This is a genomic window from Companilactobacillus hulinensis, from assembly GCF_003946555.1.
In the GTDB taxonomy this organism is placed as follows: Bacteria; Bacillota; Bacilli; order Lactobacillales; family Lactobacillaceae; genus Companilactobacillus; species Companilactobacillus hulinensis.
Window position 1 is genome coordinate 1 of the sequence record NZ_RHOO01000013.1, and the last position, 57,671, is coordinate 57,671.

Annotated in this window: 45 protein-coding genes (1 of these 45 running past the window's edge); 8 read left to right on the plus strand and 37 right to left on the minus strand. The window is 37.4% G+C overall.

The annotated features are described in order from the left end of the window. Positions 1-139 precede the first annotated feature (139 nt). The 4 genes from EKM66_RS07690 to EKM66_RS07705 form a co-directional block, all read right to left on the minus strand. Positions 140-616, minus strand: coding sequence for a WxL protein peptidoglycan domain-containing protein (locus tag EKM66_RS07690; RefSeq protein ID WP_125763288.1), 477 nt, complete (start codon positions 614-616; stop codon positions 140-142). 123 nt (positions 617-739) lie between these two features. Then, the gene (locus EKM66_RS07695) at positions 740-1,594 is read right to left on the minus strand and encodes a WxL domain-containing protein (protein WP_125763290.1); all 855 of its coding nucleotides are present in this window, start codon (positions 1,592-1,594) and stop codon (positions 740-742) included. 139 nt (positions 1,595-1,733) lie between these two features. Further along, the gene (locus EKM66_RS07700) at positions 1,734-2,168 is read right to left on the minus strand and encodes an LPXTG cell wall anchor domain-containing protein (protein ID WP_125763292.1); all 435 of its coding nucleotides are present in this window, start codon (positions 2,166-2,168) and stop codon (positions 1,734-1,736) included. 115 nt (positions 2,169-2,283) lie between these two features. Further along, positions 2,284-2,820, minus strand: coding sequence for a GNAT family N-acetyltransferase (locus EKM66_RS07705; RefSeq protein ID WP_125763294.1), 537 nt, complete (start codon positions 2,818-2,820; stop codon positions 2,284-2,286). Positions 2,821-2,862: 42 nt separating this feature from the next. On the opposite strand from EKM66_RS07705, the gene EKM66_RS07710 reads away from it, so the two are divergent. After that, positions 2,863-3,186 carry a toxin-antitoxin system HicB family antitoxin gene (locus EKM66_RS07710; protein WP_125763296.1) on the plus strand — a complete coding sequence of 108 codons (324 nt, stop codon included), beginning with the start codon at positions 2,863-2,865 and terminating at the stop codon, positions 3,184-3,186. Positions 3,187-3,222: 36 nt separating this feature from the next. After that, on the plus strand, positions 3,223-4,026 hold the full coding sequence (locus EKM66_RS07715; RefSeq protein WP_125763298.1) for an SPFH domain-containing protein: 804 nt from the start codon (positions 3,223-3,225) through the stop codon (positions 4,024-4,026). A 318-nt stretch (positions 4,027-4,344) separates the two neighbouring features. On the opposite strand, the gene EKM66_RS07720 is transcribed toward EKM66_RS07715, so the two are convergent. After that, the gene (locus EKM66_RS07720; RefSeq protein WP_164505090.1) at positions 4,345-4,998 is read right to left on the minus strand and encodes a nitroreductase; all 654 of its coding nucleotides are present in this window, start codon (positions 4,996-4,998) and stop codon (positions 4,345-4,347) included. Positions 4,999-5,094: 96 nt separating this feature from the next. Here EKM66_RS07720 and tpx point away from each other — a divergent pair, with 96 nt between their 5' ends. Continuing rightward, on the plus strand, positions 5,095-5,589 hold the full coding sequence (gene tpx / locus EKM66_RS07725; RefSeq protein WP_125763302.1) for a thiol peroxidase: 495 nt from the start codon (positions 5,095-5,097) through the stop codon (positions 5,587-5,589). A gap of 397 nt (positions 5,590-5,986) precedes the next feature. Here the strand turns inward: tpx and EKM66_RS07730 are convergent, their stop codons facing one another. After that, entirely contained in the window at positions 5,987-6,748 is a 762-nt protein-coding gene (locus EKM66_RS07730) for a flavodoxin family protein (RefSeq protein ID WP_125763304.1), read from the minus strand. 118 nt (positions 6,749-6,866) lie between these two features. Between EKM66_RS07730 and EKM66_RS07735 the strand changes: the two genes are divergently transcribed. Next, entirely contained in the window at positions 6,867-7,508 is a 642-nt protein-coding gene (locus EKM66_RS07735; RefSeq protein ID WP_125763306.1) for an SDR family oxidoreductase, read from the plus strand. Between the two features lie 73 nt (positions 7,509-7,581). Here the strand turns inward: EKM66_RS07735 and EKM66_RS07740 are convergent, their stop codons facing one another. The 6 genes from EKM66_RS07740 to EKM66_RS07765 all read right to left on the minus strand — a co-directional run bounded on the left by EKM66_RS07740 (position 7,582) and on the right by EKM66_RS07765 (position 26,242). Continuing rightward, entirely contained in the window at positions 7,582-7,761 is a 180-nt protein-coding gene (locus EKM66_RS07740) for a hypothetical protein (protein WP_125763308.1), read from the minus strand. A 102-nt stretch (positions 7,762-7,863) separates the two neighbouring features. Continuing rightward, positions 7,864-7,962, minus strand: coding sequence for a hypothetical protein (locus EKM66_RS12925; RefSeq protein ID WP_125763310.1), 99 nt, complete (start codon positions 7,960-7,962; stop codon positions 7,864-7,866). Positions 7,963-8,223: 261 nt separating this feature from the next. After that, positions 8,224-14,160, minus strand: coding sequence for a KxYKxGKxW signal peptide domain-containing protein (locus EKM66_RS07750; protein ID WP_125763312.1), 5,937 nt, complete (start codon positions 14,158-14,160; stop codon positions 8,224-8,226). 125 nt (positions 14,161-14,285) lie between these two features. Then, entirely contained in the window at positions 14,286-20,000 is a 5,715-nt protein-coding gene (locus tag EKM66_RS07755; protein ID WP_125763314.1) for an SLAP domain-containing protein, read from the minus strand. A gap of 114 nt (positions 20,001-20,114) precedes the next feature. After that, on the minus strand, positions 20,115-25,187 hold the full coding sequence (locus EKM66_RS07760) for an SLAP domain-containing protein (RefSeq protein WP_125763316.1): 5,073 nt from the start codon (positions 25,185-25,187) through the stop codon (positions 20,115-20,117). Between the two features lie 203 nt (positions 25,188-25,390). Continuing rightward, the gene (locus EKM66_RS07765) at positions 25,391-26,242 is read right to left on the minus strand and encodes a YitT family protein (protein WP_125763318.1); all 852 of its coding nucleotides are present in this window, start codon (positions 26,240-26,242) and stop codon (positions 25,391-25,393) included. A 140-nt stretch (positions 26,243-26,382) separates the two neighbouring features. Here EKM66_RS07765 and EKM66_RS07770 point away from each other — a divergent pair, with 140 nt between their 5' ends. Then, complete coding sequence (locus tag EKM66_RS07770) at positions 26,383-27,246, plus strand: NAD(P)-dependent oxidoreductase (RefSeq protein ID WP_125763320.1); 864 nt, start codon at positions 26,383-26,385, stop codon at positions 27,244-27,246. A 67-nt stretch (positions 27,247-27,313) separates the two neighbouring features. On the opposite strand, the gene EKM66_RS07775 is transcribed toward EKM66_RS07770, so the two are convergent. The 6 genes from EKM66_RS07775 to EKM66_RS07800 all read right to left on the minus strand — a co-directional run bounded on the left by EKM66_RS07775 (position 27,314) and on the right by EKM66_RS07800 (position 31,081). Next, positions 27,314-27,517: a DUF6440 family protein gene (locus tag EKM66_RS07775; RefSeq protein WP_125763322.1), complete on the minus strand. Its 204-nt coding sequence runs from the start codon at positions 27,515-27,517 to the stop codon at positions 27,314-27,316. Further along, on the minus strand, positions 27,501-27,929 hold the full coding sequence (locus tag EKM66_RS07780) for a DUF805 domain-containing protein (RefSeq protein ID WP_125763324.1): 429 nt from the start codon (positions 27,927-27,929) through the stop codon (positions 27,501-27,503). The genes EKM66_RS07775 and EKM66_RS07780 overlap by 17 nt, the downstream gene beginning before the upstream one ends. A gap of 23 nt (positions 27,930-27,952) precedes the next feature. After that, complete coding sequence (locus EKM66_RS07785) at positions 27,953-28,294, minus strand: fluoride efflux transporter FluC (RefSeq protein ID WP_125763326.1); 342 nt, start codon at positions 28,292-28,294, stop codon at positions 27,953-27,955. Continuing rightward, complete coding sequence (gene crcB, locus EKM66_RS07790; RefSeq protein WP_125763328.1) at positions 28,294-28,704, minus strand: fluoride efflux transporter CrcB; 411 nt, start codon at positions 28,702-28,704, stop codon at positions 28,294-28,296. The genes EKM66_RS07785 and crcB overlap by 1 nt, the downstream gene beginning before the upstream one ends. 495 nt (positions 28,705-29,199) lie before the next feature. Further along, the gene (gene gnd / locus EKM66_RS07795) at positions 29,200-30,099 is read right to left on the minus strand and encodes a phosphogluconate dehydrogenase (NAD(+)-dependent, decarboxylating) (RefSeq protein ID WP_125763330.1); all 900 of its coding nucleotides are present in this window, start codon (positions 30,097-30,099) and stop codon (positions 29,200-29,202) included. A 433-nt stretch (positions 30,100-30,532) separates the two neighbouring features. Then, positions 30,533-31,081 carry a hypothetical protein gene (locus EKM66_RS07800; protein ID WP_125763332.1) on the minus strand — a complete coding sequence of 183 codons (549 nt, stop codon included), beginning with the start codon at positions 31,079-31,081 and terminating at the stop codon, positions 30,533-30,535. A gap of 196 nt (positions 31,082-31,277) precedes the next feature. Between EKM66_RS07800 and EKM66_RS07805 the strand changes: the two genes are divergently transcribed. Then, entirely contained in the window at positions 31,278-32,663 is a 1,386-nt protein-coding gene (locus tag EKM66_RS07805; protein ID WP_125763334.1) for a hemolysin family protein, read from the plus strand. Between the two features lie 473 nt (positions 32,664-33,136). On the opposite strand, the gene EKM66_RS07810 is transcribed toward EKM66_RS07805, so the two are convergent. The 6 genes from EKM66_RS07810 to EKM66_RS07835 all read right to left on the minus strand — a co-directional run bounded on the left by EKM66_RS07810 (position 33,137) and on the right by EKM66_RS07835 (position 36,001). Next, positions 33,137-33,418 carry a type II toxin-antitoxin system RelE family toxin gene (locus EKM66_RS07810; RefSeq protein ID WP_125763336.1) on the minus strand — a complete coding sequence of 94 codons (282 nt, stop codon included), beginning with the start codon at positions 33,416-33,418 and terminating at the stop codon, positions 33,137-33,139. Then, positions 33,399-33,626 carry a type II toxin-antitoxin system RelB family antitoxin gene (gene relB / locus EKM66_RS07815; RefSeq protein ID WP_125763338.1) on the minus strand — a complete coding sequence of 76 codons (228 nt, stop codon included), beginning with the start codon at positions 33,624-33,626 and terminating at the stop codon, positions 33,399-33,401. The genes EKM66_RS07810 and relB overlap by 20 nt, the downstream gene beginning before the upstream one ends. A 100-nt stretch (positions 33,627-33,726) precedes the next feature. After that, the gene (locus EKM66_RS07820) at positions 33,727-34,113 is read right to left on the minus strand and encodes an iron-sulfur cluster biosynthesis family protein (RefSeq protein ID WP_125763340.1); all 387 of its coding nucleotides are present in this window, start codon (positions 34,111-34,113) and stop codon (positions 33,727-33,729) included. Between the two features lie 16 nt (positions 34,114-34,129). Continuing rightward, entirely contained in the window at positions 34,130-34,495 is a 366-nt protein-coding gene (locus EKM66_RS07825) for an iron-sulfur cluster biosynthesis family protein (RefSeq protein ID WP_125763342.1), read from the minus strand. An 18-nt stretch (positions 34,496-34,513) separates the two neighbouring features. Further along, positions 34,514-35,332 carry a hypothetical protein gene (locus tag EKM66_RS07830; protein ID WP_125763344.1) on the minus strand — a complete coding sequence of 273 codons (819 nt, stop codon included), beginning with the start codon at positions 35,330-35,332 and terminating at the stop codon, positions 34,514-34,516. Between the two features lie 6 nt (positions 35,333-35,338). Continuing rightward, the gene (locus tag EKM66_RS07835; RefSeq protein ID WP_125763346.1) at positions 35,339-36,001 is read right to left on the minus strand and encodes an HAD hydrolase-like protein; all 663 of its coding nucleotides are present in this window, start codon (positions 35,999-36,001) and stop codon (positions 35,339-35,341) included. 79 nt (positions 36,002-36,080) lie between these two features. On the opposite strand from EKM66_RS07835, the gene EKM66_RS07840 reads away from it, so the two are divergent. Both EKM66_RS07840 and EKM66_RS07845 read left to right on the plus strand, forming a co-directional pair. Beyond that, complete coding sequence (locus EKM66_RS07840; RefSeq protein WP_125763348.1) at positions 36,081-38,417, plus strand: HAD-IC family P-type ATPase; 2,337 nt, start codon at positions 36,081-36,083, stop codon at positions 38,415-38,417. A 170-nt stretch (positions 38,418-38,587) separates the two neighbouring features. After that, positions 38,588-39,463 carry a MurR/RpiR family transcriptional regulator gene (locus EKM66_RS07845; protein WP_125763350.1) on the plus strand — a complete coding sequence of 292 codons (876 nt, stop codon included), beginning with the start codon at positions 38,588-38,590 and terminating at the stop codon, positions 39,461-39,463. Between the two features lie 258 nt (positions 39,464-39,721). On the opposite strand, the gene EKM66_RS07850 is transcribed toward EKM66_RS07845, so the two are convergent. From EKM66_RS07850 to EKM66_RS07905, 13 genes are all read right to left on the minus strand, one after another. Beyond that, positions 39,722-40,024: a type II toxin-antitoxin system YafQ family toxin gene (locus tag EKM66_RS07850; protein WP_125763352.1), complete on the minus strand. Its 303-nt coding sequence runs from the start codon at positions 40,022-40,024 to the stop codon at positions 39,722-39,724. Continuing rightward, on the minus strand, positions 40,017-40,271 hold the full coding sequence (locus tag EKM66_RS07855; protein ID WP_125763354.1) for a type II toxin-antitoxin system RelB/DinJ family antitoxin: 255 nt from the start codon (positions 40,269-40,271) through the stop codon (positions 40,017-40,019). The genes EKM66_RS07850 and EKM66_RS07855 overlap by 8 nt, the downstream gene beginning before the upstream one ends. A 208-nt stretch (positions 40,272-40,479) precedes the next feature. After that, positions 40,480-40,698, minus strand: a complete 219-nt coding sequence (locus EKM66_RS07860; RefSeq protein ID WP_125763356.1) for a helix-turn-helix domain-containing protein — start codon at positions 40,696-40,698, stop codon at positions 40,480-40,482. Positions 40,699-41,485: 787 nt separating this feature from the next. Beyond that, positions 41,486-42,928, minus strand: coding sequence for a Fe-S cluster assembly protein SufB (sufB, locus tag EKM66_RS07865; RefSeq protein ID WP_125763358.1), 1,443 nt, complete (start codon positions 42,926-42,928; stop codon positions 41,486-41,488). Between the two features lie 13 nt (positions 42,929-42,941). Continuing rightward, positions 42,942-43,379 carry a Fe-S cluster assembly sulfur transfer protein SufU gene (sufU, locus tag EKM66_RS07870; RefSeq protein WP_125763360.1) on the minus strand — a complete coding sequence of 146 codons (438 nt, stop codon included), beginning with the start codon at positions 43,377-43,379 and terminating at the stop codon, positions 42,942-42,944. Next, the gene (locus EKM66_RS07875) at positions 43,366-44,583 is read right to left on the minus strand and encodes a cysteine desulfurase (protein WP_125763362.1); all 1,218 of its coding nucleotides are present in this window, start codon (positions 44,581-44,583) and stop codon (positions 43,366-43,368) included. The genes sufU and EKM66_RS07875 overlap by 14 nt, the downstream gene beginning before the upstream one ends. Beyond that, positions 44,570-45,853 carry a Fe-S cluster assembly protein SufD gene (sufD, locus tag EKM66_RS07880; RefSeq protein WP_125763364.1) on the minus strand — a complete coding sequence of 428 codons (1,284 nt, stop codon included), beginning with the start codon at positions 45,851-45,853 and terminating at the stop codon, positions 44,570-44,572. Before sufD ends, EKM66_RS07875 begins: the two co-directional genes overlap by 14 nt. A gap of 12 nt (positions 45,854-45,865) precedes the next feature. Then, on the minus strand, positions 45,866-46,660 hold the full coding sequence (gene sufC / locus EKM66_RS07885; RefSeq protein WP_125763366.1) for a Fe-S cluster assembly ATPase SufC: 795 nt from the start codon (positions 46,658-46,660) through the stop codon (positions 45,866-45,868). Between the two features lie 251 nt (positions 46,661-46,911). Then, positions 46,912-48,990 carry an SLAP domain-containing protein gene (locus EKM66_RS07890; protein WP_125763368.1) on the minus strand — a complete coding sequence of 693 codons (2,079 nt, stop codon included), beginning with the start codon at positions 48,988-48,990 and terminating at the stop codon, positions 46,912-46,914. A gap of 561 nt (positions 48,991-49,551) precedes the next feature. Continuing rightward, complete coding sequence (locus EKM66_RS07895) at positions 49,552-52,590, minus strand: hypothetical protein (RefSeq protein ID WP_125763370.1); 3,039 nt, start codon at positions 52,588-52,590, stop codon at positions 49,552-49,554. Between the two features lie 180 nt (positions 52,591-52,770). Beyond that, positions 52,771-55,734, minus strand: a complete 2,964-nt coding sequence (locus EKM66_RS07900; protein WP_125763372.1) for a hypothetical protein — start codon at positions 55,732-55,734, stop codon at positions 52,771-52,773. 108 nt (positions 55,735-55,842) lie between these two features. Further along, complete coding sequence (locus EKM66_RS12870) at positions 55,843-55,968, minus strand: hypothetical protein (RefSeq protein ID WP_263854131.1); 126 nt, start codon at positions 55,966-55,968, stop codon at positions 55,843-55,845. Between the two features lie 326 nt (positions 55,969-56,294). After that, positions 56,295-57,671, minus strand: the 3' portion of a protein-coding gene (locus EKM66_RS07905) for an L-type lectin family protein (RefSeq protein ID WP_125763374.1). 1,272 nt of this gene lie beyond the right edge of the window; 1,377 of the gene's 2,649 nt are visible here — the last part of the coding sequence; the start codon falls outside the window, past its right edge; it ends in the stop codon at positions 56,295-56,297.

Here is a 57,671-nt window from a genome sequence, read left to right on the forward strand (position 1 = left end):
TGGCACCACGGTGATACTGTGTTAAAGTAGATATGCTCATAGTAAATGTCTTCTTTCATGGTCTGTTTAGTCACTACCATTGTAAAACATTTACTATGGGTATTTTTTTTTGATTAGGTGTTCGGATTAATTTTACAATTCACGATGGAGAAACATTAAAGCCCCCCATTAAATATCCTGAATACTTTTCTTTAGGAATCGTAACAGTAAACGTTAGAGTTGCGGTTGTTTTACCAGGAACTGTAAAAGCTGCAGAATTTGGCGATACATATTTACGAGTTTGAACTTTAAGGTTTGGATCACTAACCTTTGTTTTATCATAAGCTAATGCACCATTATCTGTAGTATACGCAGTATTAGCATTTACAAGAAAATTTCTTTTATCAGATGCTTTATTGTAAACACCCAATTTCACTTTAATCTTTTGCCCAGGGTCACCGGTAACAACATACGACCCACCACTTAAATCAACATTATCAGTTGACTCACCAACTGTCTTAAGAGCATACTCTCCAGAAGTTGCGGCTTGCACAGATTTGATTCCAACAGAAAACATAGCTATAAAGGATGCAACCAAAAATACTGGTATCAAAAACTTTTTATATTTACTATTCATAATTATCCTCCCTGAACTACTGATACTAGTTATATAATGACATTTTTTACAAGTAAAAACCACTACTATATTGATAGTAGTGGTTTTTTGTTATTCTATCAACCTAAATGTCTAAAGGAATAATTAGGCACCTTCACCGCCAGTTACAACCTTATCTTGAGGTTTTGCTGTTAAAGTCCATGTGATTACAGAACTTAATGACTTAACTTCTGCCTTTGATCCATCTGTAGCATCCTTTGGAACATATAGACTTGCGTCATCAGGGTTTGTGAACAATGCTGATACTACACCAGTCTTGTATGAGCTCTTTGCAAGATCCATAACATTTCCAGCAGCTCCTGTTGTAATTGCATCACCAGTTGTCTTAAGTGGGTTAACTGGATCTACTGAAACATTGTCATCAGTACCATTCTTTAAATCCATTGCTGATAAGTTTAGTGCATATTTGTCATCTGATTGACCACCAGCAGCGTTTCCATCTTTGTCTTTAAATCCTTGTAATTGAGCTGTAAGAGTAAAACCAGGTGCAGCTGAACGTGATTCAGTTACTTGTAGTAAACCATCTTCATTACCATCAGCACCATCTGTTGTGATTGTACTCTTGTCATTATTTTGTAGCTTAACAGTTGATCCTGCAGCTGCATTACCAAATCCAAAGTTAGGAACTGCATCAAGTGTTAAAATACCTGACATAACTTGAACATTAGCTGTTGATGAAGCTTCTGCAGATCCCATGTTTCCTTCTACACCAGATGCATCATCAAAAGCAATTGCTAACTTAGAATCCTTTGCTCCTAATGTACCTGCATCTTCCATACCACTTGCATCAGTTGTAGTTGACTTTGTAACTGCACCTGTAGTTGGATCCACAACACCTGATGTCTTTGCAGCAAATGCTGTTGTTGCTGGAGCAACCAATCCTAAAATCATACCTGTTGTAGCTAAGCTACCTACTAAAACGTTTTTTGATAATTTCATGTTTATATCCTCCCTGATATAAGAAAATTATTTTTTTTAAGTTCTTCTTGATTACGGTTACTATGTTATCAGATTTTCCGTCCTGTACACTCCATATTTCGTAAAGTGAATTTTCGGAATCTGAACTTTTTTGTAACCCTTAATCAGTGGTGAAACGGTGGTTCTTCTTCATATAAAAAGCGAATAGGCCAATCAGAATCGAGAAGCCCATAATAACATATCCGTACTCGTGCGCGTCTCCCGTTTGCGGATAAGATGACATGTTATTTATGTTTACCGATGGAGTGTAGCTTGTATCTTTTGTTGTAGCACCGGTATTATTACCAGTGTTATCGCTAGATAAAACCACGTCCGCTGTTGAGCCATCAGCCCCGCTCATAGTACCGCTGTCCTTATTAGCGACAACTGCTTCAGATCGGGCAACTGACCCTCCAGAGTTATTAGTAGACTCAGCGATAACATGGTTAACACTGAAACCACCAACAACTCCGAGAACAATTACGGCAATTGCAAAATAACCGACTATTCGCTTTTTTAATGTGAGACTTTTTCTAGTTCTTTGTCTTCTTTTCATATCGACAAACCTCTCATTAAAAATCAGTCTATTATCTCCTTACCGACTACTATATTAGCATGTATATTTCGTCTACAAGTTCGTATTTATTAAGAAATTTTTACAAGAAGTGGAATTATTGTTTAAGCAGATAGTACTTGATGACATTGTCTTCCCCACCGAAGAAGGTGAATTCCTGTTTTACTTCGTAAATATATTTGAAATTATGTTTGACAAGCAGTTTTTGAGGTGCAACATTGCTTTTTTCAGCTGCTGCCCACAGTTCTGTCAGCTCTAATTCATTGAAACTATAGTTAATCATCAAGTCAACAGCCTCACTAGCTAATCCTTGACGACGATATTTTTCTTCTATTATAAAGCCGAGTTCTCTGGTCCTCTCTAATCCACCCGTAACTCCACGCTCATTCAACTCAATAATTCCTACCATTAATGAATTGGGTTTAAGCGCTATACAATATGAGCCCTTGATCTTCATATACCTACTGAATATTTCTTTAGCTTCATTAATATCTGTCGAATATTCCATCCCCGACAGATCATGATTGCTTTTATTCTTAACTAATCTATAGAAGGAATCGAAATCCTTCTCCTCAAAATTCCTAATAATTACATTATTCCCGACTAAGTGCATCTTTTCTTCCTCAATTAACATAATTTATTAACACTAACTATATCAAAGTGATATCATGAAGGCATGGCAGATAAAAAATTCTTGCTACGTCTAGATGAGGATCTCTACAAAAAAATTGCTGCGAAAGCTGAAGCTGATAATCGAAGTGTCAATAAGTATATTGTGCATCTTTTACAACAGAACACAAAAGAAACAACCTTCGAAAATCGGCAATTTGTGGGACATACTATAAAAGGGAGCGACATATTAACAGAAAGTGGATTAGTTCAGGTTAGTGGTATTTACTACCGCTATATCATCGCCGACTCCACCCCAGTGGATCCTGCAGGTTTATACACAATTCTCGGAGCAACAGGCAACATCCTCACCCTTCAGCAAGTTAAATAAAACAAACAACAAATTTAAAAGGATAGGTTAATATATATGTTCGGGATAAAAATCATTCATCAAAATCACAAGGGTCTTGTGGAGTTATTGGGGAAATACCACCACAGCGTTGAAGCGGGTCTACACTTCTACATACCTATAATAGAAAGAATCTACTCAGTCAGTTTGGCTATGAGTCCATTACGACTACCAGATTACGCAATTATCACTAAGGATAATGCCGAAGTCCGTGCCAGTTTGACACTTAACTATCACACAACTGATGCCGTTAAGTACAAGTATGAGAATACTGATTCAGTTGAATCCATGTCACAGCTTGTTCGTGGACACTTACGTGATATTATCGGACGTATGGACTTGAACGAGGCCTTAGGATCAACATCTAAGATCAACCAAGAACTAGCTTCCGCAATTGGTGACCTAACTAATACATACGGAATCAACGTCGATCGTATCAATATCGACGAGTTGAAACCATCCGCTTCAATTCAAGACTCAATGGATAAGCAACTAAAGGCCGACCGTGAACGTGTTGCCGCCATCGCCAAAGCCGAAGGTGAAGCTAAGAGTATCGAACTTACAACCAAAGCTAAGAACGACGCTCTGATTGCGACCGCCAATGCTCAAGCAAAGGCCACACGTACACGTGCTGACGCTGAAAACTACCGTATCTCACAGATGAATGACATACTTAACCAAGCAAAAACAGGATACTTCGAGAACCAAAGTATCGAAGCCTTCAAAGAATTGGCTAACTCACCTACTAATACCGTTGTTGTTTCAGGTGAAAATATCGGTGAATTAGGTAAGATTCCCGTTATCAAGAAAATGATGGAATAATATAGTTTGAACGAAAAAAAGATTGACCAAATTTTAATTGAGGTCAATCTTTTTTATTTGAATTAATTTTAATGTTATTACTTATAGTTAAAAAATATTAGTAGATACGTAACTAAATAGCCAAGTAACCCAGTACGAAAAAGCCGGAGGTAGAAAATAATAATCCAGCTGTGATAGTTATGTAAGGCGGTGTTTGCCATACATAACTGGACGACCTTTGAAATCTGCGGTCTATGCAGAGTTCAAAATCGAAACTTCAGACCGCTCTTCGGCTGAAGTTGGTCCCATAGCGGATCTTCACTTTTAACCGTAGGCCCACTATTTACGAATATCTAGTATATCCGAAACTTCAGCTCGTTCAGTCTTAATACAATTCAACTTACTCTCGTCAGGATATCCCATAGCAATTCCCACAACGATCTCTTGATCATCAGGAATACGCAATTCTTTTTTTAAAATATCAGGATGGGCAACCAAGGCATACGCAGGAATAGTCCCGATACCCCAGCTAGTTGCCGACAGCATCAGAGTTTGACCAAAAGCACCCATATCATAGAACGTGAACTCACTAGCTTGGTTGCTAGTAGTGAGATAGGCAATAACTGGAGCGTGGAACATATCAGCTCTAGCTTCTTGGAATTCCGGCAACTGTGTACCTTCTTCTCCAATTGCTTCTTTAACCGACTCACCCCACTCTTCAATATTGTGCAGTGACAACTCTGAACGGTTAGCACGATGTGGCGTCGTTATATCTGTATGACTAGGCAAATTATTGCTTTGTGCTGTTTTATATTCAGCTTTGATTCGATCCAAGACGTCATCTTTAGCAACGTAGACATGCCATGGCTGAGAGTTCTGCCATGATGGAGCATGACTTGCATCTTTGATTATTTCTTCTATTAAACTGTCTGATACATCTTCGTCGCTAAATGAACGAATCGATCTTCTTTTGTAAATTAAATTCTTCCCCAAAACAATATACCCTTCAATCTTATTTATAGGACTTCAATCCATTTTAAACTATAATGAAACTATTAACAGTAATTTATCGGAAAGGTGTGAATTTTTATGGACTTAGATTTCAAAGGCAAAACAGTTTCTACTATTGGTACTCCTGTCAGTGTAGGTGAACAATTCCCTGACTTCACAGCATTGGACAAGGATGGCAACAAAGTTACACTCGATAGCTTGTTAGACAAGCCATTGTTGATCAGTGTTGTTCCTGATATTGATACTCGTATCTGCAGTCTTCAAACGAAGCACTTCAATACTGAGATCGATGGACATTCTGAAATCAACTTTGTTACTATCTCAAAGAATACTATTGAGGAGCAATCAAACTGGTGCGCAGCCGAAGGTGTTAAGAACATGTTGATGCTCTCTGATGTCAATCATGACTTCGGTGAAAAATCCAAATTATTTATTCCCGATTTAGGTATTCTAGCACGTTCTGTCTGGGTTGTGGACACAAACAAGCAAGTTCTTTATTCAGAGATTCTCAAGGTGCAAGCTACTGAACCTAATTACGATAAGGTATTGGACCAAGTAGACCAAATGAATTAATTCATTGTAATAGTTAAGCCGACTGATTTTTTCAGTCGGCTTTTTTAGTTTGCGTTTTTATTGTCGCTTCCAGTGTTCCTCATTAGATAATAATATGTGATAGCGAGTTAAAGGAGTGGCCTTGACTACGGTTCTTGACGCTGCAATGTTGGTGATCATACAACTTATTGGTATTACTTTGGGATGTTATATTCTCCTAAAGTCAGTAATGTTGCTGACCAAAACATGGCGTGAGTTTAAGAATGCATCAAAAAAGTAGATCGCTGTTAACTTTGGAAGGTTAACGATCTACTAAATCAATAATATATTTAGCCACCACTAGGCTATCAGGAGGGATGCGGATAACATCCCTCTTTTTGTACACTCATAATATAGCACATCCATCATCAAACAACCATTATCTTCTACGATGTTTAACAAATGTAACGAAGTGCAATATCGACCCCAATAATACGAAAAAAATAATCGTGAAACTAATATAATTGGTCCAGAAATTATCGGGCATTAAGTTCTTCAATGGTAACTGAATTCCCATTGTAATCAACGCCATCACGGCAATCATGAAGAATAGCTGAATATATCTTTTCAAGGTAGAATCATCCTTTCGTTTCTTTTGAGAAATCTTGTGGCCGTACTTTGCGCACAATCTCAATTTACTTTCGGGTATTTCTTTCATACCGAATGTTCCTGGCAGAACTATCTCGCCAGTTTTGATGACACCGGCGGCTGACATGACACGATCAATTGTCTTGAAAGTATCATCGGTCACTCCAGTAACGAAGTTCTCAAGTGTCGAGACGTAGCATGATGAAATACTCAAATAATGCTTATTCTTGAATTGGCCTGGAATTGTATCACCATTTTCTTTGAAATAAACAAACTTAGGTCGCATACAATCGAAGAAGTTCTTCAAGACTCCTGACAACTCTCGCCAATATGTTGGTGCTGAGAAGACCCAGACGTCACTTCCAGCTAACTTCTCTGATAATTCATCGAGAACTTCATTCTTCTCATGATATTTATGTGGAGTGATATCGTAATCTTCAAGAAAAATTGTCTCTGTTTCAACGCCAGGATCAACGTTGTCTAATACTGCATCCAACAGCTTGGCATTGATACCGTGTTCTTGATGTGATGCTAGGATTCCTAATATTTTCAATTTAGTCTCCTCCCTGCTTTGCCACTATTATATATACAATACATATCAGTAGCCAAATATAATGAATATTGTTATGGTTACTTATAACAGTAACATATCAAAAGGAGGAATTTTATACATGAAAGTACTAATAATTGGTGCCCATGGTAAAGTAGGACATCTTCTAATTGGCGAATTGCAATCAAACAATATTGATTTTGTCGCTGGCTTGCGTAGTCAGGAACAAATTAACGCCTATCAAGCTAACAACATCCCCACACAATTCATCGACTTAACTGCTTCACTTGAGGATATTGGCAAGTCGATCAAGGATTCTGGGGCAGATGTCATTGTCTTCTCCGCTGGTGCCGGTGGTGCTGGATATGACCTAACTATGGAAATCGACCTTGATGGTGCAATCAAGACTATGATTGCCAGTGAAGCCCTTGGTATCAAGCGCTATGTTATGGTCAGTTCAATCTTCAGTGATGATCGTAGTAAGTGGGCTGCTTCTGGTATCAAGCCTTACATGATTGCTAAGCATTACGCAGATGAACATCTTCGTGGAACTAACCTTGATTACACGATCCTTCACCCAGGCGCCTTAAATAATGATGATTCCGTTGGCAAGATTGATGTGCTTGATCCTGAAAAAGCTGGCTCTATTCCAAGAGTCGACGTTGCTAAGTCATTAGCCGCAATTATTACCAATCCACATACAATTAAGAAGGAATACACAATTATCAGCGGTGATACTGATATTAACAGTGCCTTTAACTAGTTATATTCAAAAAGGAAGCCGATTGGCTTCCTTTTTGTGTACTTATTAATTACGCTCTTGGTTAAAAACAACTTTACAACCTTTTTTTCTTATCATTTGATTCTGAAACTCTAAAATCATATTTTGTAACATTTGTATAATTATCAGAATCCTTTAGTGTGGATAATCTATCATATTCCTTTTCAAACGCTGCTTTAAATTTAGGATTTTTCATTTCTTGCTTAAGAAGATCATCAAATTTATATGTTTCCATTTCTTCTCTCCTTTTCGAGATAACTATCTCTCAATTTTTTAGCATGTTTTAACTCTTTCACAGGTGTTTTCTGAGACTTCTTCGTGAACCCACTAATAATAACTATTCAAAGCTAACCTTTTTAAAATAAATCATTCTCTGAATTCCATCTGATGACGTTGTTCTAATTTCAAATAAATTTTTCTCTAGTTTTTTTACCATTTGTTTTTTTAAAAGCAACTAGCAATCCTTGATCATGTATATATGAAATTCTAGCAAATATATTGGCCCTAACTTCATAATTCAAATCATATAAATATTTTCTTGCTTGCTTCTAGATTATAAATTCTGGTTTTATCATACGATAATACTAAACTAAACAACAATATCCAACCACTGCCAATTTTATATAATCAACTATTAAAAAATAACTACCCATTAAAAATGGAGATGCAACTTGCATCTCCATTTTTATTTTACTATCTAATATGCATCTGAAAACTTAACAAACTTATCCACAGCAACACGATAATACTGCTGTCCATTAATAGTTACGATTCTATCGGCTCTATAGGATGCATTAGCTGGTAAAGTTTCGTTCAGCTTATTTCCACGTTCATCATACACAGGAACAATATTACTATTTGTCCTGACTACTTTGTCCGTGTACTGATATAGATAAACTTGATCAAGTTTTGCGAACTCACTAGTGGCAACACGATAATACTTATTACCATTGATAAGCGCATATCTGTCAGTTACCCATTCACTTGATGGTGCGAGCGAGCGATTCTTGACCGAATCACCGAGATAATTTATCAAATCGCCAATTTGATCATCATAAACTTTGATATATGACTTTTTCATTGGTTCGTAGACGTATACATCACTAGCTTTCGCAAATTCTCCAGTGGCTACACGGTAATATTTCACTCCATTTAGAGTGTATTCTTCATCGCTATACCAACCTGAATTAACTGCTAGAGCACGGTTACGAACTATCTCACCTTTGACATTGTACAAAGTAACGACTTTGGTTGTTGTGGCAACATCTTGCGATTTCTTGACTATTGTTACTATATCAGATTCCCCGTTATTGTTGGACTCGTCTGTATTGGAACCTGTGTTGTTACCAGAATCGTTGTTTTCGTCAGCTTTGTATTGGACATTCAAGTCCATAACATTTCCGGCTTTTGAATCGTCTTCGTTGGTATCTGTCGCAAATAATGCTGACTTCTCATTAGCATCAGTCAAAATAGCTTTTACCAAGTCACTCAAATTTGCGGTGTCTGTTGATAATCCGTAAGTATTTACTAAATCACTCAACTTCTTACCATCAACTGTTGAATTATTCCAATCAACCTTCTTATCAGACAAACCTTTCACATCCGTTGAAGTCTGTCCATACATTGGGACATTTGCTGATACAGTTGTTAAAGGTTTTTTGTTTGAATCAGTTTGATTGATATTCAAAGTTAAGTAATCGCTGATTGTTGGAATGGAGACAGTGTAAGTATCGTTATCAGTCAAAGTGATAGTTGCTGGACTATCTGCTTTGTGACTTGCAACTTTACTATTCAAAGTTCCAGTTTTTACCAATTGAGTAATTGTTGGAAGAGTAACCTTATCCCCAACTCTGCCTGCTTGAGATTTGTCAGAATATATTGTTGTGCCATCACTTGTCACATAGTTAACGGTGTAGTTAACTTTCGGTGCAAGATATGACAAGTTTAAAGTTTCATCAGTAGTTGCTAAATCGTCTGAATCAGAATCTGGTGTTAAGTTCTTGGATTCATTACCTTTGTCGGCAACGTATTTAACCAAATCATCTAATGATTTGACTATTGTATTGCCAATTTTCACATTTGACCAATCGACATCTTGATTTGATAAGGCTGAAACAGTATCTTGAACATCTTTATCAGCAGTATTTCCATATTTTGGAATACTGATTTCTTCAGATTTTCCATTACCGTTGATTGTTAGTTTGTAATAGTCATCTACTTTTGGAACACTGATGTTATAAGTCTTTTGACCAGATACCACTTTCTGCGTCGTATCAACACTACCTGCGGCATAACCTGGTTGAGCATGTGTTTCTAGCGGTGCGACTTCTACTGGATCTCCCACATCACCAGTTTGAGTATCTTTATTTGAATATAGAACTTTTGTTATATCATTTTTAGCGACATAATTGACGGTGTATATAACTTGCTCTTTGTAACCAACATCCAAAGTTTGATTAATAGTTGGTTGAGTATCAGTTGTTGTACTGACATTCTTAGCCAAATTTATGGAATCGACATTTTCTTTATTGATCAAATTTTTAATATAGCTACCTAATGATGTTGGATTACTAATTGTTTCATTATTCAATTTCAAATTACTCAAATCTATATGTTCACTTGATAAACTATCAATAGCTTTTTGAACTGTTGTATCAACGACTGAACCGTATCTTGGAATACTAATACTTGTGGAGAAATCCTTGCCATCCGCATCTTTCCCATTGATTGTTAGTTTGTAATAATCATCAACTGTTGGAACTTGGATATCATAAGTATCTTTATCTGCAATAATATTTGGTACTGCACCTATACTTGTTGCAGCGTATCCAGGTTTAACATTTTTTCCTAGTGGTGTAACTTCTATTGGATCTCCCACATCTCCTGTATGAGTAACTCTATCTGAATACAAAATAGTTGGATTATCATCGGCTGCAACATAATTGACAGTGTATGTGACTTGCTCTTTATAGGCCAAATTAAGTGTTTGATTAGTAGTAGCTGGAGTAGTGTCAGTTGTAGCATTAGCATTCTTAATTAATTCAGCTGAATCAGTATTTTCTTCGGCAATCAAACCTGATACGTAATCTAACAACGACGTTTGATTATCAATTCCCATGCTCTTCCAATCAAGATGATCAGTTGAGAATTTATCGACTGCCGTTTGAATATCACTAGCACTAGCAGAACCGTATCTTGGAACACTGACAGTTTCAGAAACATCAGCACCATTAGAATCTTTTCCTTTAATGGTTAGAGTGTAATAGTCATCAACTGTTGGAACATTAATATCATATGTAATCTTTTCCCCATCTGATTCTGACACTACTTGTGTAGTATCGACATTACCTGCAGCATACCCTGATTTGACTGCATCTGGTCCGAATTTACCTAGAGTCTTAGTCTCAACTGGTTGTCCAACATCACTGGTATGATCCGCTGGATCCTTGTATAATTCACGGACCTTTCCGTCTGCATCTTTGTATACATATCTTACATTGTAGGTTGCTGTTTTAGGTGCATAAACTAAATTGAATGTATACATATAATGATTCTTCTTTGTATCGTACCTTAAATCTATCTTAGCCCTACCCGACTGTCTAAAACTTGTAACTATGGCTAATTCATTAATGAACTTCACAATATTAGCCGCATCTACTGGTATTTTCATAATATTCATGCCATTTGATATAGCGACTGAATCGTAATCATCACCATTAGGAACGGTCACTGTTGATGCATCCAAATCTAATTTATAGTTTTTAACTGCATTTGTATTTAAAACATCATCATCCAATAATACAGTATTTCCATCATATAGAGGAATATGTATATCAAATGCTTCACTATTCGGTATAGGATTTTTTTCTTTATCTTGTTGATTTATCTTAACTTCAGCAAAGTCTTCATCAAGTGTTGCCGGAACAGTAACATAATAATCATGAACATCCTTTTTTAAAATAGTACTACCAGAATTAACATTAACAATATTGGCTGCATATTTTGGTACGACTTTATCCATTTCATTCAAGGTTTGGGGGTGTAGCGTGCTCCCAACATAATCACTCCCAGTATCTGTTATATCATTTGTTTGACCCTCTAATATATAGTGAATCGTATAATTCATTTTTGCTGCATAATTAATATCAAAAGTATAAGTCTTACCAGCATCGGCCGCATTCGTAGTTTCTGATCCAAGGATAGTATTTTTAACAAAATCAGACATATAATCGTTCAGACTTGTTCCATTGGCAACATTATCTAAACTAACTGTTTGTGTAGTTCCATTACTGTTTTTAACTTCATATGATGAATTAGCCCAATCAACTGGTTTGTCTGTAACTTTGCTCGTCCAACCGCTTGTGTCTGTACTTGAATTGTATGGAATATCAAATGAGCTGTCTTGTGAATCGCCTGTACTGGCTGGATCTGTTTCATCAATATTCACGGTTATAGGTGATGGATCATATTTCAAAACTAGATTCATTGAAAATACTGTTCCGTCGTTGTCATGGTCAGTTGCGTGATCACGAGCAAGCGTACGTGACATAATGTAATATTCATCTATTTTGCTATTAATAAATTTGATTGCATCCGACTGATCCGTTATAGAAGAATCTTCTTGTATTAGTGATTGATCTGTACCTTTTGAATCACTGTATGTAGAATCACTTAATCGCAGCTTCCCATTGGAAAACAAATCAGAACTATGAATATCATATATTGAACTATGTCCTGCATATATAGGTATATCTACGTTGACATCATCTTTGATTTTCTTTCCGTTCTTATCTTGTTGTTCAATAGTTGCTTTAAAATATGGCGCAGTAATTTTTGGAATATCGATGGTATACTCTGTTTTTCCCTTAAGTATAGTAAATTTTGCATTTTTAGGCACATAAAGAGAATATCCCGGTACTGACCATCCCTTAGCTGGCTCCATATCAGAATAATGCAGTACAGGCATATCTTCTGATGTAATTATGGTACCAACTGGAGCAATATGGTCATCTGCAATTTCATCCACAAAATTATCTTCAGAACTGGCCCCATCAAAATTATAGTAAAGAAAATAGTGCACATAATTTGAAGGATTAACATCTAATATGTTATTTCCCTTTAGTGCTAAATCATCACTTGTAGAGGTTACATGATCTGCCAGAGCCAATGATTCGGCACTTTTTGACATTACAATTTTTCGAACGAAATCTTTCAAACTCAAATTATCAGGATTACTTACCAAATTTCCAGCTAGAGTTGTATTTGTCCAATCAACCCCGTCATCATCCACTTTATCTAATTCTGATTCAAGTTCATCAGGATTAATTGCACCATACATTGGAACATTGATAGTAGCTAAAGACACACGCCTAGTACCATCTGTATTAGTTTGATCAAGTGTTATACGATAATAATTAAGTTCTGGAACATCAATAACATAAGGCGTTGTTTGATTACTATCTAGATAAATCGAATAATTCCCTGCATCCGCCGCATAGCCAGCACGAAATACACCAAATGTGTTCAAAGAATCATTAATTGCCACATTATCACCTGACATTCCATAACGCTCAGTCGGATCTGAATAAAATATCTCTTGTTCCCTTCCACCTCTAAATTCAATCGTATAGCTAAGTGCATTAGTTTTATATACAACATCAAGCGTAGTTCCTGAAGTTGGTAAACTACCTGGATCAGATACTAAATTACTAATATAAGTTGTTAGTGAATCATCTGATGGTGCTTCCACAACATTTCCGTTTAATTTGGTTTTACTCCAATCAACATCAGTCCATGACAAATTATGAATACTTGAAAAAGTATCAAAATAACTATCTTCGGTTGGTTTTAATGGAACATTAATCTCAGTAGGACTTAGTACTCTACCAGATGCATCTGTTCGGTTGACTGTTAATACTCTGTAATCATTACTAACATCTGATACTGATTTTGTACTAGTAGAATCATCCGTATTTGCTGTTACTGTAGCTTTAGTCGTATCAGAAGCAGTATCAGCTTCAGTGGGTTCCTCTGTCTTAATTTCATCAGCGCTCGGAGTGGCTAAAGAAGCTGGCGTAATTTGTACTTCGGCTTCAGGTTTACTTACAGCTGAACTTTTAACGTAAACATCATAACTATCTTGGCCAGACTTTAAAGTTAAACTAGCAGAAACTGTGCTCAAAGAATTATCTGAATAAACTTCAGTAACGTCATATCCATCTGGAGTTAATCCCATGTCTTGAAGAGATTGAACTGCGACTGATTCTCCATCAGTACCATTCGTACCTGTGACCGTCTTAAGAATTTGACCATCTTGACTTCCGCCAACAGCAACATAATTAATTGTATAGTTGAATGTATCTGCGACATTTGAAGTTTGCTGTAAAGTCTTATCATTATTAGAAAGGTTCGAAGTTGTCCCATCGGCATTTGTTGCAGAATGCGTTGTCGCTGTATCTGTCGCAGTGACCGTATTTGTTGCATCTGCCTTAACAGTATTAAATGTTGAAGTCCCCAATAATACTGCTCCACCTACAAAGGCCAGGGTTGATTTAACAACCCAGTTTTTCCCTGATTTATATAATTTTTTTCTCATTATGGCGTTTGGATCACGCTTTAATTGTTGAAACCTCATGCTATTTCCCCATTCCCCAATATTTTTACCTTAATCATACGCTTACGCCGTATAAAAATGTTTATAAAATATCATATACGAAAAAAGAAGCCCTCTAAAAAGGCTTCTTTTCTCGGTTTATATTACTAATTTGGCAAAACGTCTGACATCTTAACGAATGCATCATCTGCAATACGATAATAACTTACCCCACTAATAGTTACTATTCTATCGGCCCTATAGGATGTATTAGCTGGTAAAGTTTCGTCCATTTTATTTCCACGTTCATCATACACAGGAACAATATTACTATTTGTCCTGACTACTTTGTCCGTGTACTGATATAGATAAACTTGATCAAGTTTTGCGAACTCACCAGTGGCAACACGATAATACTTATTACCATTGATAAGCGCATATCTGTCAGTTACCCATTCACTTGATGGTGCGAGTGAGCGATTCTTAACTGGATTCCCGAGATAATTTATCAAATCGCCAATTTGATCATCATAGACTTTGATATATGACTTCTTCATTGGTTCGTAGACGTATACATCACTAGCTTTGGCAAATTCTCCAGTTGCGACACGATAGTATTTCACTCCATTTAGAGTGTATTCTTCATCGCTATACCAACCTGAGTTAACCGCTAGAGCACGGTTTCTAACTATTTCACCTTTGTCATTGTACAAAGTTACGATTTGACCAGTTGTGGCAACATTTTGTGACTTTTTGACTATTGTTCCTGTATCAGATTCTCCGTTATTGTCGGAATTGCCAGAGTTGTCGGTATTGGAGCCTGTATTATTACCAGAATTGTTGTTTTCGTCAGCTTTGTATTGGACATTCAAGTTCATAACATTTCCGGCTTTGGAATCGTCTTCATTGGTATCTGTCGCAAATGCTGATGACTTTCCATTAGCGTCGGTCAAAATGGCTTTTACTAAGTCACTCATCTTTGCGGTATCTGTTGATAATCCGTAAGCGTTGGCTAAATCACTCAACTTCTTACCATCGACTGTTGAATTATTCCAATCAACTTTTTTATCAGACAATCCCTTCACATCTGTTGGAGCCTGTCCGTACATTGGAACATTCGTTGATACAGTTGTTAAAGGTTTTTTGTTTGAATCAGTTTGATTGATATTCAAAGTTAAGTAATCACTGATTGTTGGAATGGAGACAGTGTAAGTATCGTTATCGGTCAAGGTAATGGTTGCCGGACTATCTGCCTTATGACCTGCCAACTTGCCACTCAAAGTCCCTTCTTTGACCAATTGGGTAATTGTTGGAAGAGTAACCTTATCTCCAACTCTACCTGTTTGAGACTTGTCAGAATATATTGTTGTTCCGTCACTTGTCACATAGTTAACGGTGTAGTTAACTTTCGGTGTAAGATATGACAATTTCAAAGTTTCATCAGTAGTTACTAGGTTATCTGAATCAGAATCTGGTGTTAAATTCTTAGATTCACTACCTTTATCGGCAACGTATTTAATCAAATCATCTACTGATTTAATGGTTGTATTGCCTACCTTCACATTTGACCAATCGACATCTTGATCTGACAACGTTGAAATAGCATCTTGAACATCTTTATCAGCAGTATTTCCATATTTTGGAATACTGATTTCTTCAGACTTTCCATTACCGTTGATTGTTAGTTTGTAGTAACCATTTATTTTTGAAACACTGATGTTATAAGTTTTTTGACCAGATACCACTTTTTGCGTTGTATCAACGCTACCTGCGGCATAACCTGGTTGAGCATTTGTTCCTAGCGGTGCAACTTCTACTGGATCTCCCACATCACCTGTATGAGTACCTGGTTCTGAATATAGAACTTTAGTGTTATCGTCTTCAGCAACGTAGTTGACATTATATGTGACTTGCTCTTTATAAGCCAAATCAAGTGTTTGATTAGTAGTTGATGGAATTGTATCAGTTGTAGCACCAGCATTCTTAGCTAGTTCAGTTGAAGCAGCATTCTCTTTAGCAATCAAACCTGATACATAATCTAATAATGATGTTTGACCATCAATTCCCATGCCCTTCCAATCTATATGATCCGTTGAGAATTTATCAACTGCTGTTTGGATATCGCCATCACTAGCAGAACCATATCTTGGAACATTGATTGTTGCAGAGGTAGCGGCATTATTAGAATCTTTTCCCTTAATGTTTAAAGTATAATAATAATCAACTGTCGGAACATTAATATCATATGTAATATCTCCGCTATCTGAAACTACTTGCGTAATATCGACACTACCTGCAGCATATCCTGGACTGACTGCATCTGGTCCGAATTCGCCTAGAGTCTTAGTCTCAACCGGTTGTCCAACATCACTAGTATGATCCGCTGGATCTTCAAATAACATTTCTATTGTTCCATCTGCATTTTTATGCACATATCTAACTTTATATGTTGCTTGTTTTGTCTTGTATTGAAGTACATATGTGTCAACAAATGGGAATCTATCAGTATTCGAATCATTCGCAATAATCATTGAAGCTCCAATAGATGCATCATTAGATGGAACTATTACTCCTTCATTGATTAAATCTATTACATTTGATGGAGTTTTATAGACTTCAGCATCATCCAATGATTTACCTAAATTTCCATCTACTATATCACCCGATGTAAAGAGGGATTTGTAATAATCTATCTCAAGATTCTTAACTTTATCATTATCCAAAATATCACTACTTAAAGTATCTGCTGTACCGTACATTGGAATATTTACATCAATGCTATTGAGTTCTTCACCATCAATGCCATTTTGAATAATATGAATTTCATAATAGTTCTCACTAGCAGTTTTAGGAACAGTAACATAATAATCTTGAGTTTCATTTAATATATTTGAACTACCAGGATCAATATTAACAGTATTAGCGGCATATGACGGTGTAATCTTTCCTAGCTGTTTCAATGTACTAATTTGGATTGGATCTCCAACATATCCTTTATTATTAGGTACACTTAAGAATTCATCTTTTTGTCCTTCTAATCTATAGTGAACCGTATAATTAACTTCTTGTTTGTAAACAACATTGAGACTTTGCATAATAGTTGTCAGATTATCAGAATCAGTAGTTTCAGTAACTTCTGATGCGAGCTTTGTAGATTCCTCATTGCGTGTCTTCAACAATTCGTTAATAAAGGCTGCTAATGAACTGTCAGTTGGTGCCTCGACAACTTTTCCATCCAGAGTTGTCTTAGCCCAATCGACTTTATCAGTTGGTAATGCATTTAATGCTTTATCAATATCATCTTGAGTGGCAGGACCATACGCCGGCACGTTAATAGTAGACTCTGCATCATCTTTGGAATTGGTAATGCTCAATTGATAATAATCATTTATTTTAGGAACCTTAATCGTATACGTACAATTAGATTCTCCATCATAAGTAACTTGTGGTTCTTCATCAGAAATCTTGTTAGCTGCATGACCTGAGACAATTTGCTTCAATTGCCCTAATGTTTGTATAGTCATCGGAATATTTAATTGTCCATCAATCGGTTGAGCCGTAAATATTTCCTTATTACTATCCTCATCTACATACTTTGTTGTATTGGTTACTTTAACAGGATTGTAAACCAGATTTAACGAGAATGTGGCCGAAGAAGTTGACTTTCCTTGGCTCATAAGGCTATCCATACTACTCATAAAGAATTTATTTAACATAGTTAATAGATCAGCTGCCTTGGTATTTGGAGGTAAAGGATCTTCAGGTGTAAGCGGATCATCTATTTCATGATTTCTATAGAACTCAAGAACTTGACCGTAAGTTAAATCGTTAACTCCTATAAGATCAGATAGCTTAACTGTCAGATCGTCATCAACAATATGGATTTTTATCCCTGTGTTATCCAAATCAACTGTTCTATTCTTCTCTAGTTGTGGCTGCAAAGCTTCAAATGTAACGTTATTTTCATCAGGTGCATTATACTCAACTTTTTTAGTAATAGTATTTGTGCATATTGTTTCTTTAGTAGGCAATATTTCATTTTCTGTTACATCAAAATTCCACGGTTGTACTTTAGCCACGGTAAATTCATACGTATAGTCTTTAACATCAGGTACCACATCCAATCCTAGCAAAGGTAACTTAGTAGATGGTCCACTAACCTTCACAGCGGTTTTTGAATATCCAGGGAAATCGGGATTCACTTTTATTTCCGAATTAGGTACTCCCCAATTATTAGCTACTACATTGTCTTTACCTGGCACATCAATAGGAGACATATCTTCATTCAAATAATGAATTTCATATGGCACTCTTCCATAAATTGCTTTCCAAGTTGTTACAGTTCTTAATGATGGGGCATAGTATTCTCCACCTACACTGTATGAATTGATAAGATCTGCAGTATTAAATCTTTTATTTATATTATTTGTGTCATACCATCCCTTAGAATAAATAGCGGATTCTTTATCTAATTCAGAATTAGTCAAATCAATATCACTACTAATCGTTATACTATTCAGACTAGAAATGTCACCTAATATCCCGTTATTACCCATTCCATTTGTAGCACTAATAGAAAAATGGAAACCAGAAATATCTAAACTCTCAAGGTTATCATCATTGGAAAACATGTAAGCTCCCAACACATTTTCAGCTGTTATGTCGGAAAAATTTATATTTTTTAAATTATGGTTTTCAGCAAAGGCCCTTGTCATCATTGAATTACTAAAATTTAGCCCTGATAAATCTGCGCTTTCAATACCACTCCTATAAAAAAAGTGGGTAAAATCAGATTCATCTTTTATTTGATTCTTCCATCCACTTAAATCTATTTCTCTTAAGCTGGATGTATTCATAAACATACTTCTAAATATCTTGGTTTGAGACACATCTAAGTTCGATATATTTATTTCGTTAATATCACTTAAACCAGAAAATAAACTATCTAAATCATCTCCAGCCACTGTTCTCTCAGAAAAAATAACCTTTTTTATTTTGTTACTATTAGGATAATCGCAAAATCTTCTAAACTTAGCATCATCATTAACATCCCCCACTGAATATGGATCAACAACAATACCAGGACCAATGTGTAAAGTACCTATATCATCCACATACCATTTACTACCACCTTCCACTGGAATTTGTAATTTAAAATCTGAGGATTCATAATCTGCATCACTAAAATCACTTGACGGAGTCTCAACATCTTTCACAGCATTATTGCTATCATTAATGGTTTTAATATTATCCACACTTGATTCAGGATCCGAAGTATTAATATTCTTTTGTGGTTCTACAGATAAATTATCAGCACTAACTTCATTGTGCTGACTTACATCTGAACTTTTAACATAAACATCATAACTATCCTGTCCGGATTTCAAAGTTATATTAGTGGAAACAGTATTCAATGAATTATCTGAATAAACTTCTGTAGAATCATATCCATCTGGAGTTAATCCCAAATCTTTAAGCGACTGAACTGTGACCGATTCTCCATCAGTTCCGTTTGTGCCTGTAACTGTCTTAAGAATCTGACCACCTTGACTGCCACCAACGGCAACATAGTTAATTGCATAGTTGAACGTATCTGCTACATTTGAATTTGGTTGAACTGCTTTATCATTATCTGTGCTTGCTACATTTGAAGCAGTCTGATCATTTGACGGTTCAGCGGTTGGTGTTACATTTTGTGTCGTTGCCGCATCTGAAGCCGATTCAGTTACATCAGCCTTAACAGTATTGATTGTTGAAGCTCCCAGTAACATTGCTCCACCTACAAAAGCTAATGTTGACTTAACAACCCAATTTTTACCTGATTTATATAATTTCTTTCTCATTATGGCATTCGGATCACGCTTTAATTGTTGAAATCTCATAGTCCACACTCCCCGACATTTTACATTCTATGTATTCGCTTATATTATATAACGATTTTTATATATTTACCTTACACAAAAAAAGAAGCCTCCAAAAAAGGCTTCTTTTTTTGCTTAATTTGGCAAAACATCAGACTTCTTAACAAATTCATCATCTGCAATACGATAATAACTTACGCCATTAATAGTAACTATCATATCGGCTGTATACGATATATTTGCTGGCAAAGTTATATTCAACTTAACACCACGTTCGTTATAAACGGGAACAGTTCTGTTTGTTTTAACATTTTGCTTGATACTTTCATATTTATAAACCTGATCAAGTTTCGCAAACTCACCAGTAGCAACACGATAATACTTCTCACCTTTGATGATTGCATATCTATCAGTTACCCACTCACTTGATGATGCAAGTGAACGATTCTTAATTGGATCACCTAAGTCATCGACCAAGTTACCGATTTGATCATTATAAACTCGAATATCAGATTTTTTCATTGGTTCGTAAGCATATACAGCATCAACTTTGGCGAATTCGTCAGTAGCAACACGATAGTACTTCTCACCTTTGAATGTATAAATCTCATCACTATACCAAGCCGTATTAGTACCCAAAGCACGATTACGGACAATGTCGCCTTGCTTATTATACAAGGTTACAATCTGACCCGTTGTAGCAATATCTTGTGGCTTCTTAACTATTGTTCCAGTGTCAGAATCATCAGTGTTATTATCCGAATTATCTGTGTTGGAACCTGTATTACTATCTGAGTTGTTACTCTCATCAGCTTTGTAAGTGACATCGAGGTTCAGCGTATTTCCGGCCTTGGTATCATCAGCGGTGTTATCCTTCGCAAATGAATTTGAAGTAGTATTTACTTCGGTCAAAACAGCCTTAACTAAGTCATTCAGACTTGCACTGTCAATTGATAATCCCAGCTTACTTGCAAGATTGCTCAATGTCATACCATCAACTGAGGTTCCATCATTTAGTTTGAAGTTCCCACTGACTTTGGAGTTATCCCAATCGACTTTCTTATCAGATAATCCGGCTACGTCAGTTGAAGCTTGTCCGTACATTGGAACATTTGTGGAAACAGTCGCTAATGGCTTCTTATCAGAATCAGTTTGAGAAATATTCAAAGTTAAGTAATCGGCAACCGTTGGAACTTTGACATCATAATTGTTATCACTAGTCAAAGTAATTGAAGCTGGACTATCAGCACTATAACCTGCAACTTTATTCTTCAAAGCACCATTTTGAACTAACTGACTGATTGTTGGAACGTCAACTTTATCTCCAACTCGACCAGATTGACCGGTCTCAGAATACAAAACTTTGGTTGGATCATTGCTTGATACATAGTTGATTGTGTAATCAACCTTTGGTGCTAGATAGGCTAAGTTCAAAGTTTGACTAGTTGTTGGCAAGTCATCAGAATCGTATGACAACTTCGATGAATTTTGATTTTGTTCAGAAATCAAACTATCGATATATGAAGTTAAATCACTAGCCGATGCAACTGTGGCATCACCTAATTTGGTATTCGCCCAATCAATATCAGTTCCTGACACCCTAGCAATTGAATCCTTAACTGAGGCGTCATCAGCTGAACCGTATTTTGGAACACTGATGGTTGCAGAAGCGGTCTTGTTATTGGCATCCCTACCATTGATAGTCAAATCATAATAATCGTTGGTCGTTGGAACAGTGACATCATACGTTGTTTCAGATGTAATTGTTCCCACATCACCAATCTTGTTAGCTGCATAACCTGGTTTAACTTGTTTGAGATTGGCTAATGTATCGGCGACCACTGGATCTCCGACATATCCGGTATTAGAAGTTGTGTACAAGACTGTCTCGCCATCAGCTCCGAGATAGTTAACTTTATACGTTACTTGTTCTTTATAACCGACGTCCAAAGTTTGACTAACAGTTGGCTGTGTATCAGTTGTCGCGCTGGCATTCTTAGCCAAATCCGTTGATGCGGTATTTTCTTTAGCAATTAAATCTTTAATATAGCTATCCAATGATGCTGGATTACTAATTGTTTCATTGTTTAATTGCAAGTTGCTCAAATCTATATGTTCACTTGATAAGTCAGCAACAGCATTTTGAACCGTTGTATCATCAACTGAACCGTATCTTGGAATACTGATACTTGTGGAGATATCCTTGCCATCCGCGTCTTTCCCATTGATTGTTAGTTTGTAATAATCATTTACTGTTGGAACTTGAACATCGTAAGTATCTTGACCAGAAACAATTTCTGGTGCTACACCGACGCTTGTTGCAGCGTACCCTGGTCTGATTTGGTTAAGATTTGCTAAAGTATCGATTTTTACTGGATCTCCAACATTGCCGACTTGTTTATTAGAATCCGAATACAATATTGTTTTCCCATCAGTTCCTACATAATTGACGTTATATCCGACTTGTTCTTTGTATGCTATATCAAATGTATAGATGTATGGGGTAGATGCAACAGTATCATAATCATTCTGTTCTAGACTCCATGTATTATTGCCATCTATACCCAGATTGAACATACTCTCTAACGCAGAGTTAGTATTACTAGTCACAACAGATGAAAGATTATGGTCACCTCCTCCATCATGTAGGTTCACCGTGGACTTATCTTTATCCAATTGGTAATTATCTATATCGAAGCAACCCTTGCTTACATGAGCAGCTTCTCCATACATAGGAAAATCAACCCATTGTGTTTGAATAACCTTTCCCGTATTTTCATCCCTTTGAATAATTTCATATTGAAGGAAATATTTACTTAGGGTCTTAGGCACGGTGACATAATAATCAACAACTCCATCTTTCAACACTTGGCTATCTGAATCGATATTGACAATATTGACGGCATAGCCTGGTATTTTAGCTTTTAACTTGCCGTCCCTTACTAATTCACCGATTGTTGGAACCGTTATATTACTTCCTATTATTCCAGTGGCAGATACGGACACAGGTACAGATGCAGATGTTAATTGCTCTCCATCTTCAGATTGATAATTCAATGTATAGTTAACTTTATTAGACAGATACACAAGCGTAACAACTAAGCGATCATTTGATAAAGAGCTGGGATCTTGATTCTCCAACTCCTCAAACATTTGAACAAGGTTATTAACTAAATAAGCTCCCGTTGTTGAGCTAGGCAAGGATGCAGATGGAGAATCACTCCCATCAATCTGAGCTTCAAGCATTTGATTCCAAGTAAAGTCCGTGTCATTAAATTTATCCGATAACTTGTGGTTTAAAGCATTTCCTCCAACTTCCATATCAAAGCTAGTATTATCAAGATCCAACTTTCTATTTTTTTCCAGCTCTCCTGTAACTTTAGACACAGCGGCAGTATTATTATCTGCATTATTATATTCCAAATCAGCAAAATGAGAATCTACCAGAGTCTCAGGTTCCTCAGCTTCATAAACTGTAAGTTTCTGTTTCACAACAGTTGGCACTTTCAAATTAATTATTTGGGGATTTGTGGCTGTACCAGTGGATAACGTAGTAACGGATCCATCAGAAAGAACTCCTGTTTTTGAATAACCCGGTATATTCACGTCCAAAGGTATTGGACTTCCAGATGGTGCTATACCTGTAACAACATAATCTTTACCACCAACTTTCAATGGATTATTAGTTTCAGCATCAAAATAATGAATTTCATAAGATACCTGCACGTCAATAGCGGTCCATGTTACTATTCCACCTTTACGTGTATCCGTACTTCCGGCACTATAAATACCATTTAACTCCTTATTGCTTATTTGATTATTGCCATCAGTCCAACCATTAAAGTTTCTTACTGTATATACTTTATCTTCTCCATTTTCATTTTTTACCTTAGTGAATGTCTGAGATAAACTTACGCCGTACAAAACCATATCACTGTTAAGTTTCAATTTTCTTAAGTTATTTGTACCATCAAACATTTGAGAATCATTATCTGAAACAAAATAGAAGTTTGAAAGGTCTATGCTTTCTAGAGCATTATCCCCCTGAAATGCCGCACCGGCATTGGAAACATTTTGTGGAGTTGTATTTGGCAATTCAACATTTGTTAACTGCTCATCATACCTAAAGATGCCATAAATATTCGTTCCATCATCAAGTGGTCCATTTAAATTAAATCCTGAAATATTAACGTTTGTAACTCCACTATTTGAAAACATATATGTGAAAGAACTTCCAGCTAACATGTTTTTCCACCCAGATAAATCTAACGATTTCAACTTTGAAGTATTAGAAAACATGCCATTAAAAAATTTGGTTTTAGATACATCCAGATTATTAATATCTACACTTTCCAGATTTTTAAGCGAATTAAAATACGATTGGAGACTTGTACCGGCTACGGTTCCTTTTTCAAAAACAGCTTTTTTAATGTCATCATTATAACTATATGCATTCCAAGTGCTACCCTGACTACCGTCAACTGTTGGATTAGCTACTATACCAGGTCCAATATACAATGTCCCATCAGTATCTAAATACCACTGGCTACCTGTACCAAGATCTATTCCTTGATTTGTACCATCATCAATGAAAAATTTTCCTTGATGATCCGCAGCTATATTTGATGGAATAGTAAATGCGCTGCTATCAGATATCGTCTGTGTGTCATTAGTTGTATCACTTGCCGTAGTTGAATCTGCAATATCAATATTTTCTGCATCAACTGGTTCATTTTCCGCTTTTGGTTTTACATTATCAGTTGGAGCTAATTGTGCATCTTTAGTTTCATTTACAGCATCAGTGCCTGAACTGGGTACATTTTGTTGTGGCTCAACACCTGTATTATCTTTATTTTGTTGCTCACCGACTGTGGTATTAGTCGATGTATTTGTTTGCTCATTTTCAGTATTTTGTTTATCTTCATTCAAAGATTGATCAGTAACTTGTGATGAGTCATCCGTGGTAGTGGGAGTCTCAGTTCCAGAACCACTAGAACTCCTATTCGAACCTTGCACAACCTCAGTGTTGTCCTGATTACCAGTCGAACTATCAACAGCATCAGCTTGAACAGAAGTTGCACCCATGCCTAACATTGCAAGTCCGCCGACAAATGTCAAAGTCGACATGACTACCCAATTCTTACCTGACTTATATAATTTTTTTCTCATTACAGCATTTGGATCATGCTTTAATTGTTGAAACCTCATATTATGTCACTCCCCTGCTTATATGACTCCATAATAGTCTTAAACTTTATAAAATGATTAATAAAATTTCTGAAAACAAAAAGGGAGCCTGCAAAAAGGCTTCCTTTTGGTGTTTTAAAATTTAGTTTGACGAAACGTCAGGCATTTCATATTGTGATCATCTGACAAAATAACATTTAACATAATTTCAATCCTGCTACGAATTAGTTATCGCTAAAGTTACCCTTAATTTCAACAGTAGGTTGAATATTTATGAACGCAGTTGGATCGATTCTCAATACAACTTTCTTAGCGAAGAATAATTCATACTTCGTCAAAACCATAGTAATTGAGCCAATCCGCTCACCTGAATAAGCTCCAGTTAGGTTGTAATCAAGTGTTATTCCACGATGGATTGATTGCAATAATTCTTTGGAAATTTTATCAATAGCATGTGAATAAACCACGACGGTAACCTTTTGCTGCTGAATGTACATCTTGTCTACTAATACGTTCGAGATGTAAATTGACACCATTGTGTACAATGCTAGTTCCCATCCGAAGACAAATCCGGCAACGACAACGATCATTGCATTAACCGCAAAACTGACTTGTCCGACTGTTCGTCCGGTACTCTTCTGCACAATCAAGGCGATAACATCGGTCCCACCAGTCGAGAATCCGTTTCTAAAACAAATACCAATACCAACTCCAGTCATCACTCCACCAAAGACTGATGCAAGCATCGGATCGTTCGTCACTGGGTGTAGCGGAATGAACAGGATACAAATTGAAGCTGACACGATAGCAATTAATGAAAGAATAGTAAACTTCTTACCAAGCTTCAGCCATGAAACAACTACTAGCGGAATATTGAAGATAAAATACCATAAATAAACTTGTGTATTAACATGTGCAAATTGTTCCAATAAATTGACTACCAACTGTGAGGCACCCATGACCCCACTAGTGTAGATTTTTGATGGCTGCAAAAACAGCTGAATCCCCATCGCTGAGGTCACTCCATAGAACATCGCGGCCAGTATACTCTTATAATATTTTTTGATGAATTCCATGAAATCACCCCTTTTTGTATTTAGAAAACGATAACATTTTGCTCTCCAATCCTGATTATATATCACGGACCGTCAAAACCCCACCACTATTTGACTAGAGTATACTAAAGATATCTAATAACTAATTTGGAGGTCATTTTATGCAAAAATTAGGTTTCATCGGAACAGGTGTCATGGGTTCCGGAATTATCAATAATTTGCTTAAGGCGGGCTATGAGGTCAACATCTATACCCGCACTGAATCTAAGGCAGAACCTCTTTTGAAAAAGGGTGCCAAGTGGTTCGCTAGTCCAAAAGAAGTAACTGAGAATTCTGACTGGATCTTCTCAATGGTTGGTTTCCCACAAGATGTCAAAGACGTTTACTTCAAGGATAACGGTGTATTCGCCGGTCTGAAGTCTGGTCAAACAATTATCGATATGACAACTAGCACACCTACCCTTGCCAAAGAAATCGGTGAGAAAGCCGAAAAGTTAGGCGTTAAAACTCTAGATGCCCCAGTATCTGGTGGCGACATTGGTGCTCGTGATGGTAAATTGACGATCATAGTCGGCGGCTCAAAAGAAGCCTTCGATGAATTGGTTCCTTTATTTGAAGTAATCGGTCAAACTAACCACTACTTCGGATCATACGGCGCTGGCCAACACGCTAAGATGGCCAACCAAATCATGATTGCCGGTACAATGACTGGTATGACCGAAATGTTTGTTTATGCTAAGGCTGCTGGTTTGGATATGCAATCAATTTTGAAGACCGTTAGCGGTGGCAGTGCCAACAACTGGAGTCTTGAGAATTATGGACCACGTGTTCTCGATGGAGACTTCAAGCCCGGATTTTACTCTAAGCACTTCTTGAAGGACTTAAGAATTGCACTGGATGAGAGCGAGAAGATGGGACTTGACTTACCCGCAACTAAACAAGCTAAATCCTTGTATGAGAAGTTGGTTGATGAAAAGAACCTGGGTAATGATGGTACACAAGCATTGATCAAATTATGGTGGTAAAAAAATGGACTCGCAAAATTTTGCGAGTCCTTTTGTTTATTCCTATCTTCGATAATAAGAAGAATTTTTATGCCTGAACATAATCAGGATTCAACAATGGCTTGCCGTCTTTATCCACAAGCACAGTCATACCTGAGCCAATATTAGGGTAAATTCCTAAAACGTACTGCACACCAGTCGTCGTATCAGTAATAATATCCACCATATGTGCACCGTTAGTACTACCGGACTCTACATGGAAACGTTCTTCTTTTTTATCCTTCTTGAACATATTTATCCCACCCATTGTTATTATTTTGTTGCGGTAAACACATCAATACAAGCATCATAATTTCACCGATTCCTGGCAAAACATATGACAACATCCACCAACCACGCATATTGCGGTCATGTAGTCGACGAATTGAAGCATTCCAGACTGAAATAATATAGTAACCAAATGTCATAACCAAAGCGATGGACCAGATGGAGCTCCAGTAAAAATCATTCATCGGCATAATTGTGACCAACCAGCCAAAGAAACTGATTAATACCACTGAGATCAAAGACATTCCGAAGAATCCCCACCAATAATCAGCACGGCTCATTCGCTTAGCACCGACGAACATATCTTGAAAATACAATTTTGTTGAATTAATAAGATTGGGACGACTACTTTCGTTCCAAATTTCTTTTTCTTCCATGAATATACCTTCTCTTAAACGAGTTACAAATTTATGCCAACTACAAATCCTAATATACCAATAATATAAGTTAATGCAAAATATAAGAAGCATCTGACGAATCTTTTTTGGAACCACAATTGGCTGAGTTCCATATTCATTGTACCGTAAGTTGTGAATCCACCGCAGAATCCTGTGCCCAGAAACAACAATAATGAACCGTTGTGGATATGTGCGGTAAAGATTCCTAACGCAAATGCTCCCACAATATTTATCAACAGGGTCATGATTGGGAAGTCTACTTTGATCTTTTGTGACAAGGATGTGAGCTCATTTCTCAAGAAAGCTCCGATTCCAGCACCAAATCCTACTATAAATACTGACATCAATCTTTGCCCCTTTCTGCATAGTCCACGAAGGCACGACTTGCTGCCAAATAATTACCGAGCAATGCACAGATGAATCCACCGACAATTGTAATTGTTAAATAAGTTATCAACATTATCCAACTTCCAGACTGATAAAGTCGATACGTGTCCGCAGTAAATGTGGAAAAAGTTGTGTATGATCCTAATAATCCGGTGCTTAATGCTAGGATCATTTTTGATGATAAATGGAATCTATCTTGAAGATAGTGAATTAAAAATGGCAGTATCAACGCTCCACTTAAATTAGCAACTAGTGTTCCGTACGGGAATCCACTGCTGGTTTTGAATAATAAACTTTCTCCATAGCGGAGATTGCTTCCGATAAATGCGCCTATGAAGATGATTAGGAAAGTTTTTAATTTTTGCATTTTGTCACCTCAATCCTTATAGGATAGCATAGAAAAACAGTGACCTAGATTTTAGGTCACTGTTTTTTGTTTGTATTTTTGAAACGAGTTGCGAAAGGTTGAACCTTTGTGCTTTGATATTTCCTAAACGTGCTTACAAAAGACAACACCCTCCGCTTACTACGTCTAATAATCGCACCAACTTCGTTGGTACAATCATTAGCCTAGGTAATGCTCGAGTGTTCCCGTCTTTTGACACACTCTATTCTCTATTCTAAAACGAGTTGCGAAAGGGCAAACCTCTGTGCTTACTACGCCCAGTGACTTCACCACTTCGTGGTAAAGTCACTGGCCTAGGTAATGCTCGAGGTCTGAACGCCCTTTCTCCACTCTCTGTTTTAAAACGAGCTATGAAAGCCAGATTCCTGTGCCTGCTACGGATAACAAATGCACCAACTGCGTTGGCACCTTCGCTATCCTAGGCAGTGCTCAGAATCTCCCGGCTTTCTCCGCTCTCTACTTCTTATCCACGTCATGTCCACCGAACTCATTACGTAATGCGGCAACGACTTTTCCTGTCATTGTATCGTCTTCCAATGAACGGTATCTCATCATCAATGATGCGGCAATGACTGGTGTTGGTACTTGTAATTTCAAGGCTTCATCAAGTGTCCACTTTCCTTCACCTGATGAGTGCATTACACCTTTGATTTCGTCCAAATTTGGATCTTTTGAGAAGGCTGATTGTGCTAATTCCATCAACCATCCTCGGATAACTGAACCGTGTGACCAAACTTTGGCTACGGCTTCGTTGTCATAATCGAATTGGCTGTGTGCCAAGACGTCGAATCCTTCAGCTACGGCTTGCATCATTCCATATTCGATACCATTGTGGACCATCTTCAAATAGTGACCACTTCCGGCTTTGCCTGTGTATAAGTATCCATCAGTTTGTGCGATACCCTTAAAAATTGGTTCGATGTAACTGAACAATTCAGCATCGTCGCCACCGATCATGAAGTTACCATCATGATTAGCACCGTCCATACCACCGGAAGTTCCTACATCGAAGAATTTGATTCCTTTGTTCTTAAGAATTTCGTTATGTTTAAGAGAATCTTCATAGAATGAATTTCCCCCATCAATAACAATGTCATTTTGATCTAGCAATTCACTTAAAGTGTCAATAGTTGAATTAGTTGGATTACCAGCTGGAAGCATTACCCAGATGATACGTGGTGCAGCCAAGTTCTTAACTGCATCTTCCAAACTATCAACCACTGTAGCACCAAGTTTTACAGCATCTTTCTTTGCATCTTCGTTCAAATCAAATGCTACAACTTCGTTGTTGTTTCTAATTAAATTCTCAGTCAAGTTGATCCCCATCTTGCCGAGTCCAATCATTGCTAATTTCAAAATAAATCCTCCTAGATTTTTTTACCATTCAATAGTATACGGGATAGTTCGGTTTTTGGGAACAAAAAATAGGATATAAGTCGCATGTATGCGTTTATATCCTATGAATTTTAGTTTAGATATGGTTTGGTGGTTCTAAAACGCGTTTACAAAGGACAACTCCCTGCGCTTACTACGCTCCATTCTCTATTCCAAAACGAGTTGCGAAAGGGCAAACCTCTGTGCTTACTACGCCCAATGACTTCACCACTTCGTGGTAAAATCACTGGCCTAGGTAATGCTCGAGGTCTGAACGCCCTTTCTCCACTCTCTATTTTAAAACGAGCTGCGAAAGCCAGATTCCTGTGCCTGCTACGGATAACAAATGCACCAACTACGTTGGCACCTTCGTTATCCTAGGCAGTGCTCAGAATCTCCCGGCTTTCTCCACTCTCTATTTTACGAACCTATTCCACCAGTGTCCCTTATTCTCTTCATGTTCTTCATGAACTTGTTCATTCACTTTTTCTTTAATAACGGCATCAGCTGTACGTTTGCTTTCTTCTTTAAATCTATCGAATTGGCTTTGTAAGCTGTCTTTTTCTTCTTTGGCGTCAGCTAATTGTTGTTTCAAGTCAGCGATTGTTTCTTCTGACTTCTTAGCTTCGTCTTTCAAAGTTGAAATTGTCTTTTGTAGTTCTGTGACTTTGCCATCATTTCCGTCGGTAGTTTCAGCTTCTGCATCAGCTACTGGGAAGATTTGTTTAGCCGCTGAATCCAGGGTCATCTTTGGTCTGTGACCTAGTTCAACCATTTCTTTGAAATCATCCAGATTCTTTGATGTGTACAAACGGTTATTTTGACTATTACGTTCAAAGTAATCTGAATTACCTGTTGTATGTTCCACGATCAATGAATATTTACGCAATGTTGCAACGCTGATCCCCAAACCTTCCGCTGCTTTGGCTGGAGTTAAAAATTTACTGCTCTTTGCTCTACTCAAAAGTATTTCCCCCGATATGTCTCTATTAGTCTAATTATAAAAATAAAGTGTCCGACTTTCAACCACCAAATCGTACTTGATGTACTGATATAGGTAGTAATCAGTATATTTTGTCTAAATTATTGTTATACTAATCATAGATTGTACTACTTTAGGTGTATAATTCTTCTTACTACAGAAAAGGGGAAATGATATATTGTCAAGTTCCACTATAACAACTAATTTAATCATAATTTTAGTCACTTTTATCTTTGCTTTCTTCTTCGTGGCTGCTGAGTTTGCGTTAGTACAAACACGTCCTAGTCAATTGGAAGATGAGATTGCTAAGGGCGACGGAAATCAGAAGAAACTAAAACGTGCGTTGATGATGGTCAACAACTTAAACGAATACTTATCCACAACTCAGGTTGGTACTAGTATCGCTGGTATCATCTTAGGTTGGATCGGTGAAAGTACGATCGAGTATTTGTTGGTAGATTTCTTCGGAATCATCCATCTATCAAATGGCAACGGTGGTCTACATGCTCTTGGTTCGATCATCGGTGTTCTACTTCTAACATATTTAGAAGTTGTTCTTACTGAAATTGTTCCTAAGAATGTTTCAATTGATATGCCATTGAAAATGTTAATGCTAACAGTTACACCAATGCGTATCTTCCACTTATCAGTCTACCCATTCGTATGGTTGCTGAATGTATCAGCTTCTGGAATCGTCAAACTGATGGGATTGAAACCTGCTGATTCAGAAAACGAAGTCTTCTCTCAATCAGAAATTCTTCGTCTTTCTAAGTCAGCTGTTCAAGGCGGTGACATGGACCAAAACGATGTTGTATTCATGCAACGTGCCTTCGAACTAAACGATAAAGTTGCCAAAGACATCATGGTCGATCGTACTAGTTTGTACGTTGTCGATATTACTGACAAGGTCAAAGATGTTTTGAAAGACTACTTGCAACAAGGATTCTCAAGATTCCCTGTTGTTGCTGACAATGATAAGGATAAGGTTCTTGGTTACGTCTATGCTTATGATATTGTTCGTCAGAATCAAGTTGACGGCGACATCGGTATCAGCCGTATCTTGAGATCAGTGAATACTGTTCCTGAAACAATGCCTATTCAAGATATTCTTTCTAAAATGATCAAGAAACAGACACCTATCGTCGTTGTTGTCGATGAATACGGTGGTACTAGTGGTATCGTTACTGATAAAGATATTTATGAAGAATTATTCGGAACTGTCAAAGATGAGATCGATGATGTTTCTGATGAATATATCGTTAAGAATTCAGATGGCAGTTACAATGTTTCTGGTAAGACTACCCTCTATGATTTCGAACGTTACTTCAGAACTGATATCCCTGAATTCCAAGAATCAGATATTATCACTATCGGTGGTTATATCATTGAGAAGTATCCAAATATCAATCAAGACTTCGCATTCACAATGAATAATTTCAGATTCAAAGTTGCCGAATTCGATCACGGATTCGTTAACTGGTTCAGAGTTTCAGTTGATAAGACAGCTGTTACTAAACAAGATAATTTAGCTTCATTAACTGATGTTGATGATTTGAAAGAATAACAAAAAGCAGGTAAATTCAAATTACGAATTTACCTGCTTTTTTGACGCCTACGATTTAAAATAGCGGACCTGCAGTTGGACCGATTTCAGCCAAGGTCTGAAATCTTGCTTTTGAACTCCGAAGAACACGGATTTCAAAAGACATCCTGTGCTGTATGAACGGAAATCCACCGTTCGACACCACTATAACTGCTGGTCCACTATTTTAACTCTTCGGCTAATTTATATGGAATTGAACTATTCAAATAAAATAAGCTGGAGGTTAAAAAATATTTCATTTGCCGTGAAAATGTTGTTTGAACGGAGATTTTTCCGTTCATTACAACATGGGACGAGCTTTAAGATTTGCAAAGCAAAGCTTAAAGTCGAAGTCTGAGACCGCTTTTCAGGCTCGGACTGATCCCCACGGTATATGAAATATTTTTTAATCGGAAGCGAAAACAAAAAAGAACTCACAAATGTGAGTCCCACAATCAAGATTTATTATAAATATCTCGTCTATGACCAATTGTAATAGCTGTAACTACAAGCCTCTCGTCTTCTATTTCAACAATTACTCTATAATTCCCGATTCTATATCTCCATTCACCACTATGATTGGCAGTTAATCCCTTACCATGTTTCCTAGGATCGTCTGTTCCATCTATATTTTGATATAACCAACGAGTAATCAAAGCTGACTGATATTTATCCATTTTCTTCAACTGTCTAACTGAATCTTTAGTAAACACTAGCTTATAGTTGACCGAACTCATCCAGAACCTCTTTCATGGATACAGTTTCTTTGTTGTCTTCTAAATATCTTTTATGCGCAACTTCAGCAACCTGTCGATCATACTCATCTTCTAATTGTTCCATTGAATAGTTCTTTACTAAATCTGATAGAGAAATACCATAAAAATCTGCCATGTATTTTAACCATTCCTTTTCTTTATCTGAGACCCGAACAGTAATCATTGCCATAACCTATCAACTCCTCTGTAATTCATTGTAATACATAAATAAATTCAAAAAAAGAAATATGATTAAAACAAAAAAGACTCACAAAATGTGAGTCCCATAATTAACAGCCGCCACCCATAGTAACGGTATTAGCTTTAACAGCATCCCAATCAACAATGTTAACCGCACCATCAACAAGTTCACGGTCATTCTTGAAGACGATCATCTTTGTTTTAGGATTTATTTCCAATTGCATACCACTTTGAATATAATCATCAGCAATTTTCTTGAAATAAATTGGTCCCAGATCACTATCCAAGGCTATTTCATAATCTGACTTCGATGCATCCGGATCAATAGCGATGAATCTGAACTTAGTAACCAAGGCACAGTTACCTTCAGCAGAATATGGTCCAAGTCCATTGTCGAGGTCTAGCAAAAGTGTCTTGCCAGCATCAACGTATGGTTGTAACTTTTCTTTAACTTCATTAGTCATTTCAATTCTCATTAATCTCGACTTCTTCCTAGGCGTTAGCCTTAACAACGTCGTAATCAATGATATTAACAGCGTTATCAATAATTTCTTTTGTATTCTTGAATATCAACAATTGAGTCTTAGGATTTACTTCCAGCTTCAGACCATCATCAAGGAAGTCTTCAGCACTTTGTTTGTAGTAAATCTCACCAATGTTGCTATCTAGTTGTATAGGATAATCAGACAAATCTTCATTGGCGCTTACTACGATAATTCTAAACTTAGTGATCAAAGCACAATCGCCTTCACCAGAAAAACGTCCAAATCCGTCATCAAGGTCCAAAATAACCTTTTTGCCAGCATCAACGTATGATTGCAATTTGTTTTTTGCTTCATTTGTAAGTTCAATTTTCATTGTATACGCACCTCTACCTTATCTATATTTGTACTTTCCGGTACTACCCCAGTCAACCATACTTCCGATAAACAGCATAAAGACGATTGATATATAGCTTAGGAATATTCCGTTGAGAATATTATACAAAACATCGCGGATATTGTATTCAATATTGCTTGCGATAAGATCTTGTAGAGGATAATAAGTACCCGCCAACAGAAGTGCGAGTAAGATTGAAGTAATTATTCCGACTGTCCCCAAATGATGGAGGAACATCACAGTCGAGCCGACTTTTGACCACAATCGCAGTGCCAATAAAACAAAAATGACACCTGAGATAATTATTGTCATCTTAATGACCTTCTGCATAGTTTGCAGCTGCGTCAGCATCGACTCGATTGGTCCAATATCGTCCTCGATGATTTGATTCATGATACCCTTGTTCGAATTAATAGAAGAATCAATCTCACTATCAATATTCAAACCATTCTTGTTAGCTGTTCTTTTGAGATTATCACCAATCGTCTCGAGAATAACATCCCCAATAGTCAAATTGGTATCATCATCATACACATCGTCAACTGATGCACTTATAATTTTTTTAATATCCGCTTCACTCATATCAGTCGCCGACAGGTTCCCTACTGCAGAGTAACTGTTGACCAAACGTCCCAACTTCTGATTAGTGTAGCTGCGTATCAAAGACACATTCGTATCACTGGTCACAACTTTTTTGACATAATCACGGTTGAAGACAGTGGACAGAGTTATCCCCAAGAAGACGATTATCATTAAACAAAGCGATAATAAGACTAAAGTGAATCCATGACGATTATATGATAATGATTTACTCATGATTGATTACTTCTCCATAGCTAATTTTACAATGTCTTGCGGTGTGTTAACAATCCATTCACAATGAGCTTCATCAAGCTCTTCATGTGTACCAAAGCCGTATGTCACCCCAATGGCCTTAAGATTGTTCTTGTGCGCCCCTACAATATCACTGCTACGGTCCCCAACCATAACTAGATTATTCATGTTTAGATCTACTGATGTTTTCTTGATACCATATGCTATCACGTCTTCCTTAAGTGTGCGAGTTTCTTCATCGTCACTTGCCCCAAAGACATGATGAATATATGGTTTCATACCTATTTGATCAATAATTTGTTTCGCAAATGTTTCTGGTTTAGATGTGGCGATAAACACTTCCTTACCAGCATCGTGAAGTCCCTTAAGCATCTCAGGAACGCCATCGTAAACATCGAATTGTTCCCAGCCATCGACTGCATAGTATTCACGGAAAGTATTGAACATTTCCTTGGCCTTGGGGTCGGTCAGTCCGACGCCGTCATACTTCTCAAAAGATGCTCCAAGTGTTGGTCCGATGAACTTTCTTAGTGTATCGTCGTCATGCGGAACATATCCGAGCGTATTCTTATACATATACTTAAAACTTTTCATGATTCCGCGTTCGGAATTAATAATAGTTCCGTCTAGATCAAAAAATAAATTGTTCAAATTATATTCATCCTTTTATGTTAAGTTTAGTGTGTAGAAATAATTATATCATCTATCAAATTTTGTCGCAGGTGAGTAAATGGTAAAAGTAAAAAGACCCACAAAATATACTGAGCTGACTGACGGTTTGACTCAAAAACAAGTCGATCAAAGAATCTCAGATGGACTAACTAATGTCCAAATAAAAAAGCTTTCACGTCCAATCCCAAAAATTCTTGCGGATAACTTATTTACCCTGTTCAACTTTGTCAACTTAGTAATCGCCATCTTGATATTCTGGACTGGATCATACCGTAATCTGTTCTTCCTCGGACCAGTCATTGCCAATATTATTATAGGTAGTTATCAAGAAATCCGCTCCAAGATAACAGTCGATAAGATCAGTCTAGTCAATGAACAGGACTTCCCTGTCATACGTAATGGTCAGCAGGTTGAAATTGCCATCGACGACTTGGTTGAAGATGACATTGTCTGTTTGAAACGTGGGAATACTATCCCCGCTGACGGTATCGTGCGTTCCTCCAATGGATTACAAACTAACGAATCTAGTATCACTGGTGAGGCTGATACGATTATCAAATCCACCGATGATGAAGTTTATTCTGGTAGCTTCGTAGTTGCTGGACAAGCCAAAATTCAACTAACTCAAGTGGGTCTAAATAGTTTCGTCTCACAAATTTCTAGTGCCGTGGGCAAAGACAAGCGTTCTGTCAGCGTCCTCATGAAGATAATTAATAACATCATTAAGATTCTAACATATACAATTATTCCCATTGGACTTCTTTTATTTTTCCGCTCATTCTTAAAGAATGGAAATATCGCCACTTCGATCCTAGGAACTTCGGCTTCCGTTATCGGAATGATTCCTGAAGGATTAGTTGTTTTAACTTCTATTGCCTTGGCAACTGGAGCGTACAACCTATCAAAGAAGAATATCTTGGTTCGTTCGCTAAGTGCCATCGAGACCTTAGCTCGTGTTGACACGTTGTGCCTGGACAAGACTGGTACGATCACAACTGGTAAATTAACCATTAAAGATACCTTATCCTACAATAATTACAGCGAAAATCAAGTACAGTCAATTGCTGCCAAAATTGTCGAAGTTACACAAGAGACTAACGCCACTGCCCAAGCTATCAACAAACTAGACATTGAGAGTTTCAAGGAAGAATCTATCGAAGTAATCCCTTTCTCATCTGAAACTAAGTATTCTGGATTCGTAGCTAAAGATGGAACTCGCTATATCATGGGTGCTCCAGAATTCATCATCAAGAACGCTTCAGAAGTCATCATGTCCAAAGTCGACTTAGCTGCTCAACAAGGATTCCGTGTTATTGCAGTGTTAAAAGAAAATAATGGAATTCAGACTTTATTGGGGCTACTAATGATATCCGATGAAGTCAGACCACAAGCAACCAGTACCTTCTCTTACTTAAAGAATCAAGGTATCGACTTGAAAATAATCTCTGGTGATAATCCAGTGACAGTTTCAAACGTTGCCGCACAAGCTGGTATTGACACTAACAATAGTTACATCGATATGAGCAAAGTAACTGATGAAGATTATTCTAATCTAGTCATGGACTACAAAGTCTTCGGACGTGTTCGTCCCAATCAAAAGGCTGACTTGATCAAAGCTATGCAACAAAACGGTTTGACGGTTGGTATGACTGGGGATGGTGTCAACGATGTTCTCGCCATGCGACAATCTGACTGTAGTGTCGCTATTCCTGGTGAAAGTGATGCCGCTGAAGCCGCAGCCGACTTCGTACTATTGAATCGCAACTTCGACTCCATGATTTATATGCTCAATGAAGGACGTCGTGTTATCAATAACGTTGAACGTGTCGCTTCACTATTCTTGATCAAAACAATTTACTCAGTAGTACTGTCGATTATGTTCATAATCTTAGGTACAGGATATCCATTCGAGCCTTCACAGCTCACACCGATCAATGCCTTAACAGTTGGTATACCAACCTTCATTCTGGCACTAGAGCCTAATTACACACCACCAGCTGGACGATTCATGCGTAACGTTATGGAGATTGCACTTCCTTCAGCCATCGTCAATATTCTGATGATAAGTATTATTTATTTTGTCGGCAATCATATGGGATTGTCATATCATACAACATCCACACTGTCAGTCTTCGCAATTGGTATTATCGGATACTGTGCATTAATATCTATCAGCAATCCATTAGTATTGCGAAAACAAGTCATGATTGCCGTATCATTCGTGCTATTCATACTAGCATTCATGTTCACTGACAAAGCCTTCGGATTACAGAGCATCTTAATATGGAGATATAGCTTCTTATACCTATCGATTTTCTTAGTATCATGGCCATTATTTATGTTCATGCGTGAAGTCCTTGGACGCAGAGTGTTTAGTCGAATTAATTGGAAGTAATACAGAGCGCGTCGAAGAGCGGTAACACCCGAGCATTACCTAGGATAATGAAGGTATCACGGAGTGATGCATTTATTATTCGTAGTAAGCGGAGTGGTGTTGCTCTTCGTAAGCGCATTTAAAAAGAGCGTGTCGAAGAGCAAGAGAACATTTCAAAAGGATGTGAGCAAGTGTTACTACAAGAAAAAATGGAGTCAACCGACTTTTCACCAAATGAAAAAATCGTCGTCGACTTCATTATGAACAAGCAAGAAAATATCGAAAATTATTCAACAACTATGATTGCTAAAGAAACTTATACTTCTCCATCAGTCTTAGTCCGCATTGCTAAAAAGTTAAATTTTGACGGATGGACGAAACTAAAAAAAGCCTATGTAGAGGAAATAACCTATCTACATAAGCATTTTAAAGAAATCGACGCTAACACGCCTTTTACTAAAACCGATTCAATTCGAGAAATCGTAAACAAATTAGCACAATTAAAATCTGAAAGTATTCAAGATACTCTGTCATTACTAGATTACGATGCTTTACAACAAGCAATTGACATAATCAATAGTCATCAAGTGGTCAGACTGTTTGGACTTTCAAACATAGTATTTCAAGCAGAGGAGTTTGTTTTCAAAATGCGTCACATCGGCAAAGGGGCTGAATCCTTTGAGGTGCAAGGCATGATGTTCCAAGAGTCTGCAATGACCACTTCTAAGGATTGCGCCATCATAATTTCATATTCAGGCGAATCCGGTGAACTAATAACCGATGCCAGTTTCTTGAAGAAGAACCATGTTCCAATAATTGCCATCACAAGTATCGGCGATAATACACTTTCACAAATGGCTGATATCACGCTCTACGTTACTACTAGAGAACGTTCTTATTCTAAAATTGCTGGATTCTCATCGTTGGAATCAATCTCATTGATTTTGGATATTTTATACTCTGGGTGTTTTGCTAGTAACTACGACGACCATTATAACTACAAGGTCGATTTATCGAAGGCAACTGAATTCAGACCGATCAACAATGAAATTATCCAGGAAAATTAGTAATCAAATTATCAAGTTGATGCCCCGCAGCATCAGCTTTTTTGTTTCCAAAAATTGATTTCCTCCTTGAATTCAAAATCATCATATCATTGAAAATTGGTGTTGGCATGAATTTTGAATAAGTTGAAAAAGTTTTTACAAAATAGTGATTTGTTGGTGTAATATTTGTAAAAGTCTTTGACAGGATTTATTTGGTAATAACAATTTCGTATATTACTTAAGTAAGTGCCCTTTGAACATCAGTAATTAATCATCCTTTTAGAAGTACCTAAATCCATTATACTTAAATACTTGATTATGAGACCCAGTTCTAATCAATGTTAAACATAGCTCATTATTATCAATAATATAAACAAGTAGCCAATCCTTTTCAACATGCAATTCTCTGAATCCCTTCCAATTACCTTTTAATGCATGATCATGATATTTAGTGACTAATATTTCATTTTCACCCTTTTCAATATAGTTAATGATTCTCTTTAATGAATCCATATTGTAATGTTTGTTTTTTAACTTTTTAAAATCTTTTACAAACGTCGGTGTCTGAATAATCTCAAGCATTAAGGTCATTCCACCAATCATCAACTGATTTATATCTCTTCAAATCTTTTCTAAATGCTTCTTTTCTTGCTTGAATGCTTTCGGGGTCTTCCAATTCTGGTTTAAATGGCAGTGCTTGTTCTCTCACAGATTGTTTTAAAAACATCGTTACAGCTGTCGTTAGATCAAGCCCTAAATCACTATATAGTTCTTGTGCATCTTTTTTTAGTTCTGAATCAACACGCAAACTAATTCTGGCATCAGACATCGTTATCACCTCTTTAACCGAAGTATATTATCTATTAATCATAAAATCAAGAGAATTGTGTTGACAATATATTACCAATGGATATCCAACGTTGATACAAAATAATATACTTTTTCCTATCATAGTATTTTCTCTCTTTATATTGTCTTAAATAAATTACGTATCAGATAGTAAAAAAATGGAAAGTATTATATTGAAATCATCACTACTACTTAAAATCGTTATCTCGCTCTGCTTTCTCAACAGTAGATTGAGGTACATCTGCCTTTTCAGCAAGTTCTCTTTGGGTCCATCCCAAATCTTCACGTGCCTTATATATGGCAACGGAACTAGCTAATTTAGCATTCTCAGCTTCATAACCCTTTTTAAACTCTGGATCCTTCAATTCCATTTTAAGTAGTTCATCAATGCTTATATCTTTTTCCATGATATTTCTCCTTATCCACTAGATATTCTTACATTAATTCTCTACCGTACTAAATTTCAGATATTAGTGTTTTTTGGTAAATCCGTGAGTAATTATATATTATTGCATCTTCTACATGGAAATATATAGTCCTCCGAATATTAGTAATAATTACTAATAGATTAAAATAATAATGAATCAGTCAACCTTCTAATCTAGACTTCCCATAAAAATTAGAGTTTCAAAAAGGAGTGCCCCACTCTCTACTTAATTTAATTACAACAAGTATAGAGGCACTCCTTTATTCAAGTAGCTTAAAAATTGCACAATAGTTTCAACTAACAAAACAAACTAGTCGTAAGAACTGAGAATATTTACCAGTTATGAGAGTGGTGTAAGAGCTTTAGCTCTTACACCACCAGGCGTATTTGAAGACTTGTGATTTTTACAAGGCTTTAAATCGAGAAGCGAGACCTTGGCTCGCTTCGGTCTGCATAACAGGTGAATATTCTCAGTTCTGGAGACGGCAATATTAAGTTCATAACGGTTTTAGTTTTATACGTTTTCTGAAACGAGTTGCGGAAGGGCAAACCTTTGCGCTTACTACGCCCAACAATCGCACCAACTACGTTGGCACAATCGTTAGCCTAGGTAATGCTCAAGGTCTGACCGCCCTTCCTCCACTCTCTAAACGCGTTTACAAAAGGCAACACCCTCCGCTTACTACGCCTAATAATCGCACCAACTCCGTTGGCACAATCATTAGCCTAGGTAATGCTCAGGTGTTCCCGCTTTTTGACACGCTCTGCTAACCAACAGTACCTTCCATCTCATAACCAATCAATCGGTTCAACTCAACGGCATATTCCATTGGCAACTCTTTTGTAAATGGCTCCACAAATCCCATGATGATCATCTCAGTTGCCTTCTCTTCGCTCAAGCCACGAGACATCAAATAATACAATTGTTCCTCCGAAACTTTTGAGACTTTGGCTTCGTGTTCCATTGAAACATTTCCATTTAGGATTTCATTATATGGCACGGTATCAGAGCTTGATTCTTCATCCATAATAATCGTGTCACACTCAACGTGGGCTTTTGATCCATCAGAGTTTCTTTCAAATCTAACGGTACCACGATAATCCACGGCACCTCCGTCTTTGGATATTGACTTAGAAATAATCGATGACGATGTGTTCTTGGCATTGTGAATCATTCTAGCACCGGCATCCTGATCGACACCTTTTCCGGCAACGGCAATTGACAGCATTGTACCTCTGGCACCTTCACCGTCAAGATAGACACTAGGATATTTCATAGTGATCTTTGAACCAAGGTTACCATCGACCCACTCCATTGTGGCATTCTCCATTGCCTGAGCACGTTTTGTCTCTAGACTGTAAACATTATTAGACCAATTCTGAATAGTCGTATAACGCACGTACGCGTCTTTTTCAGCATATACTTCAACAACTGCGGCGTGCAAACTATCTGTTGAATAATTAGGAGCTGTGCATCCCTCAACATATTGAATACTTGCACCTTCATCAACGATTATCAGGGTTCTTTCAAACTGTCCTGAATTCTCAGCATTCAATCTGAAGTATGACTGAATCGGAATATCCAACTTAACACCCTTGGGCACATAGATGAATGATCCACCTGACCAAACAGCACCATTCAAAGCTGCGAACTTGTTGTCATTAGGGTGAACTAGTTTGCCGAACCACTTTCTGAACAATTCTGGATATTCACGCAAAGCTGTATCAGTATCTGTGAAGATGATTCCGAACTTAGCGAACTCATCACGCATATTGTGATAAACAACTTCTGACTCATATTGTGCTGATGAACCAGCCAAGTACTGACGTTCTGCTTGAGGGACACCCAATCTGTCAAAAGTATTCTTCAATTCTTGTGGTACATCATCCCAGTCACGATATTTTTTATCTGTGGCTTTTTGATAATAACGCATATTCTTTAAGTCTAAGCCAGATAAGTCTGGTCCAAAATCAGGCATAGGCATCTTTTTATAAGTTGCATAACATTTCAGACGGAAATCAAGCATCCATTGTGGTTCGCCTTTTTCCTTAGAAATAGCACGAACTACATCTTCAGTCAGACCTCTACCAGTTGTGAATACTGGCTTAACATCATCATGAAAACCGAAATCATAGTCATCACTCAAACCTAAGTCTTCTACTGATGAAGCAACTTCTTCGTTGTTCTTAGTATTTTCTGTTTCTGGCATAATTTCGCATCCTCTATTCTGATTCTTCTTTATTCATAGCTTTATGAAGGGCCTTCCAAGCTAATGTTGCACATTTGATACGAGCTGGGAATTTTGATACACCTTCCAAAACAGCTGCATCTTCTAGACTATCGGTATCGACATCTTCACCAATGATCATATTAGAAAATGTTTGAACCATTTGTTCTGCATCATCAGTTGTTTTACCGATAACAGCATCAGTCATCATACTGGCAGACGCTTGGCTGATAGTACATCCATAACCACTGAAGGCGGCATCTTTGATGACACCATCTTCAATATTCAAATCAAGTTTTAAGACATCCCCACATGTGGGATTTTTTAATTCAATATTATTTGTAGCATCAGGCAATTCACCGTGATGGTGAGGATTGTCCGAGTGATCCAAGATAACTTGGCGATATAAATCGTCCATTCTAGATAGTGCCATGTTTAAAGAACTCCTTTGTTGCCTTAATTGCCTCAACGAGTTTGTCAGCGTCTGCCAACGTATTATAGAAGTAGAAGCTGGCACGAGCTGTGGCTGATAATCCCAAATAAGTCATGAGTGGCTGTGCACAATGATGGCCAGCACGAACTGCGACACCTTCCATATCTAAGCCTGTTGCCAAATCATGTGGATGCAACCCTTTGAGATTGAAGGAAATAACAGCTGTATGCTTGGTTGGATCTGTTGGTCCGTATACTTCCAAATCATCGATTGCTAGTAATTTGGGTAGAACGTAATCAACTATCTGTTGCTCATAATCAAAAATCTTTTGCATGCCAATTTCATTCAAATAATCAATTGCATATCCCAACGAAATTGCCCCCGCAATGTTAGGAGTACCGGCTTCAAACTTCCAAGGCAGGTCATTCCAAGTCGTGTCGTACTTCTTAACGAACTCAATCATTTCACCACCATATTCGACCGGTGTCATATCATTGAGCAATTCTTCTTTTCCATACAGCACACCAATACCTGTCTCAGACAACATCTTGTGTCCTGAGAAAGCAAAGAAATCACAGTCCAAAGCTTGAACATCGATTGGCATATGTGGTGCTGATTGGGCACCATCAACTACCATGACTGCTCCGTGTGCATGTGCTAGTTCAGCGAGTTTTTTCACTGGATTAATAACTCCCAAGACATTCGAAACTTGGGCAACTGAAACAATTTTGGTCTTATCATTGATCAACTTCTTAGCTTCTGCCATATCGAGCTCACCATCATCAGTCAAGCCAATATATCTCAAGGTGGCGTGCTTTTTAATCGCCAATTGTTGCCAAGGAATCAAGTTACTGTGATGTTCCATGATTGATATAACTATTTCGTCACCTTCATGAATGTTCTCACCGTAACTCTGGGCAATCATATTCAGTGAATCGGTTGTACCCTTAGTAAAAATAATTTCTTTATTAGATTTTGCATTGATAAACTTACGGACTTTTTCTCTAGCAGCTTCAAACTGTTCGGTCGAACGTTCAGCTAAAGTGTGAACTCCACGATGAACATTGGCGTTGTCGTTGTAATAGAACTTCTCCATAGCTTCGACGACTTGCTTAGGCTTTTGAGTGGTTGCGGCATTGTCGAGATACACTAAGTCCTCATCATTTACCTTTTGATGAAGGATCGGGAAATCATTGTTGTCCATTGATTAACTTCCTTTCAATCATCTGAGTTAGTCGATCACGTACCTCTTCCTCAGGTATTTCGGTAATAACACTGCTTAAGAATCCTCTGATAACAAGGCGTTGTGCTGTCTTCTCATCAATACCACGGCTCATCAAGTAATACATTTGTTCTGCATTAACACGACCAACACTAGCGGCGTGTCCAGCAGTAACGTCATTTTCATCGATCAACAGAATTGGATTGGCATCCCCACGTGCTTTTCTAGAAAGCATCAGAACACGACTTTCTTGTTGTGCATCTGAACCACGAGCGCCTTTGACAATATGACCAACACCATTGAAGGTCAAAGTTGAAGATTCAAGGATGACCCCATGTTGTAAGATGTGCCCAATTGTGTGACGTCCATAATTAGTAACTTTCGTATCGATACCTTGAACTTGATCACCAGTCGTTATAGCAACGACTTTGGCTTCTGTATGCGAACCTTCACCAATTAAGTCAGTCCCAAAATCACCAATAATATCGCCATCATTCATAAATCCAATGGCCCAATCAATTCTTGAGTTATTACCAGTAATTCCACGTCTACTCAAGTAACTAGTCGTCTTAGCGTTCATTTGGTCAAGCGCTGAGAAGTGAATGTGACTATCATTGCCGGCAACAACTTCGACAACAATATTAGCCTTGTTCTCTTCAGCATCTCCATCAGAGATGAAGTTCTCAAGATACGTTAATTCAGTATTATCCTCAGCTACGATCAAAACATGCTGGTTAAAATCACGCTTGATGTGATTATCCTGAATGAATGTTGCTTGGATCGAATCAGTCACTTTGACACCAGTTGGAATGTATAAGAAGATTCCACCATTCATCATTGCTGCATGAATTGCCGTTAATCTATTTTCGTTCGACTTAACGACCTTCGTCATATAGTATTTTTGAATCAATTCTGGATATTTTTTAATTGCTGTAAAGATATCTGTCAGGATAACACCTTGATCAGCCAATGACTGTTCCAGTCTAGAATCCAGAGTCTTGTCTCCAGTTTGAATAATGTAGCTCTCTGATTGAGCAGCCTTAAAGTCTGAAATACTACTTGTAGCAGTGAAATCACTTGGTCGATCCAAGCGCCAGCTGCGATAATTGATCTTTTCATATGTAGGTAATGACAAATCTGATGAACTTGTTAAATTGTCAGTTCTGAATTTCGTGAACCATTTTGGCTCGTTATTTTGTTGGGAGAATTGAACGACATCGTCCATGTACTTGTCTTTTAAACTTGGTCGCATGTGTATTCCCTCCTATATTTCATCTGTTAATTTAACATCAAGATTTAAGTCATCACGAATTCCGGCATATCCTTCGTCTTCCAACTTCTTAGCCAGATCAGGACCACCACTTTGAACGATTCGTCCACCCATCATAATATGTACTTGATCAGGAACAATATAATTCAGGAGTCTTTGATAATGAGTGATGATAAGTGAACCGAAGTTATCTCCACGCATTGAGTTGACACCACGAGAGACAACCTTCAAGGCATCAATATCAAGACCAGAATCAATTTCATCCAAAATAGCGAAGCTTGGTTCGATCATGAGTAGTTGTAAGATCTCATTACGCTTCTTCTCACCACCAGAAAATCCCTCATTCAAGTATCTACCTGACATTTCATCAGTCATGTCAAGAATTGCTTGTTTCTCATCCAACTTCTTGATGAATTGTCTAACTGGAATTTGGTCATCTTTTTCACGTCTAGCATTGATTGCAGCACGCATGAATTCAATATTTGTAACACCAGGAATCTCAGCTGGATATTGCATTGCCAAGAACAATCCGGCACGGGCACGCTTATCGACTGGCCAATCCAAGATGCTTTCACCATCTAGTAAAATATCCCCTGAAGTTACCTTGTACTTAGAGTTTCCCATGATTGCTTGTGACAATGTAGACTTACCAGTACCATTAGGACCCATAATTGCATGGATCTCACCGGTACTCATCTTTAAATTGACACCTTTGAGAATTTCTTGGCCTTCACCATTTTCTTCATCTGTTACTGAAACATGTAGATCTTTAACCTCTAATGTGGACATAATCAAACCTCCGAGTATGATGTCTATATTATAGTATTTTTGTGGTAGTTATTTAATGCCTTTTGTGTATAAAACTCACTTTGAATAGTTATGTTTGTATCCGCTTACTATCCTGATACAAGTGTATCCTAAGTTGGAACATTTCCAACTAACAATTCAAGTGTAGCACGATATCAACAAAAAAAAGCTAGGGCTAAGCCCTAGCTTTTGGAATATTTGTACATAATTTAATTCCATTTGTATATATTTGATTAATTCAAAGTAACGTCGGATAATTTGACCCATTCGTTTGTAGCAACACGATACATCAATGATCCCTTGATCTTAGCTGCTTTATCAGCCTTCCATGAAGTATTCTTACCCAAAGCTCTGTCAGTTATGACAGCACCTTTGGAATCATATACAGTCGTATTACCATTGCCATTTGTTGTAGCAATTTTTGAAAGTGGTGTGTATAGATAGACATCACTTGCTTTAACGTATTGATTTGTGGCTACACGATAGTATTTGACATTATCGATGTAAACCTTTTGGTCAGTGATCCAGTTTGAGTTTTGAGACAAGACAATATCGTCAAGTTCCTTACCATTCTTGTCGTACAAGTTAACCGTTCCATTCTTTGGATATGTAGTTATTGTTCCTAAGAATTCGGACTTACTTGGTGTTACAAGCAATGACATATCTGGATTGTCCTTGTTGATACTGAATTGCATATCGTTAGCATTGACGAAAGCGAAGCCTTTTGGTGCTGTTAGTGTAACATCTTCGCCATCTGCACCCTTACCAGTTGTGATACCGACCGTCTTACCAGATTCTTGATCAACGAAGGTGACTGTGTATTGAACATTTGACTTCTTGACGTAAACATCCTTCTCATACTTGTCAGTCTTCAATGTGAATCCACGGTCAACAACATTAGCTAATTCATAGCCAGTTGGTGCTGATACTGGAATATAATCTCCATATGTTCCGGTTGCTTCAACTGGTGTACCGACCGTCTTACCAGTATCTTTGTCGATATATTTGACTGTGTAAGATAGAGAACTTGGTACAACATCGACAGACTTAGAAATCTTAGTTAAGTCGGTGCCGACAGTGTAAGTTGCATCAGATGCTGTCTTCAACGTGAATCCTTCTGGTGCTGTAATAGTGATTGTCTTGTCAGCAGCAGTAGTTGTGGCCTTTGTAGTCTTCTTAGTAGTCGTTGCATCTGCTGGTGTTGGTTCAGTTAATTCATCTGAATCAGTATCCTCAGTTGCATCGGCTGAAGCATTGGAATCAGTCGTACCAGTTGAATTATATTCACCTGTTTGTTGACCAACAACTTTTCCATTCTCATTCACGAATGAAATCGTATAAGGAACTTTAGTTGAATCGGTTGCTGGATCGACTACTGTAACTTTACTATCTTTGTTAGTCCAAGTCATAGCCTTGCCAGTTGAAGAATCTAACAAAGCATTACCATTCTTGTCGATAGCTGTGGCAGTGTATTCAACGCCTTGTTCACCAGCTTTCGAAACATCAATTGCAGCAGACGGTGCAACACTGAATAATTGTCCTTTACTATTCTTAATAATGAATGGATTCTTCACAGCATTAGTATCACCCATGGCAACTGATCTGTTGGCGATCTCTGACCAATCCGGTGCAGCAATGACGTTAACAGTTCTGTTAACAGTATCGCCAGTAGCATAAGCATCCTTTGGTGTATAAGCAATTGTATATGAACCAGCTGCAGTCATATCAGTTGTTGGAATGTCAGAACTCAATTTTGCTTCATTCTTAGTTCCGTTGGCATCATCGCCATTAGTTGTGGCAGCTGAAACACCTTTGTCATTAATATCTGAATAGAACTTGTTTTCAGCAGGTACTGTACCAGTAGTGAAGTTCATTGTTTGACTATTATTGGCGAATACAACTGTTGGTTTAGCGAAGTTATATTCAACATTAACTGTTTTAATAGTGTCACCATTAGTGTAAGTTACCTTAGTTACGAAGCCGAACTTGTTCTTATTGACAACGGTCATTGGCATCAATGTAGTAGTATCACTTGAATCCACAACATTCAATTCATCCGCTAGCTTTGCATTGAACTCTGATCCAGTTTTGCCAAAGATTGGAGCAACAGACATAGTAGTATTGTCCTTCAAATCTTTGAACGTTGTACCTACACTAGCATTCGTAGATTTTGTTGCTGTGGTCGATTCAATCAATGCATTTTGAACTGCAATTTTTGATGCTGATTTTGCTTGAACTATTAACGGGCTTGCACCAAGCAGAGTGCTTGAAAGCATAATGCTGGTTAGAGCTAAAATTTTGATTTTACCCATAAAATAATTCCCCCTGTTTGATTTGATAATTTCATAATTAAAAAAACAACTACACCTACATAATATCAAGTTTTATGCACAAATGTAGTTATTTTTTTATAAATTTCAAGTAAATGGACATTTTTTTATAAACATTTAAAAATGTATAGTTGTGGGCTGCCTACGGTTGGAAGTAAGTGAGCCTGCTGTGGGAACGTCTCCAGCCTGGGGTGCGGTCTGAGGACTCGTTTTTGAACTCTACGATTTCAAAAATCGTCCTGTGCTGTACGGATGGCAAATTGCCATCCTACACCACTTTCACTGCCGGCTCACTTACTTCCAACCTCCGGCTATTTTGTATTATGTCCCATTCGAATACTGTCGAATGAAAAACATTCAATGAAGATAGAAGTAAATACATTAGCTGGAGGAAACAAGATTTTAACCAGCCGTGAAGGTGGCGGAACGCCACAGGACGAGCTTGGAGATTTGCGTAAGCAAAGCCTCAAGTCGAGGCTCGAGACCGTGGCTCGAGCCGGTCCCACGGCAGGTTAAATATCTTGTTTCCGGAAGCGGCAACCCCTAAACACTTTCAGTCAAATTCCAACTAATAGTACCATCATAAGTACCACGTACTGGCATTGGCATAACCTTCAACAATATGCCGTTCGATTGCGTCCACTCACCGGCAATGTCCGTAATCTTCTTACTCATGCTTACTGTATGATCAGATGCTAATTTAACTTGGCTATCTTGCATCGATTGAATTGCACCATCGCTGTTTGTATAAATCAATCCACCAGCCAAGTCATTACCAGTGGTACGTTCGTGTAATTCTGTACATTGAGCTGTTAATGCCCATGTAGAATTAATACTCTCAACTTTCAACTTCCAATCATCGGCACGAGGCACGATTTGTGTCTCATCACTAGAATTGATTGTCTTAAAATGATACGTTGGTGAACTATCAAGTACCAATGACTTATCAATAACGTCTACTTTGTAAGTTACAGGATCTGAAGTTCTGCCATAGATATCAGTTGCTGTCACGGTAACTGTATGTTCACCAGTTTGTAGACTTTCACCAGACATTGCGTGCTGGAACTTAGTTGATACATCACTTGTATCTCCAGTTAATTTAACTGGATCTTGATCAGTACCATCAATATTAATGTTCAAAGTAATATCTGACGGTTTGAAATTAGTTGTATCATCAGCGTAATTAATTTTACCTCCAATAATAGCATTCTCAGTCAACAATGCTTTTATATCAGTATTATCTGGCGTGATGGTCAACTTTGTATCTGGAACAGTGACATTGTAATTTAGGTGATTAGATTCCAATCCGTCAGCATCTTTCATATAGATTTCAACTGGATTGGTATCTCCTACCTTCAAGTATTTGGCCTGAATATTAGCACTGAATTTACCGCTAGTAATGACATCACTGCCTGATAACTTAGTTGTTGTATCAGTTCCATTAACGACTGTGTGAAGAGTCAAATCATCATTCTTGAAACTTGAACCATCGTTATATGACTGTGTTCCGTCAACTCCAACATCCATATTTCCAGTGGCTGTTAATTCTTTACCACTCTTCGAATCAATTTGGAGTGCTTTCTTTTCAACTTTTACCGTGTATGTCACAGGTTTAGACATGATCGTATCGGTTTCACTTACCTTGTTGTCGTCGTCATATGCGACAGGATAATTATGGTTGACCGCATAAACCGTTATCTCGTGTTTCTGTGCGGTCAAACCAGTTAAGTCTAACTGGAAGTCGCCTTTTGGATGAGCAGTATCTTTAATGACGGTTTCAGCCCCACCATCAACTGAATAATGTATTTCTATATCATCATTTGTAGCAGTAGTTAACTTATCAAATGCCCAATGTCCAGTTAATGAAGCTTTGTCTGTATTATAAACAGTTTGTGGATCTGTGGAAGTTTTGGTCAAAGTCAATGTGTCATTAATCGTGGAGATAATAAATGACTTTGTTTCCAAATCAGCTTTGAATTGATCACTAGTTATTTGGGCATGTGATGGAGGTACAATGATCGACTGAGAATTAATCGGTAAATCAGTGGCCTTCCCATCAATAGAAATAGTGGCATATTTATCGTCTTCACTTACAGAATGATCTAATTGAACTGTTATTTGCTTATATGGATTACCATCAGCATCTTTTTCAATTGTTGGAGTCTGTCCATTGATTATCTGTGAATTACCATCTTCATATTTAATCTCACCCAATTGCTTAGATGGATCAGTTTCAAAGTTGATATTGTCAGGTAATGAAATCTTTGCAGTAGCATTATCAATATTTGATCTACCAGAAATATAATTAAGTAGATACTTGAATTTCAACGAATCTCCAGGGTGTGCTCTGGTTGCTGTGGCTAAACCTTTATCTTCACTATTTAATATAAGATTGGGTTCAGTATTAGTTGTTTGGTGAGGATCAGTTTCAATTATCTTATTTTGACCAGTACTATTAACTATATATGCATTGGTATCAGCCTGAATCAAGCCAGGTAAGGTTTCGAATAGGATATTGGTATTTGCACCATCATCAATTACAGCCATTTGAGAAGGGGCACTAGCAGTAACAAACCCAAAACGTAGTTTATTACTATTCAGGTTAAATTTACTCAAATCTAATGGTACAGTGTGACCAATCTCACTTTGTTCAAATGGTATATTCCCCCAATGGTTGAAATCAATACCATAAATATCCTTATCATTTACTTTGTATGTCAAAGTAGCGATATTAGAATCAGATTCTGGAGGATTATAAACGATAGTAACGTGGTGCCAAGCCAATCTTTTCTCGGAATTCATTCTAGTAATCAGGTTTTCAGGATCTTGGTGATTTTGTAGATAATATTTTTTAGTATTGAGTAAACTTCCTGAAGTCCCTATAGCTTCATATGTCGACGCATCTCCAGGATACCCCCATGCAACGTGCTGACTCTCAAGACTTCTACCACCACCCCAATTCTTTTGATAAGCATCGAAATAGTCTCCGGCATCACCGGTCGTTGTACTTCCATCAGGACCATTTTTCAAAGTATCAAATTCCAAAGCCCAACTATCGGGAATTGCAGTTTTTGCTAGTGCGCTTTCATTAGAACGGGAGTGAGTGTCATCACCCCATACACCAATAGTTTCACCACCAACTATAGTTCCGTTATTGTTAGCAATAGAAATGGGATCATCAGCATTTTGAAGTACAAATGCAGCACCTTGAGAAGATGAGTTAGATCTACCCATATAGATCCAAAAAGAAATATTTTGTCTTTGATTTATATTGATGTAATTATTATCTGCATTACTCCATGCTGAGGTAATCGCTGTATCGCTTCCTGACGTAGGTAACACTAAGCGCTTCCCATCTTGAACAGTTGGAGAAAATCCTTTAGTGTATTTGCCGTTCACAAATAATGGATCAGGACTTAATGGCGATGTTATATCAATATTCAATGAATCTGGAGCCATTCCATAAACTTCATCATCATTATATGTTACAGCCTTAGCTTTAGTGCCACTTAGCACAAGCAAAACCAAAATCATCGATATAGATAGAACTAATATATGTATAACCTTTCTTAGATTTTTCATATTAATGCACCCCTGTTAATATGCTTTTATTTTTTGTTTAAACAAATACCTTATGGCTATAGTATAACAATATATCCGATATGTATAAACATCTATTCTTGTAAGTTTTTTTTGTTTATATTGAATTTTAATAATTGGGAACACAAAAAAGGTACATCTCTCATGAGATGTACCTCAATTTTATTCTTGAACACTATCAGTTAAATTCCAAGAAATATCGCCTTTGTATGTTCCTGCTCTTGCATTGGCGTCTACTTGCAATAGAATACCGTTGTTGTCATCCCAATTAATAGGATGTTCTTTGGTTGTTACTTCATCATTCGAATCAAGTAATACCAGCTTATCCATAGTCTTCATATTTCCACTATTCGGATCTACATAGACCATTTGTCCAGCTAGATTGATGTTCTGTGCAAGATCAGTTGAAACCATATTGCCTGCTTTGGCTGACAAAATATAATCAGAATCAACCGTATTGACTGCTATATTCCAGTCACCTTTTCTACCAACGAGACGTTCTTCCGGACTTTGATTGATTGTCTGGAACGCATAATTGTCATCACATTGCAGCGTTGCAGAACTTCTAATGAAGGAGAAATTATAATTAATTTTATTCGATGTCCTACCATAACCATCTATTAAATGTGCATGGACGGTATAGCCATCTTCTGTATCATCAGTGATTCCTAGTTCTGTTCTGCTATAACTCTGAACAATATTTGCTTCATCCACGTTAGCCACAAATGGTTTAACAATGCCAGAGTACGTACCGTCTACATCCATTACCCACTGCAAACGGCCAGTACTCAGGGTGTATCCATCATCTTTATCAACATTATAAGTAACCTTAGCTGGTAACTCTATATTAGCATCGCCATTAACCACTTTGATATCTGTGTTCTCCGGAGAAAGTATTGGCGACTGGTCAGGTACATTAACATAATATGTAACCACGCCAGATTTCATTCCGTTAGGATCACTTATCGTTAGGTCAATTTTATTAATACCCTTATGAATATAAGCCTGTTCGACGCTTGGTCCATATCCGGGATATAGTTTACCCTGATACGTTGCGCTCTTACCATCTTCAGAAATATTAGGCTCAAATGGTTGAGCAGACTTCATAGTGAATCCATCATCCTGATTAGTAATCGTCATATTTACTTTCCAAGCATTATCATCATCGATCGGTACTGAAGTTATTTCTTGATTGTTACTGTACGCAATTGTTCCATTCAATTTTACGATAGATAGATCTTTGACCGTAAGATTCCTCTGTTCCTTGGTTGCACTAGCCATTAAGGCTAATTTTACAACATCGACATTGTAGACTACTTCTTCAGATTCCTCACTACCATATACGGCCCTAACGGCAATCGTATGTTTACCAACATCCAATCCCATTTGGTCATTAGCAATTGTAAAATGACCACTTGTGCTTACATCATCGTCTTGTAATGTCCCAATAGCTTGATAACCACTATTATCAAGATTTACATAGATATCCATGTCAGTATCTTTGAACTCAGACAATTCATCTTCTTTGCCTTGCTTGCCTCTAGTTACAGTACCACCAATTGCAATCTGTCCATCAATGGGAACAGTTTGGTCCTGTGTTCCTTCATCTGGCGTGATTTTTGGTATGTACGTTGTTTTCTTGATGGTAAAGTTTGGAGTTTCAAAATCTGATCTATACAAATCACCTTCGTATTTAGCTGTAGTTTGAGTAACTGCTACATCTTGTTCAGCACTATCAGCTTTTGCATAAAGCGTAACTTTTACTTTTCGATATGGTGCATCATCTAATTTGTCATTTAACGATTGATTCAACTTGATTGAGTAATTATTATTATCGACTGCTAAGGTATCAAGATATTCTGTAGACTTCAAATTACCATCATCGTCATAATAATTCACTTCACCAAAGTGACCATCTTTTTGGTAATAAGTTACATCATTCAACTTTGGAGCTGTAAGTGTGATATTACTTAAATCCTTATCACCATCTTCATAGTTCAAATCATATTGCAGGCGAAGCTCGTCATCACCATTAACTGATCCACCAGACTTAACTTCATCACCATCTTTACTATCGTTATAAACCTTAGCTTCATTTGTTGCATTTACTAGAGACGGCATAGTTTCGAACAATACTGTGTTGGAAACAGCAGCGGTTCCAGTGGCAGCGGTGAATCCATACCTGACATTGGTCTGACCTGGTTCTAGATAAAGTTTGCTAAGATCGAGTGCTGCGGTTCCGTCAACATCACCGTTATCGGACGACATTTTGGCAGGTGTTCCATCGACATTTCTATCCCCAAATCTATAACGTATCTGTCCCATGGTATCACCCGAGGAAGGCGGCGTATAATCAATTGTTAAATGACGCCATGCATCAGCTGGCACAGCGGTTGATCCTGAAGCACTAAAGTTAGCATTAGGACCATTCATTCCAGTACTCAAGCTTCCCATCCTATGGTTCAAGGCTATTAGCGAGTGACCACCATATATTACCTTATTTGTAAATGGAATTTTAGTTGCCGAAGGTCGTGAACTGCTCAACTGCGTATAGCTAGATGCCTCTGCAGGATAATTCCAGGCTATATGGGGATGAAAAATGAAATTATTATCCGAACTAGAATCAGGCAAAACATATGGTCCCCAATCAAACCCATTTTCCTCTTCCGGCAAATTGGTAGCATCATATTTATTGGCTTTCCATGCGGCATACTTATTACCTGCATCCTTCAAACTTGTTGCATTAGAATTAGTTTTAGAATCAAATTCCAAAGCCCAGCTCTTTTGAATGGCTTGAGCTTGAACTGTAGGATACTCTCCATCAGTATAAGTCCTAGTATCTGATACATATTGAGTACCAACTTTTCCTTCTGATCCCCACACACCGAGTGTCTCACCACTGTTAGAATGTCCATTAAAACTAGAAATAGCATCAAGACCACCATTCTGAATAACAAATGCCATACCAGCCATGTTATCTACATCAATACTTCTTCCAAAATACAGCCACATAGACATTGTTTGTTTTCGGTAAACATTGAAATAATTATCCCCGTCACTCCAAATTGAACCCGTTTGATTAGTAGAGTTAGTTAACTGAATTATGTCACCGCCATTAGGATTCATACCCGAAACCACTCGGGCTGAATTTGGATCTTTTGGATCGTTATTAAATAGATCTACTTCCTTGAAATTATCATTTAAAGGGAGACCCTTTGGTGCAATTTTGTATACCTAATCATCACTACTTATCCAAGCTTGAACTTTTTCTGGTTTTTCAAAATATAATACCGTTAAAATAACTAAACATACGCTAAAAAGCGCAATCCCGATTTGCGCTAACCCTCTTCTATGTTTCACGTGTCCCTCGCCCCTTTCCCCCTAAATGTATGAACATATACTGCATGTCCATATTATCTCATGTTTGAACACATTTATAAATATATATTTGTAACCGATTACAAGTACGACTAATAGGTTACTTCGCAAACTTTACAAATACCATTATGTTATACGTATTGTATATTAAAATATTTATTATTTGTTCCCTATTTGGATAACGAATTCTATTCTATTTTGATTCAATTCTATTAATGAAGAGTCTTGCTTCCGATATCATGAACTTTTCAATCACATTGAATAAGACCTGCAATCCTAAAATGGATTACAGGTCTTATTTAATGTGATCAAGCTGGTGTATTGCCCAACGACCATTTCATAGTTGCAGTATATTTACCAGCTGTGACATTAGGCCTTATTTTCAGTAGAACTCCAGTATTAGGCAGCCAATTTTTCGTAATATCCGTAATGCTGTCTTCTGCAGTCGGCTCTTTACCTGATCCAATCATCACAGGACCATTCTCCAAGCTTTTCTCATCATAATCAGTTCGATATATCATCTCACCATTTAAGGGAAGACTAGTAATATCGTTGAGCATTGGTGAGGATTGAACTTTCAAATTCCAGACTGTATTTGTGCTCTCAACTTTTAGATTCCAATTGCCACTTCTAGGTACTAACGTGGTGCCTTGGTTAACAGTTTGAAAAGCATAGGCTTCGTCATAATCTAATTTCAAATAATCACTTATAACGGTTATCTTGTACGTCAGAATATCTGACTTACGATATTTGTCCTGTGCATAAATTCTTATATTATGAACACCAACACTTAATGTATCGGACAATAGTTTCTCAGTGAATTCATTGCTTGCTTTTAAGTCAGAACCGGTCAGTTTCTCACTCACCCATTTACCACCATCGATAGAACCGTATAACGTCAATTCATCTTTCGTATACAAACTGTTGTCATCATACCAAATCTCACCAGTGAGATATGAATCCTTGTATCGCAACGCAGTTATATCCGTATTATCAGAGTCCAACTTTAGTTTCTTATAATCAGAGATATCCACATCATATTTCACTGATTCCGAAACACGATGCTTGGAATCAGACGCAAATATTTCAACTGTGTGCTTGCCTAATCCAATTTCTTCGGCAGCAATCGGCAGACTGAATTCATATTCAGTCGCGTCAGCATTGACAGTTTCATCCGTTTGTTCTTGTTCAACTCCATCGATCAATGTATGCAGAGTTATTTTCGTATCACCAAAAGCTGACTTTTTTTCATAGCCAATTTTGCCTTTGAAGTCTATCGACTTATTTAATGAAGTCTTCTGAACTTCATCAGTAGCAGAATCAATTTTTAATTTATCAGTCACAGGATTAATAACGAACTGGTAACTCATACTATCACCACGATAACGGACACTATCAAACGATGCATGTTCTGGGGCGATTGTCTGTTTCTCAGCAGTCGCACTATTACCAATATTGGCTTGACCGTTTAATTGAATCTTTATCTTGTCGTTGCTAGGATCCATACTTTCCAGCTGTAAATGAATACTGCCATCTTTAATAGAAGAAACAGGTATATCTACCGTCTTATTTGGGTAGAATATATGACCTATTACTCCTGATTTATCCCCTGTGAAATCCACAAACCTAGGTAAAACAATATTATTATCAATGGCACCCGAAGTCATCCAGCCAGATTGGTAATT

Coding starts and splice junctions, on each gene's coding strand:
- EKM66_RS07895 (WP_125763370.1), bottom strand. CDS start 52,590: ATGAAAAATCTAAGAAAGGTTATACATATATTAGTTCTATCTATATCG.
- EKM66_RS07735 (WP_125763306.1), top strand. CDS start 6,867: ATGAAAGTACTAATAATTGGTGCCCATGGTAAAGTAGGACATCTTCTA.
- EKM66_RS07705 (WP_125763294.1), bottom strand. CDS start 2,820: ATGTTAATTGAGGAAGAAAAGATGCACTTAGTCGGGAATAATGTAATT.
- sufB (WP_125763358.1), bottom strand. CDS start 42,928: ATGCCAGAAACAGAAAATACTAAGAACAACGAAGAAGTTGCTTCATCA.
- EKM66_RS07875 (WP_125763362.1), bottom strand. CDS start 44,583: ATGGACAACAATGATTTCCCGATCCTTCATCAAAAGGTAAATGATGAG.
- EKM66_RS07780 (WP_125763324.1), bottom strand. CDS start 27,929: ATGGAAGAAAAAGAAATTTGGAACGAAAGTAGTCGTCCCAATCTTATT.
- EKM66_RS12925 (WP_125763310.1), bottom strand. CDS start 7,962: ATGGTAAAAAAACTAGAGAAAAATTTATTTGAAATTAGAACAACGTCA.
- EKM66_RS07775 (WP_125763322.1), bottom strand. CDS start 27,517: ATGTTCAAGAAGGATAAAAAAGAAGAACGTTTCCATGTAGAGTCCGGT.
- EKM66_RS07840 (WP_125763348.1), top strand. CDS start 36,081: ATGGTAAAAGTAAAAAGACCCACAAAATATACTGAGCTGACTGACGGT.
- EKM66_RS07715 (WP_125763298.1), top strand. CDS start 3,223: ATGTTCGGGATAAAAATCATTCATCAAAATCACAAGGGTCTTGTGGAG.
- sufD (WP_125763364.1), bottom strand. CDS start 45,853: ATGCGACCAAGTTTAAAAGACAAGTACATGGACGATGTCGTTCAATTC.
- relB (WP_125763338.1), bottom strand. CDS start 33,626: ATGGCAATGATTACTGTTCGGGTCTCAGATAAAGAAAAGGAATGGTTA.
- EKM66_RS07825 (WP_125763342.1), bottom strand. CDS start 34,495: ATGAAAATTGAACTTACAAATGAAGCAAAAAACAAATTGCAATCATAC.
- EKM66_RS07770 (WP_125763320.1), top strand. CDS start 26,383: ATGCAAAAATTAGGTTTCATCGGAACAGGTGTCATGGGTTCCGGAATT.
- sufU (WP_125763360.1), bottom strand. CDS start 43,379: ATGGCACTATCTAGAATGGACGATTTATATCGCCAAGTTATCTTGGAT.
- EKM66_RS07860 (WP_125763356.1), bottom strand. CDS start 40,698: ATGGAAAAAGATATAAGCATTGATGAACTACTTAAAATGGAATTGAAG.
- EKM66_RS07830 (WP_125763344.1), bottom strand. CDS start 35,332: ATGAGTAAATCATTATCATATAATCGTCATGGATTCACTTTAGTCTTA.
- crcB (WP_125763328.1), bottom strand. CDS start 28,704: ATGCAAAAATTAAAAACTTTCCTAATCATCTTCATAGGCGCATTTATC.
- EKM66_RS07765 (WP_125763318.1), bottom strand. CDS start 26,242: ATGGAATTCATCAAAAAATATTATAAGAGTATACTGGCCGCGATGTTC.
- EKM66_RS07690 (WP_125763288.1), bottom strand. CDS start 616: ATGAATAGTAAATATAAAAAGTTTTTGATACCAGTATTTTTGGTTGCA.
- EKM66_RS07850 (WP_125763352.1), bottom strand. CDS start 40,024: ATGCTTGAGATTATTCAGACACCGACGTTTGTAAAAGATTTTAAAAAG.
- EKM66_RS07855 (WP_125763354.1), bottom strand. CDS start 40,271: ATGTCTGATGCCAGAATTAGTTTGCGTGTTGATTCAGAACTAAAAAAA.
- EKM66_RS07820 (WP_125763340.1), bottom strand. CDS start 34,113: ATGAGAATTGAAATGACTAATGAAGTTAAAGAAAAGTTACAACCATAC.
- tpx (WP_125763302.1), top strand. CDS start 5,095: ATGGACTTAGATTTCAAAGGCAAAACAGTTTCTACTATTGGTACTCCT.
- EKM66_RS07740 (WP_125763308.1), bottom strand. CDS start 7,761: ATGGAAACATATAAATTTGATGATCTTCTTAAGCAAGAAATGAAAAAT.
- EKM66_RS07785 (WP_125763326.1), bottom strand. CDS start 28,294: ATGTCAGTATTTATAGTAGGATTTGGTGCTGGAATCGGAGCTTTCTTG.
- EKM66_RS07890 (WP_125763368.1), bottom strand. CDS start 48,990: ATGGGTAAAATCAAAATTTTAGCTCTAACCAGCATTATGCTTTCAAGC.
- sufC (WP_125763366.1), bottom strand. CDS start 46,660: ATGTCCACATTAGAGGTTAAAGATCTACATGTTTCAGTAACAGATGAA.
- EKM66_RS07810 (WP_125763336.1), bottom strand. CDS start 33,418: ATGAGTTCGGTCAACTATAAGCTAGTGTTTACTAAAGATTCAGTTAGA.
- EKM66_RS07700 (WP_125763292.1), bottom strand. CDS start 2,168: ATGAAAAGAAGACAAAGAACTAGAAAAAGTCTCACATTAAAAAAGCGA.
- EKM66_RS07710 (WP_125763296.1), top strand. CDS start 2,863: ATGGCAGATAAAAAATTCTTGCTACGTCTAGATGAGGATCTCTACAAA.
- EKM66_RS07695 (WP_125763290.1), bottom strand. CDS start 1,594: ATGAAATTATCAAAAAACGTTTTAGTAGGTAGCTTAGCTACAACAGGT.
- EKM66_RS07760 (WP_125763316.1), bottom strand. CDS start 25,187: ATGAGGTTTCAACAATTAAAGCATGATCCAAATGCTGTAATGAGAAAA.
- EKM66_RS07755 (WP_125763314.1), bottom strand. CDS start 20,000: ATGAGATTTCAACAATTAAAGCGTGATCCGAATGCCATAATGAGAAAG.
- EKM66_RS07750 (WP_125763312.1), bottom strand. CDS start 14,160: ATGAGGTTTCAACAATTAAAGCGTGATCCAAACGCCATAATGAGAAAA.
- EKM66_RS07900 (WP_125763372.1), bottom strand. CDS start 55,734: ATGAATCCTAATGGCGGTGACATAATTCAGTTAACTAACTCTACTAAT.